This window comes from Weissella koreensis KCTC 3621 (assembly GCF_000277645.1).
Genome location: NZ_AKGG01000016.1, coordinates 229,417 through 287,087 on the forward strand (window position 1 = coordinate 229,417; position 57,671 = coordinate 287,087).

Here is a 57,671-nt window from a genome sequence, read left to right on the forward strand (position 1 = left end):
GAATCGGATTTAATTTAGCAGTGGTCCATTTACTATTTAATAAATTTTCCAATATTTGAAGATACTGTTCCCGACCTAATGGTAAAATTTCCTCAACTGTTTGATTTTCTAACTGAACGATAATAGTGTTTTGATTTTGAGCCTTCGTCTTCAAACGGTAAATACGACGCCAACATGCCGTTTGAAAATACTTTGTAAACGCTCGATAATCTCCTGGCGCTAAAGCTCGAGCTGTTTTTATCAACAAAATACTAACTTCCTGACGCCAATCAGCTTCCGTTAATTCAGCTGGTCGTTGCCGAAATTGTTTCCAAATTAAGGGTCGATATAGCTGATACAATTCTAAAAAGACCGTACCATCATTAGCTTTCAATCGGTTATATTGTTCAAAAGTTATCCCTAGTTGATTCATTTAATACACCTCCACCCTCAGTATGCCAAAAACTTTGTCAGATGGGGAATAAATGTTGCCCTGCTTCACTTCTTAATCGTAAATGTTGTTACCTAAAATTTATTATATGTAAAATCAGCAAATATAATATTAGTTTTAACCATCAAATTGACCTATTAAACCCATAATAATCTCTCATAAAATCCTAAATAATCTAAATAATTTAAAATAACCCAATACGTGTCATAAAACTTTTTTAGCCATTAAAAAAATCGTCACCTCATTGATGACGATTTACATAATTCAATATTTTTACAATGGATGACGTGAATTGAAGCCACCATATATTAACAAACTAGCAGCAACTGAAGCATTCAATGATTGCACATGTCCAACCATTGGAATGGTCAACATTTCGTCAACAGACTTCTTCAAAAGTTGGGCAATACCCTTACCTTCATTCCCAATAATCAAAGCAACCGCTCCTCGGGCATCCCATTGCCGATAATCAGTACCATTCATATCAGTTCCAAAAATCCACAAGCCACGTTCCTTCAATTGTTCCACTGTTTGAACCAAATTAGTTACTCTGGCCACGGGGACATGTTCAATTGCTCCGGTTGAAGTTTTAGCCACCGTAGCCGTTAATTGAACTGCACGGCGCTTCGGAATAATTACTCCATGAACCCCAGCTGCATCAGCTGTTCGCAAGATCGATCCTAAATTATGTGGATCTTCAATTGAATCTAAGATTAAGAAGAAAGGTTGTTCCCCTGCTTCTTCCGCTTTTTTAAACAAGTCATCAATCGTTGCATAGGTGTATGCTGCAATCGATAACACAATCCCTTGGTGATTTTGTCCGTCTACTAATTCATCTAATTTTGATTTAGGGGCATCTTGAATAACTAAGCCTCGTTTTTTGGCTAAGGCAATAATTTCTTGATGTAAAGTATCAGCCAATCCAGTTTGTAACCATACTTTGTTGATCTCAGTCGTTCCCTTTAGCGCTTCAACTGATGCATGATGGCCATATACAAATTCTATCGTGTCATCAATCGGCACACTCATATTTTCTTGATTTTGCCTAGACTTATTTTTAAAATTACGGTCTTTATTATCTGACGCTTTAAAATTATTTTTACGTGGCTTTGCTTGTTTATTTCTTGCTTCCATAATATCTGGTCCGTCCGCTTTCTACTTGATTAATGACCCATGTAACTACTTCATCGAGCCGTTCAAATTGTTGACTTGCATGTAAATAACCGATCAAAGCCTCAAACCCAGTTGAAATACGATATGTAACTACATCGGTATTCTTAGCTTTTGTGTGGGAATTAGCATTTCGACCACGTTTAAAAAACGTTAATTCAGTTTCTGTCAAATATTCATCAGCCTCCATTAATTCAAATAAAGCTGCATGCGCTTTGGCGGAAACGAAAGCTTTTGCTTGCCTTTGCAAGCGTCCAGGTTTAGTAATACCTTGCGCCAACAAATGTTGCCGGATGTAAGTCTCATAAACGGCATCACCCAAATATGCTAAATCGAGACCATTTAATTGTTGATAATTAATTTTTTCATTCATATTGATATCTTGTCGCCCATTTCTAAATTAAAGCATCATATAATTTCGTCTTTTTAATGTTTCACATGAAACATTTGCGCTTATTCTACTGTTTTTACTTACTCTACATTAAACAGCCTTGAACAGCAACTACTTCCTAGTCCAGCGAACGCCTTGGGGTGTATCTTCTAAGATAATACCTTGCTGCGTTAATTCATCACGAATTTGATCTGCTCGAGCATAGTCCCGATTTTGTCGAGCAATTTCACGATCCTGAATTAAATCATCTATAACTTGATCTAATTCTTCCGTCTTAGCCAAACCATCAACCCCAAAAATCATCATCAATTCACTCATTGTCTTTAAAATAATTTCAATGGTTGACTCTTGTACTTCAGCTTGAGTTCCATAAATATTAGCTAACTCTGCCAAATCAAAAATGGCTGCTAATCCATTTTGAGCATTAAAGTCATCATCCATTGCTAATATAAAGCGGTCAACAATCACTTGGACTTGTTTTTCAATTTCATGATCATTCCCTGCCTGGCTTGTTTCTAAACGAAAAGCCAAATTTTGGTAGGCCGTTTTAATCCGTTGTAAATTACGAGTAGCAAGTTCAATGTTCTTTTGTGAATAGGCAATTGGTCGTCGATATTGAGTAGTTGACATCATAAAACGAAGTACCATCGGATCATCTAGTTCTTCTAATAAATCGTGTACTGTTGTGAAATTACCCATTGACTTAGACATCTTTTCTTCGTCATCCCCAACCGTTACAAATCCGTTATGCAGCCATTGGTTCACAAATTTTTCGCCAGTTTTTGCTTCAGATTGCGCAATTTCATTTGAATGATGCGGAAATGCTAAATCAATTCCCCCACCATGTAAATCAAAATGGTTTCCCAAATATTTAGTCGACATCACTGAGCATTCAATGTGCCATCCAGGTCGACCCATTCCCCAAGGAGACTTCCATGCAATTGACCCATCATCTTCAGCACCCTTCCAAACGGCGAAGTCCATTGGATCTTCTTTACGTTTCATTTCTTCCTCATCTAAACGTCCCGCCGAATTATGTTCCATTTCATTTAAATCTTGATGAGCCAAAATACCATAATCTTTATATTTTTTAGCTCGGAAATAAACATCGCCTTCTGAAACATAGGCATATCCTTTATTAATCAATTCTTGTACGAATTCAATAATTTCGGGAATATTTTCCGTCGCTCTTGGTCGAACCGTAGCAGGCAGAATATTCAAGGCTTTCGTATCAGCTTCATATGCTTCTATGTAGCGATCAGCTAATTCTGGTACTGAAATTCCCTGTTCCTTTGCTGCCTTAATCATCTTATCATCCACATCAGTGAAATTAGAAACATATCTGACTTCATATCCTCGATAAATAAAATAGCGCCGAATTGTATCAAAAGCAATTGCTGAACGCGCATTCCCAATATGAATATAGTTATAAACGGTTGGTCCACAAACATACATACTGACCTTCATTGGTTCAATTGGGGTAAAGGGTTCCTTTTGTAAGGTCATGGTATTAAAAACATTAATCATAACTAATCCACCTCCGCGATGCTAATTTTGTAACTGATTATTCTATTGCCACCATTGTGAGAATACTGTAACAGCGCCTTGTCGCTTATGTTCTGTCCGTGCATACCAGCGTTCAATTGTTTGAGCATCTGATTCGTCAACCATTTGACCTTCCAAATAGTTATCTAAAACTTCATACGTTACTCCAAGTGCTGTTTCATCAGGTAAAGCTGGATGATCTTCTTCCAAATCAGCTGTCGGAACTTTTTCATAAAGCTGTTTAGGCGCCTGTAACCAGGCTAAAATAGCACGTCCTTGACGTTTATTCAAACGATACAAGGGCATGATATCAGCGGCCCCATCGCCAAATTTTGTATAAAAACCAGTAACTGCTTCAGCAGCATGATCTGTTCCAATCACCGCTCCTTGCGTTGCCCCAGCTACTCCATATTGCGCAATCATCCGTTGACGGGCCTTGATGTTACCTTTATTAAAATCAGTGACTGGTAATCCAGCCATAGTTAAGCTTTGAACCGTTGCTTCTGTAGCTTCTTTAATATTACTAATGATTACTTGATCTGCCCCCTGCCACTCAATAGCAACTAAAGCATCATCCTCATCATTTTGAGTCCCATAGGGTAAACGCATAGCGATAAATTGATAATCTGACCGACCCGTTTCAGCTCGTAATTCAGTTACAGCTGTTTCTGCCATATGACCAGCTAAAGTCGAATCTTGACCGCCAGAAATTCCAAGAACATAGCTTTTCAACCCTGTTTTAATTAAATATTTCTTTAATAAATCAACCGAACGGCGATATTCTTCCGCTGGATCAATTTCCGATTGTACACCTAATACTTTAATAATTTCTGCTTGTTGTGCTCGCATTTGATGCCCCCCCATTTTCAACGACTTGATCTTAATCATCTATATTAAAATTGACCATGCTTTTGATCATCATCTTTTTTCAAATTGCTCACATAATCTCGTACATCATTAATCAATTTCATCTTATTATCCCAAGCCTCTTTTGACAAATCAACGGGATATTCTTGTGGATTTAATCCTCGACGATACTCTGACCATAAATGTTCTAAGCGTTGTGCTGAATAAGCTTGAACTGCTTGAACATCAGGTAAATCATATACAACTTTACCATCAACGACCATTGTTTCTAATATCGGACGCGCCGTAAAATCAGTGATCGTTTTATTCAAATAAGTGTATTGAGGGTGGAACATGTATAATTGCTCTTCTTTTTGTGGATTTTCATCCCAAAGGGCGACATAATCACCTTGTGACTTACTATCAGTATTGCGTGTAATTCGCCAAACCTGTTTTTTGCCTGGCGTCGAAATTTTCACGGCACTACCTGAAATTTTAATTGTATCAACCATCTGGCCATTTTCATCTTCAACTGAAACAACTTTATAAACTGCTCCTAAAGCCGGTTGATCAAAGGCTGTAATCAGCTTAGTTCCAACACCCCAAACATCTATTTTAGCTCCTTGTAGCTTAAGTGATGTGATCGTTTCTTCATCTAGATCATTTGAGGCATAAATTTTAGCATCTTCAAATCCAGCTTCATCCAAAAGTTTTCGTACACCCTTTGAAAGATAAGCCATATCTCCAGAATCAATTCGCACACCTAAAAAATTAATCTTATCACCCATTTCTTTAGCCACTCGAATCGCACTTGGTACCCCTGATGCCAATGTGTCATAAGTATCAACTAAGAAGACACAATCACGATGCGTCTCTGCGTAAGCTTTAAAAGCTTCATAGTCATTGCGATAAATTTGAACTAGTGAATGAGCATGTGTTCCGCTGATCGGAATACCAAATAATTTTCCAGCCCGTACATTGGATGTTGCATCAAAGCCACCAATAAAGGCTGCTCGGGTCCCCCACAAAGCAGCATCCATTTCTTGAGCACGTCGGGTTCCGAATTCCAACAAAGGTTGATTGCCAACTACCGAACGAATTCGCGAAGCTTTGGTAGCAATCAAAGTTTGATAATTAATAATATTCAAAAGTGGTGTTTCAATAATTTGCGCGTCAAAAATTGACCCTTCAACTTGTAAAATCGGTTCATTATTAAAAACAACTTCCCCCTCATGTGGAGCGCGAATTGTTGCTTTAAAATGCCATTGCTCTAAATAATCTACAAAATCGTCAGCAAACATTGGCTCTGAACGCATATATTCAATATCACTTTTTGAGAAATGTAAATCTTCAACGAATTCTAAGACATGTTCAAGACCAGCAAAAATAGCATAACCATTTTTAAAAGGTAGGTCCCGAAAATATAATTCAAAAACGGCTTGGCGTTCGTGAATCCCTTCTTGGAAATAGGTTTGCATCATTGTTAGTTGGTAAGCATCTGTGTGAAGCACTAATCCGTCATCGGGAAATTGGGTTTTCATGGTTTTTTCTCCATATTTTTCACAATTCATTTAATTCAATCTTCTAAATTTTATCATATTTTAAAAGAAATCGTTTACTTTGTCCATGTTTTACTAATTCAAAAGCGCAAGGTGTATAATATTAAGAATTGTTTCCATTAATAAGTATAAATCCGAACTTCTATCATTAGTTCTCGTTTTATGCTTCACAAAATCATTTTTAGTAATCGAGGTTATAAAATAAAATGGTAAATAATATTTTCAAAATGAAAGAATCTGTCCGAGTTGGAGCCTTATTAGCAGCGACAACTGGTTTCATTGATTCTTATACCTTCGCCTTTCATGATGGCCGTTTCGCTTCATTCCAAAGTGGAAACATGCTCCAATTTGCGGTTAATATAGCTCACGGAAATTTTAAACATTCCTTGATTTTTATATGGCCTGCCCTAGCCTTCGTCTTCGGTGTAATGCTAAATCAGGTTGTTAAACGCATTCGTTATGTCAATAAAGCTCAATGGGAAGAATTTTCAATCCTCTTCGAAATGCTTGGCATCACTATCGCAGCAATTTTAGAAATTTTACATGCTCCAAGTGTCTTGAATATTTCTATTTTAGCCCTCAGCATGGCCTTCCAGAGCGATACCTTCACTAAACTGCATGGGGATGCCTACGCAACTACCATGTTCACTGGAAATCTAAAACGTTTCGGAGCAACACTTGCAAGCTATGGCTTAAATCATCAAAAATCTGAACTGATGAAAGCTCGTAATATCGGTGTAGTCATTCTTAGTTTTATCATCGGAGTCGTTTTAGCTACTTTTATTGGGATTAAATTAAACGGATGGTCATTATTTATTCCAGTCTTATCACTTGGGTTAACTTGGTTTATCATTACTGCTGATCGTCAAAATTAAAATTAAGTTTGACAAATTTTATAAAGCAATTTATGATTGTGCATATAGAAATGAAACAAGTTGAGCAGAAAAGTAACTACCAGGCAATCGCTCAGAGAGACAACGTTGGTGAGAGTTGTTCGAAAGGCCAGTAGTGAAAATGATCTGTGATTGGCAATGGTGAGTAGCAAGTCTATCAGCCGTTGACGGATTGGTCTACGTTACAAGACACGCGAATCGGTAGCGCATCATATCGCATACTACCCGCTCGTTGTTAAGGCTTTAAAGTGCACACGTTTCTTTAAGGTGAAGTAGAATGGTACCACGGACACCCGTTTCTATTTGATATTTATTTATCAAATAGAAACGGGTGTTTTTTGTTACTTCACTGCCCTAGTTATAACCATACAAACGGAGGATTATCATGAAAAACATATTCAAATTGAGCATCACACTCTTAGCTCTTCCCCTCGCTCTAAGTATTTTAACACCTATAGAATCAGTTTCCGCCGCACAAAAAACGGTAACAGTTGGAATTGTCGGAACATCTGAACAAGAATTATGGAAATCCGTCGCAAAGACTGCAAAGAAAGATTCAGGCATTACGGTTAAAACCAAAATTTTTACTGATTACAACACTCCTAACAAAGCTTTAGTAGATGGATCATTAGATCTGAACGCTTTCCAACACACTAATTTCTTAGACAATTGGAATAAGTCCAATGGTAATCAATTGGCATCAATTGGAAAAACCTATTTAACTCCTATGAGAATTTATTCTAATCATGCTCATGATGTCAAAAACATTAAAGACAATACTACTATTGCGATTCCAAATGATCCAACCAATGAGGGTCGTGCTCTGACCCTTCTTCAAACAGCTGGTTTGATTAAACTCAAGAAAACTGATCTACCAACCATCAAGGACATAAAAGAAAATAAACTAAACATCAAATTCAAAGAAATTGCTGCCGATCAAACCCCCAGCGCTCTTAAATCCGTTGATGCAGCTGTCATCAATGCAAACTACGCTCAAGAAGCACATTTAGCTGTTAAAAAATCAATCTATGTCGAGCCCATTAATAAAGCATCAAAACAATGGATCAATGTTATTGTTGCTAATAAAAAACAAGCAAAAAATAAAACTTACCAAGCCGTTGTAAAAGCCTACCAAACTAAAAAAACAGAACAATATTTCGATCAGACTTGGGGTGATACTCAATTACCTGCTTGGAATATCAAGTTAAAATAAAAGGGAGGAACCGTCGAATGTCCCTAATTGAATTATCCAATATCAAAGTTGATTTTAAACAATCCAATCAAGTCATTACTGCAGTGCAGAATGTTAACTTAAAAGTTGAACGAGGCCAAATTTTTGGAATTGTAGGTTATTCGGGCGCTGGTAAATCAACATTAGTACGGACAATCAACCTATTACAACGGCCAACCCATGGTTCAGTAAAGATCAACGATATCGAAATGACTAGCTTATCGCCAGTTGAGCTTCGTTTAAAACGTCAAAAAATCGGTATGATTTTCCAACACTTTAACCTTTTAGAAGAGATGACCGTTAAACAAAATATTTTACATCCACTTAAACGTTCAAAACAAACTACCAATCAAAAAGAAAGCAAAGCCAAGCAACTCTTAGAATTAGTAGGATTAACTGATCAAGCAAACGCCTATCCGTACCAACTTTCAGGTGGTCAAAAACAACGAGTCGCGATCGCTCGGGCTTTAGTAAATGATCCTGATATTTTAATTTCTGATGAATCAACTTCAGCCCTAGACCCTAAAACTACTCAACAGATTTTAGAACTCCTGAATCATTTAAATTTGACTTTACATCTAACTATTTTAGTAATCACTCATGAAATGCAAGTAATTGAAGCCTTAGCTGACCAAGTCGCTATCATGGAACACGGTCAAATAATTGAACAAGGATCAGTCCAAAATGTTTTTAATCAACCTAAACAAGCTTTGACTCAAGAATTTATTACCTTGTCACAAGGTTTTTCAATTCAAAAACCGCAATACAACTAGAAAGGTGACTTTTGTATGCAAAATTGGTTTAATCTTCATGTTCAAAACATTACAGTGCTCGGTTGGGGTGGTGATACTGGTTTTGGCACTGCTTTATGGGAAACTTTATACATGACTTTAGGATCTGCACTGATTGGTGGCATTTTAGGTCTTGCCTTCGGTTTAAGTTTAGTTTTAACAGCACCAAAGGGTTTAAATCCCCATCCCCGTTTGTTTAAGTTACTGGATTTATTAGTTTCCATAGGCCGAGCAATTCCTTTCATCATCATGGTCGTCGTAATTTCACCCCTGACCCAATTAATAACCCATACCACAATTGGGCCAACCGCAGCCCTCATTCCTTTAGCATTTGGAATTTTTCCATTTTTTGCCCGTCAAGTTCAAGTTGTGTTATTAAGTATTGATTCCGGTAAAATCGAAGCGGCTAATTCCTATGGTGCAACCCATTTTGATATAATTTGGGATGTCTATCTGCGAGAAGGACGAGCAGAACTAATTCGAATTAGTACCGTTTCTTTAATTTCACTTGTTGGTCTAACCGCAATGGCCGGAGTAATTGGTGCTGGAGGCTTAGGAACCACTGCAATCGTAACTGGCTATCAACGTTTCCAGACCGACGTGATGTGGTTAGCTACTTTAATGTTATTAACGTTAATTTTAATCATTCAGTTTATTGGTGATTGGTTGGCTAAACATTTACAACACTAGTTTAATAAGTCATCGTATTATTTAAATATGATGACTTTTTCTTTTTAAAAATAGGCATTAAAAAAGAGATTAGGATTGAAACGTCCTAATCTCTATCTCAAATTTTTTAATCAGTCTTAAATTATTCTATTAATCAAAAACTAATGATTAGTCATATAATCAACAAACCGATTCAAATATTGCGGATCATTAATCCGTGCATTACACTCCGCACCATTACGGCAAATTAAATTTCCCCGCTTAGTGTAATTACCGGAAGCTCCGCGTGCTTTAAGTTTTACTGAAAACATTGAAACAGTACTCAACTCATGGCAGATTGCGCACAAACCATTCAACGGTTTAGGATCCATATCGCCATACAGACCAATATAACGTTGATTTTGCGGCATAATTAAATATTTCTTTTGATTCCCATAGTCATCCCAACCCCAATAAGTTTGTTGGTATCGGTCTGTTTCCCAATTACTAGGATATTGAACTTTTTTTTGCTTTTTAAAGAGTTTATCTATTTGTTTTTCATCCATCTCTGGGAAAGGTTGAACTAAACTTTTCAACCCTTGCAAAGCCTTATCTGCACGTTCATGTGTACAGTCTTTCGCCAAGATAATTTCTAATAACTTTTCTACAACTGCTTCAGTTTTGATTTCCATTTCATCTAACAACTTAATCAAATCTAGTTGTAAGACACCTATAACTTTACTATCATTAACTGACTTATAAGCGCTAATGACATGGTGAACTTCTTGACTAATTTGCACAAATTGAAATGGTTGTAATTGTTTTTCTTTTTCCATAATTCCTCACGTGATTAACGTGATTTAGGGCCTGGCGTAGACATAATTAATGTCATTTTACCCTTCAGAGTCCATTCCGCTACCGTAGCTGGCATCACAAAACTAGTTGCTAACTCCAACGGATAACTTTGACCATCAACAATGACTGTTCCTGAACCCGCGATCACTGTATATTGTGCATAAGGAGCCTGTTTAACGATATATGCTTCACCATCTAACTCATCCTTATACACATTAAAGTACGGTGCTTCCACCATAGTAGTTTCTTGTAACGCCCCCATTTGGAGCGTTCTTTGCGCGGGGCTTTCCGCCTTAAATGGAACAGTCGTGACATTTTTAGCATCTTCCAGATGCAAATCTCGTAATTCGCCAGTCTTCTTATCAGGACGATCAAAATCATACACTCGATAAGTTACGTCCGAACTCTGTTGCGTTTCAAGTGCCAAGACACCAGTTCCTAAGGCATGCAAAGTTCCAGATGGAACATAGAAAAAGTCACCCGCATGAACTGGAACTTTTTGCAAAAGATGTTCCCAATCAGCTTGATCAATCATTTGATTAAATTCAGCTTGTGTTTGAGCCTTATGACCATAATAAATCTCAGCGCCCGGTTTAGCTGCCAAAATATACCACGATTCAGTCTTACCCAATTCACCATTATTATGTTCAGCAGCATAATCATCACCAGGATGAACTTGAACTGACAAATCTTGATGAGCATCTAAAAACTTCACTAAGAGGGGGTAAGGACGATTAACATCATTATTTTCGAATAATTCAGGATGAGTTTGCCAAACTTCAGCTAATGTTTTACCAGCTAAAGGGCCACGGGAAATCGGTGAAACACCATTTTGATGGCCTGAAATAATCCAAGCCTCTCCCGTTGTATCACTTGGGATAGGTAAATCGAAAACATCTTTTAATGCCGTTCCGCCCCATATTTTTTCATGTAAAACTGGTGTTAAAAATAATGGCTCTGTCATATCAATTTCCCCTTCCTCGTTTTCCAATAAAACAACATTATCCCCCTCAATCCAACCTTGACTTCCTATTTCATACCAGTCATTTTTAGAAGGATCATGGACAATCTGAGTTAATAAAACGTCCAACCCAGCCATTAAAACATTCTTATGACTTCCATACGGTTTTGAGTAAACTGGAACTTGTTTCGTTTGATTACTAGCAAACAATCGGCCTCTTTTTTGAAGCGGTTGAGGATCCCAATCATAATGTTCAAATTTATTGCTAGTAGTGGCTTTAAAAGGGACTTGATTTGTTAAAATTTGATCATTAGCTTGTGCACCTTTTTTGATCGTCATTAACTTACGATCATAAAGAATCCACCTGGAATCACCCAATTGATGCCAAAAAAGTCCTTTTGTAGTTGACAGACGTTTAATCACCGGCCAAGTCCCTATAGTTAACGACTCTGATAGCATACTGTTTAAGTCAGGATTTGCATAAGTTGGTGTAGGAGACTGGATTTCTACTTGATAATTAGTCAAGGCTTCAATTTGCGCAACATTCCCTTGGCGGTAATAGATCGTAACCCTTTGTAATTGATCCGTAAAAAAACCTTCCAAGCTTCCATCGATATGATCAATAACATAATCATTAATGGTTTGTGGCTGCAATCGAAATGGCTTACCTAAATCACCCTCGATAATTTGTGCAGGTGCTAAATTTTTATTAGTACCTTGTTCTTTGGTATAAACCCAAATCGGCACTCCTTTTAACGCTAATCCCATGAATCAAACCTCCCCTACTAAATATGACTAATTATCCTCAACGGCAATATCAACAAATTCACTATGGACAAATTTGGCTATATCCTCAGCTTTCACCCGGATGGAACGACCAACTTCACCCGCAGATAAAATTATTTCTCCAGCCTGTTGTGCTCGAATGTCAAAGTAGATTGGGAATTTCTTAGTTTGCCATATACCAACTGGATTATTAGCTCCGTGTACATACCCAGTAGTCTTTTGTAAGTCTTTGGTTGGAATCATATATGTTCGTTTATTACCAGAAATGGCGGCTAATTTTTTCTCACTTAAATGCATATCAATTGGCACAATCCCAATCAAAGGACCTGTTACATTTCCTTGTAATGCGAGCGTTTTATAGATATCATGTTCATTAATTTGATACTTTTCCAGTTCATCAGTCGATCGATCCATGCCATGACTAAAAATAATTGACTCATATGGTATATCTGCTTTATCCAATATTTGTTCTACTAAAATTTTTTTAATTCTATCCTTTTTAGCCATAAAACACATCGGCCCCCTATTCGTATTATTCCTTATTACTATTATACCTGATCATTGATAATTAGAAGATTTTTTATAAAAACTTATAGATTTATATTAAATTTGATAATTATGACTCACTAGCTACATCACCATCAATTTCTATTAGCTGCATGCAAATAATCTTATAAATTACAGCTTGTATAGCCATTTGTTGAAAATCTGGAACTCCAAACGCTGCTTGCTGAAACTGTACAACGGGATTTTTAATATCTAATCCCGCCAAAGCATGATTGAAACGTTCCACAAAATTGTCATAAGCCACCTGGGTATTTTCTTTATTTGAGCCAAGTTGCTTAGCGACTCCCTTTTTGACCGTATCTAAAGGAAAAACCACCTTCATAATACTGATCAAAATAATTTCGACCAATTGTTGCCTTTGATATTTTTTCTTAATAGGACGTTGAACCATATCATTTTTAACATAACTATTAATCATCGCTTTTGTGATTGTGGTCTGTAAAATTGGCGTAAAAATTTTATTCACCTCAGTCACTACTTGATCCATATATAAGTCCAAATCGGGTAAAGAATCCCAAGTTGGAATTTGTTGGCGCTGTAAATTTTCTAACCATCGTTTATATTCGATTGATTCCATCTTGCATTTACCTCATCGCTCATCTTTTGTAAGTGTAATTATGGCACAAAAAACATATTTTGTCATCTTACGTAATATTCAATTCTACATAACCTTGACTTTGGTTCTATCAAACTTTTATAATAGCAATATCTTAACAGAGAGGAACTTTACTATGAAATTAGATATTACAAACCATAAAACCGTTATTTATGAAATATGGAACGCGATCACTCACGGTATCGCTTTAATTATTAGTTTAATATTAATAGTATCTCTAATTCAACGTGGAAACCTACACCATTTACCATTCTATCAAATGACCAGTTTATGGGTATACAGCGGAACTTTACTACTTTTATATTTAGCTTCCACTTTATTTCACTGCTTAGCATTTACTTCAGCCTATCGCTTTTTTCAAATTTTTGATCACAGTAATATATTTTTATTAATTGCTGGAACCTATACTCCTTACTGCTTAATTACTCTAAATAATCAAAAAGGATTTATTTTATTAATTTTAATTTGGATTTTAGCTATCAGTGGAATTTTAAATCACGTATTAAGTCACGGTCGTCATCAAAAAATTGAAACCACCTTTTACATCATCATGGGTTGGCTATGCTTATTAACTGGAAAAGAATTATACCAAAATTTATCAACTACAGGATTTTGGTTATTAGTATCTGGCGGTCTTGTCTTTACTATAGGTGCATTTATTTATAGTTTTTCAAAAATACCCGGACTTCATTTAATTTGGCATTTCTTTGTCATGGCTGGAACCTGGTTAATGTTCTTCTCAATATATTTCAATATTTAATCAAAATAGCCAGCATAAAATAACATTATTTATCACACATATAATTAAACAACAAAAAAGCGCTTAAGATTTACATCCTAAACGCTTTTATTGTATAACCATAATTTAATTAATTAAAATTAAACCAATGGTGACCACTTCCAGTCAGTGAATTCTTCGATATCACGACCTTCGTTACGAGTAACTTCGAAGTGCTTTGCCAAAATAGCATCCATCTTCTCGAAGAAGACATCAGCCTTATCAGATGCAACAACTCCATTTTCAAGCAATGCTGAAACAGCATCCTTTGCTTGGTGGAATCGATCCAATTCTGAGTAGACACGCATATCGTAAGTAGTAGTGATGTCACCATCTTCACGGTATCCGTGAACATGAAGTCCAAGATGTCCGCGCTCGTAGAAGAATGATTGGATCAAATCTTCATAACCGTGGAATCCAAAGACAACAGGTGTTCCTGACTCACCGAAGAACTTAGTGAATTCTTCATCAGTCAATGAACGTTCTGAGTTCATGGCACCATTCTTGTTTTGCAAACGCATTAATTCAACAACGTTGACATAACGCATTGCAACTTCAGGGAATGCTTCGTTAACAAGGTGCAAAGCAGCCAAAGTTTCGATTGTTGGTTCAACACCAGCAGATGCGAAGACGATGTCAGCCTTACCTTGTGGAGCAGTAGAAGCCCAGTCAACAACCATCAAACCTTCGTTAGCAAGAGTTTCAGCTTCAGAAACTGAGAACCATTGTTGACGAGGTTGCTTTGATGCAACCACGTGGTTAACCTTGTGACGTTCAGTGAAGGCACGGTCAAAGACGGCCAACAATGAGTTACCATCAGCTGGCAAGTATTGACGGATAAAGTCTGCTTTCTTTTCTGCCAAGTGAGTCAACATACCAGGATCTTGGTGTGTGTAACCGTTGTGGTCTTGTTGGAAAACAGTTGAAGTTGAAATCAAGTTCAATGATGGGTAATCATTACGCCATGATTGTTCTGAAGCATGACGCAACCACTTGAAGTGTTGAGTAATCATTGAGTCCACGACACGCAAGAATGATTCGTATGATGCGAATACTCCAACACGTCCAGTCAATGTGTAAGCTTCAAGCCAACCTTCAGCTTGGTGCTCTGAAAGTTGTGAATCAAGAATACGTCCTTCAGGAGCTTGATGTTGGTCATAAGGTTCGTTGATTGGTTCCATCCATTGACGGTTCGTCATCTTGAACATATCCCATAGACGATTTGACATCGTCTCATCAGGTCCGAAGATACGGAATGAAGTAGGGTTCATCTTAGCAACTTCAGCGAAGAAGCCTGACAAAACGTTCATATCCATATTACGGTTTCCATCAGCTAATTCAGTTCCGCGGTTGTCCGCATTAACATCGTTAGCAAACTTCTTCCAGTCTGGCAATTCCAAGTTCTTTGCAGCTTCACCACGGTGACGTCCACCGTTAGTGATAGGGTTAGCAGCCATACGCTTGTCACCCTTAGGTGCCATTGCAGCTACTTCATCCTTCAAAGTTCCATCAGCATTGAACAATTCGGCTGGCTTGTATGAATTCAACCATTCTTCGAATTGTGGCAATGTTGCCATCTTCTTTTGTGAAAGGTTCAATGGAACTTGGTGCGCACGGAATGAACCTTCGATTGGTTCTCCAGCTTCATTGTGCGTAGGTCCACCCCAACCCTTTGGCAAGCGAGCGATGATTACTGGCCATGCGGCAACAGTTCCATCTTCATACTTTCCGTTTTCACGGGCATCCTTTTGAATTGCTTGGATATCTTCGATAGCTTGGTCAAGAACCTTAGCAGCCATCTTGTGATATGCAGCATAGTCACGGATATCATCGTTTTCAATGAAACGAGGTGAGTATCCAAGACCTTCAAAGAACTTAGTGATTTCTTCGTCTGACATACGTGAGAACAAAGTTGGGTTTGAAATCTTGAATCCGTTCAAATCCAAGATAGGCAAAACAGCACCATCGTTCTTTGGGTTGATAAACTTAATTGAGTGCCATGCAGTCATTGCAGGACCAGTTTCAGCTTCACCATCACCAACAACAGCAAATGCGATTTGGTCAGGATTGTCCAAAATTGCACCAGTTGCGTGTGACAATGAGTATCCAAGTTCTCCACCTTCGTGAAGAGATCCTGGAGTTTGAGCGGTCATGTGTGATCCAATTCCACCAGGGAATGAGAACTTCTTGAACAACTTTGCCATACCATCAATATCTTGAGTGATCTCAGGATAATTGTCAGTGTAAGTTCCATCCAAGTATGAGTTCGTAACCATAACTTGTCCACCGTGACCAGGTCCACCAACGTAGAACATGTTCAAGTTGTACTTGTTAATCAAACGATTTGCATGTGCATACAAGAAAGTTTGACCTGAGATAGTTCCCCAGTGTCCGATAGGCTTAACCTTAACGTCATCAGCAACGATTTGTGTACCAGTCACTGAGAACAATGGGTTGCTCTTCAAAAAGATCATACCGGCTGAAAGATAGTTGGTAGCGCGCCACCAAGCATCAACTTTAGCAAGGTATTCTTGTGAATCAAAATCTACTGCCATTTTGATTAAATCTCCTTTATAGGTTTGAGAATTGTAATTCCAACTTAGGACCATCCCTAAGAATATGTTCATAATAACATCAATTTAATAGTTTTTCAATCATTATTCTCAAATTGGACCGCTCCAATTCAGTTAAATTTTAAATTGTTTTTATGTTTTTAACCTGCTATGATACATAAAACCACTTTAAATTGATCCCGTGAGATCAATAAGGATATAAATTAAAGCAATCGGTGGTCCCATAGTATCCTGTACTGCGGGGCCTTTATTTTGCTCAATTTACTCAACTAAGAGGTGTCTGATTTTGAAGGAGGAAATTATGCAAAAGTCATTTGGAACAGTTCACCCAATTCCCCAAGTTGCTCGCTATTCGAATAAATGGGATATGTTTGCCACATGGGTCGGTGCTAATGCTAATAATGGAACTTGGTATATTGGGGGGGTGATCGCTGCTGCCGGAATGTATACCGCATCTACTGCCTTGATTGTAGCTGGAATATTATCGTATACTCTACTAGCCTTTTCTAGTTTAATGGGATATCACACCGGCTTATCCGCGATGACATTAACCCGAGCTTCCTTTGGGATTCGTGGTTCATTTCTACCGTCTATAATTAATATTGTCCAATTCATTGGCTGGGCTGCTGCAAATACTTTCATTGCGGCAATCTCTGTCTCAACTATCTTTCATACTATTCTAGGCTGGCCCAGCTATGGTCAACCTGGTGGTCAATGGGGCTTAGTTATTGGAATTATAATTATGTCTATTTTGCATTTAATATCCATTTCACTGGGCGAAAAATCAGTTCGCTTAATTGAAAGAATTGGAATTATTTTGGTCATCATATTCGTAGTCTGGGAATCAATTGTCGTCTTTAAAACCGTTTCTCTACATGCCATTTTTGCTTGGCAACCACCCAAGCATATGCAAATTAGTTCGGGAGCTGCGATTGACATCTTAGCAGCTTTCAACTTAGCTTGGGTTACCGCTGGTTCTGATTTTTCTAGATTCAGTAAATCTAAACAGGGAGCGACTTCAATGGCCTTCTTGGGCGCCAATATTGGATTATTCTGGTTTGCTTTTATTGGTTTAACTGCCACAATTGCTACAGCTATCGCGCTCAATAACTACGATCCCAATTATTCTGACCCTTCTACGATTGCCATGCGACTGGGGCTTGGAACCTTGGCTTTGATTGTTATTATGATCACTTCAACTACTGCCAATGCAGTTAATTTAATGGCGGCTGGGTCTGCGCTTACTAATATTTGGCATAAATTAAGTTTGAAAGCATCTCTTTTAATTGTCACCCTCACAGCGACTTTGGTTTCATTTATTCCCCTCTTTGTCGCTAGTTTCTTGACCGACTTTATTGCCTTTTTGGACTTAATTGGAATGGTATTGGGCCCTGAAATTGCCATTTTCCTAGTTGATTACTTCCTAATTAGAAAAGGAAATTACCAAATTTCTGAATTTACGAAGATTAATGGTCAGTATTGGTACAATGGCGGCATTAATTGGCGCGCCATTGGTTCTTGGATATTTGGCCTTCTAGCTTATTGGGGGCTTGGTTACATTGCTTTAATTAAAGAAACAATTGGTGCTACTTTTGTCGCCATGCTACTAACAGCAATTGTATATTTAATACTCGCCTGGCCTAATAGAAATAAGTATAACAATCATTAATATTAATTAAATTCAAAAAATTAAAAGGCGTCTTCAACAGCTGTAATGCTGCTGGAGACGCCTTTTGCTTACGTATAATTACTCACCGTCCATTGAGATAAACGAATTGTAATGCATATATTTATAATGTACTCGCATCGTACCATATTCAAATGGCGTACCATCATCAAGAAAATAAATTCCGGCCATAATTCCAACCGGCTCATTAACATTTAGGTCGAGCATTTGTTGGTCAAATTCATTTGAAGGCTCCACCGTAACTGTCACAAATGACTTGGAAACCGATTTTTTAGTCGCCTTTTCTGCATAGTGAAACATGGAATATTTAAAATCCTCTTTGCTAGCTAGCGGAATTAATTTCACTGGAATTAAAGCATTCTCAATCATGAAATAGGTATTCCCTAACGTTCTTAATCGTTGAACTTCCCAGACTTCTTCACCAGGTTCTAAGAATAAAGCCATTCTGGTTTCTTCGTCAGCTTCATGAACTTGAGCCGATAACAAATGGATAGCTGGCGTTTCACCATGATGACGGAACGAATCTGAAACTCCCAGATTAGAACCAACTGATCGAAACATCGATTTATTTTTTAAATATAACGGATTAACAAAAGTTCCTGAACCACGTTTCTTAAAAATAATTCCTTGCCCTACTAAACCACTAACAGCACGTTTGATTGAACTACGGGATACGCCATACTCTAACGCCAAAGAACGCTCATCGGGCAATTTTAATGCCGAAAATTGTTCCGCATCGATTCTCTTTTGTAAATCTGCCATGATGCGAACATAGATTGCTTCTTGCGTCATTTTTTGCCTCTCCTCATTGTTTTTAATAATTAATTTTAACATAAAAAGTGGTTGGACCAAATAATTTTGGCCCAACCACTTATTAATAATTTTATCGTTTGCGTAATAAGCGCGTAAGTACGGCAGAAATAAATACTATGAAAGCCGCAACATAAAATGCAGTCTTAATCCCACTTAATTCAGCTAATTTGTAACTAACGCCTTGATGTCTTTGACTAAGGCTAACCAAGCTATACAAAGTAATCAATGCTGCTGTTCCAAATGAAGCAGATACTTGACGAACAGTTGTAAAGGCGGCCGAAGCATCAGGCATTAATTCAAGTGGTACAGCATTAAATGCTTCAGTTTGAATTGGCATTGTAACTAAGACCAAACCAACCTGACGAATTAGTTGACCTAATACTGGTACCCAAAGTGGTGTGTGCATCCCCAAATTGGCCAATAATAATGTTCCAATTAACGTAATCGTCAATCCAATTGGCGCCAACATTCTAGCACCATAACGGTCATATAATTTTCCAGATGTTGGTGACAAAAGGGCTGTCACAATCGCTCCCGGCATCAAAACCATCCCTGAAACCATCGCTGATTGTCCACGAACTGATTGCAAGTAAAGTGGCAACATTAATGCTCCACCATATAACGCTGTCATCAAAACAACGTTAATAATCACTGCCACCCAAAAATTATGGTATGAAAATACTCGTAAGTTTAAAAGCGGAACCTTCGTATGCGTTTGTTGATAAACAAAGGCAAACGTAGTCACAATACCAACTAATCCATACGCCCAAACATTAGGACTCGTCCAATTTCCAGTCCCCGCATTAGAAAATCCATACAATAGCGTTCCTAATCCAATAGATGACAAAACTACTCCAGTAAAGTCAAATTTCAAAAACTTTTGTTCTCCAACGTTTTTCAAGCGTACCATGGCAAAGATCAAATCAATGATCATTAATGGTGCTAATCCCAAGAACAACCATCGCCAAGAAACAAATGACACAATTGCTCCAGATAGCGTTGGTCCAATCGTAGGAGCAAAATTCAAGGCCAGTCCGATCATCCCCATCGCTGCTCCTCGACGGTCGCTAGAGAATAAATTCATTACTACTACGTTCATCAAAGGTCCAAAGACCCCTCCACCCATGGCTTGAACCATTCGGCCAAGAATCAAAACTCCGTAATTGGGTGCAAAACCTGCAATAATCGTTCCGACCGTAAACATGGCCATGGCCGTCAAATAAAGTTGGCGTGTTTTAAAACGTTGAATCAAGAAGGCCGTCAATGGAACCATCACACCATTAACCAACATATATCCGTTGGTCATCCATTGTCCTAGCGAAGTATCAATGTTGAATTCTCGCATAATACTAGGCAAAGCCGTATTCATTAAGGTTTGGTTCAAAAAACTCAAGAATACCCCGGCCATTAAAATATATAACGCTCCTCGTTGGCGTGTTGTTAAATCTTGCATAATCATCCTTCCCTAAAAGTACACTAAACTCGTAAACGAGCTAACACTGTTACTACAATTCTAATTAAAAAGCTCAAAATCGTTAGTGCAAAAAAATAATAAACAACTTGTTTGGCTGCAAATTGCCAATATTGAAATCCTGTGGTTTTAAAAAGCCAACTACAAATTAAACTAACAATAGTCAGTAACCCTAAATATAATAGCATTCCTGTTTGAGCACCAGCCCAATCGGCTTTACTCAAATCAATTCCAAAAAATAAAGTTAAACATAAATATCCCCAGATAATTCCTTGCAAAAAAGAAGGTGATCCCGTTGGTGATCCTGTCAACAAGCTGGGCCATAACCAACGAGTAACAAAATACATACTCAAACTGATCCCAAAGATTGGGGCAATTCCGATAAAAAAGTTTCCTAATGTTTGATACCAATTATGTGGATCATATGTATGCTCTACATAACCTAAAGTTCCCTGGGCATCAGCTGGCTGCAAAAATGATATCGATTTAATTTTATGACCAAATATAATTGCTACCACAGCATGTGATAATTCATGAACAATAATACCTAGCCAAGCCCACCAAATTTTATGACCAAAAAGATTGCTACTAATAGCCATATTCTTTGATATCAGCCAGCTTGCACAAACTGGAACTAAGAAATTTACACCTAAAACTAAAACCCACAAGCCTAACACTGGGTGTGCCAACATCATTTCTTGCCAAATCATGTTTAATTCCTCCCTTATTTTTAATGATCGGAAGGACCGGATTCATTTTTAGCAAATGTTATTTGCCCACTAACACTATCTAGGACCCCTTGAAACAATTCTTTCACCATATAATCATTAGAATTAAATCCAGCTGGTAGTTTAATATCTGAAAATTTAACCATCTCATAGCCATATGCTTCTAATTTTTTAAACTTATTTTCAGCAGTCAAAAGGACGGCCGGCGTTGATGTTATTAGCGTATCTTCCAATATAATTAAAAATTGTTCAATTGCACCCGCTAGTTTTAAATCACCATTAAAAGTTAGATCTAAAACATTTCCTACAATCCAACCATCTGATTCATCATCTGACATTAAAACGCCTAATTCCACCATAGCATGACCCTGAACGTTTCCATTCATTGTCATCACTATTTCAATATTACTATACTTTCGTACACGTTTTTTTCGTGCATTTTTGATACGTTTTAATAATATTGGCCAATCTAAGGGCCGATTAACACGCAATATTTCCTCAATCTGCTCGTTATCATTTGGCTGAGCAAATCTATATTCCAAAGTATTGTTAATCTCAGCTGATTCAACCACATTAAGATTTAAGCGATCTAATATGTAACCATGCGCTTCTAGATATTTCATCATTGCTATATCTTGTTTTTTTAACTCATCCGAACGATTTGGTAAGCGTAATAATGCATCTAAAACCTCAATTGTATAAGTAGCTGGCATTATTTTATAATTTGGTTTTTGATTTTTATGAAGATCTTCCATCACAGCTAGTTGAAATCCAGTGTAAGCCTCATATTCCTCATAACTTAATAAATCTAAGGTAATAATTCCATCAGAAAAGAGCATTACATCATCCCCAACACCGGGTTTGAAATTTAAATTCCCCATAATTTCAATGATTTTATGAGTATCATACATCCATTTTACATCAATCACCAATGGGATCATCACTGCATCAAAATCCAGATGTGACAGCAATTCAACTGAAGCAGTTCCAACAACTATAGGTTCTATTTCATATTGATTTAATACCGTCACGATCTTTCTAAAGTGATTATATTTATATTGATCCATTGCAAGACCTCCATTCTTTTACATTTAACTTGGCACACAGCATTTTTTACAATTCCATTGTTTGACGTTCAGATTAATAAAGTCTATTAAATAAAACTTTTATAGTATGCTGATTTTTTATCTCAGACCAAAAACAAAAGGCCGGGACAAAATGTTCCAGACCTCTTTAATAACAATGCATTGCATTTTTCTGATTAATACCAAGGCGCTTTATTAATTATTAATATTAATAATTAAACTTTCACTCCATTCTACACCTTTTAATTTAAAAATCTATTCTTCTAACAAAAGTCAATTTATTCTACAAATGAACTCCTCGTTGATGATCGTAAAAGGTATAAATAAATGAGCTCCCCGCCGGTAGCTTTTGTGTACTCCTGACATTATAAGGTGCAAGTCGATAATCTAAAAGCGCCACACTCCAAACTCGTTGTACTTGATTAGTTTTATTACGCAGTTCCATTTCATAATATCCTGCAGCCAACGGGTGTTGATTAGTCATAAACGTTCCCTTTGATGTTGACACAAGTTTAAGTTTATAACTTTTTTGCTCATCTAAATTAATTAAATGTCCTGTAACTTGTGATCCCCGTGGAACTTGTAAGGTAAATTGGTTGATTTTAGTTCCTACTCTCACTTTTTGCGACAGAATTTGATTCGGTAATAATTTCGTTGGCTTTGCATGATATTGCTGAGATAATTGGCTTCGTTGTGCAATCGTAATAATCTTTTCATTCTTACGTGGCGCAAACATTATCGTAACCCCTAACACTACAATAAACATGGACAAGCCCCACCAGAATATCTTCCGTAAGCGTGGTTTTCGAAGGCTTATACTACTATTCAAATATTCATAATTGTGCCAAACAATATAAAACAACATTGGTATCAATACTAACCCATAACGAGCCTCTGTTTCCCAAATCAAAGTATGCAAGGCAACATATCCTAGCAAAATCAAGTTAACAAACCCCAACTGGTCACCATGGCGTTCAAATTTTATATTTTTAAATGATTGAATAGTTGAAAGCAAGGCTAAACCATACAGGCTTCCCCATAGCATTCGTTGCACTAAGACAATGAACTGAGACAAATTTGCTTGATGTTTCTGATACCAATTTGGTGCTTCAACATGGCCACCAGTGTAAGCCATCGGTAGCGGTTGACTAGATAATAAAATTCCCATTTTAGTAAATGAATGTTCAATCCAACCAATAAATGTATATGTTTGCAAACGCTCTGGAATTTTATGATTCAACGCTTGCTGACGCTCTTCTTTATCCTTGAGTTTCAAGAGGCCATGAACATCATCACCCGCATAAATCCCATGTTTATGCTGATTTAACCCCATATAAATCCATGAAGTAGTTGGAAGCTCATACTTAGCATTTTGATGATAATTAGCTGAATTTAAAATCACTTGCTTTGCCGGTACAGAAACCCCAAATCCAACAATAAGTAACATAATCGGTATCATAATTTCTTTTTTAAAGATTTCTCGATAATAAATTAAATTCCATAGCGCCCATAATAGACCAGCAATTAATACAATAATCAAATTTGGCTTAACCAATTGACCTAAAATAGTTAAGCAAACTAACCACACTCCATTAAAATAACGTCTTTTTTTATTATGCTTACCCCAATCTAAGACAATATAAACGATCCAAGTCAGGCACAACAAAACAATTGAATCAGTATAAAATACTTTAATCATATAAGTATATGATAAAGGTAACACAGCGAAGAAAGTGATAATTCCAACTTGAATCGCTGGAGAATTATTAACTTTTTTACGCGCAATATACAACATTGATGCAATAAAACCATCAAAACAGATTAGCGATAACCCATACATCGTTAATTGCGTTGAAATCCCCAATAAATGTGTAATTTTCAAGACCCATGAAAGCAAAACTGCAATCACTGCATTATTAGGATAACGCCAGAAATACGATGTCCCCGCCCAACTTTGATGATTTAAAGCTAGCTGTTCGGCCTGATAATAAACTCGAAATGGATCATGATAAACCGAACTTGGTAAATATTTCAAGACCATAATCTGCCCTAATATCATTAGAATAAAAATAACGAAAACTATCAATTTCGTTTTATGAGGTTCTAAATGATTAAGCTTTGGCGAAAAATACAACCAGCCGATAACAACTAATATTATGCCTATCAATGTTAATAATGAGAAAGGCGCAACGATACTAGTAATAAGCCCTACGCTCAAAACTAAAACCGTAATTCCTAAAATTATTTTTTGTAAAAATTTAGCCATTATTCTTCTCAACTTATCTTTTTCTATTAATTAAGTATCTTTAAATATCCTATATTAAAACTATATAACAATTAGCATATCATACAACATTGCTAATAGGCATTACGACCTATTTATATCTTAATTAGAATAAATTTTACTAAATTTCAAGAAATACATAAGTAGAGCTTTATTTTCCAAAATACAAAATTAAATTATCGCTTCCGAAAATACCAACAGAAAGTTACTATGCTCATTATAATCAAGCTGATTATCCCCCTAATAAAAGAGCATGATTGAATGTCACTATGTGTGGTCGGTAATTTTGGATAATTTAACTTTTTGGATTTAACAACATCAACTGTCGCCATTTCTTTTGGCTGATTTTTAACTACTTTCAAATACGTTATTGGAATAACATTTTTTATACACATTTTATTTATATTTCGTTGATCTATTTTCTGAATAACCGTTTGCTTATTTTCTACTAACGTCTTTAATCCGACGATATTTAATATTCCAATCTGTTTTTCCATAGTACTAGATACTTTTTTAACCACAACTATGTCAGAACTTTTCACTTTTTCTACTTTAGTTGAATCAGGCTTAATTACTAAATCAATTATTTGTTTATTTTCAACCGTCTTAGATAATTCATTTGATTTCATTAATAATTCTACATTTTTAACATCATCAATTTTTTCTTTAACTACCGGTATTTCAGCCTTTTCTTCCACTTTGGCTGAATTAGGCTTATTTTCTGATTCAACTGGTTGTTTAAGTTCAACTGGCTTAGTCAATTCAATAATATTAGATAGTTCATTTGCCTTCGTTAACAACTTTAAATCTTTACCATTGTCATTATTTTCTTCTTTGACTACCGGTATTTCAGTTTTTCCTTCTTCCTTGGTTGAATTAGGATTATTTTCTGATTCAACTGGTTGTTTAAGTTCAACTGGCTTAGTCAATTCAATAATATTAGGTAGTTTATTTGCCTTCGTTAACAATTCTAAATCTTTACCATTGTCATTRTTTTCTTCTTTAACTACSGGTATTTCAGTTTTTYCTTCCACYTTRGTTRAATCAGRMWTATCTTTTGATTCAGCTGGTTGTTTAAGTTCAACTGSCTTAKTMACTTCAWTGATATTAGGTARTTCATTTAMCTTCRTTAAMAATTCTAWATCTTTACCATTGTCATTATTTTCTTCTTTRACTACCGATATTTCAGYYTTTTCTTCYWCYTTGGYTGAATYAGGAWTATYTTYTGKTTCAACTGKTTGTTTAAGTTCAACTGGCTTAGTCAMTTCAATGATATTAGGTAGTTYATTTRCCTTCGTCAACAATTCTAWATCTTTACCATTGTCATTATTTTCTTCTTTGACTACCGGTATTTCACTTTTTTCTTCTTTCTTGGTTGAATCAGAAATATCTTTTGATTCAGCTGGTTGTTTAAGTTCAACTGGCTTAGTCAATTCAATGATATTKGGTAGTTYATTTGCCTTCGTTAACAAYTYTAWATCTTTACCATTGTCATTATTTTCTTCTTTRACTACCGGTATTTCAGTTTTTTCTTCYWCYTTRGTTGAATCAGGAWTATYTTYTGKTTCAACTRKTTKTTYMAGTTCAACTGSCTTAGTMAMTTCAATRATATTWGGTAGTTCATTTKCCTTMGTYAACAAYTYTAWATCTTTACCATTGTCATYAWTTWCTTCTTTAACTACCGGTATTTCAGYYTTTTCTTCCACYTTRGYTRAATYAGGATTATTTTCTGATTCAACTGGTTGTTTAAGTTCAACTGGYTTAGTCAATTCAATGATATTAGGTAGTTCATTTRCCTTCGTYAACAATTCTATATCTTTACCATTGTCATTATTTTCTTCTTTGACTACCGGTATTTCASTTTTTTCTTCYWYYTTGGTTGAATCAGRAATATCTTTTGWTTCARCTGKTTKTTTAAGTTCAACTGGCTTAGTCAMTTCAATGATATTRGGTAGTTCATTTKCCYTCGTTAACAACTTTAARTCTTTACCATTGTCATTATTTTCTTCTTTGACTACCGGTATTTCAGTTTTTCCTTCTTCCTTGGTTGAATYAGRATTATTTTCTGGTTCAAYTAGTTTTTTCAGTTCAACTGCCTTAGTMACTTCAATRATATTAGGTAGTTYATTTRCCTTMGTCARCAATTCTAAATCTTTACCATTGTCATTATTTTCTTCTTTRACTACCGGTATTTCAGTTYTTYCTTCYWCCTTRGTTRAATCAGRAWTATCTTTTGATTCAACTGGTTTTTAAAGCTCAGATGACTTATTCACTTCAATGATATTAGGTAGTTCATTTGCCTTCGTTAACAACTTTAAATCTTTACCATTGTCATTATTTTCTTCTTTGACTACCGGTATTTCAGCCTTTTCTTCCACCTTAGTTGAATCAGGATTATTTTCTGGTTCAATTAGTTTTTYCAGTTCAACTGCCTTAGTAACTTCAATRATATTAGGTAGTTCATTTRCCTTCGTTAACAAYTYTAAATCTTTACCATTGTCATTATTTTCTTCTTTRACTACCGRTATTTCAGTTYTTTCTTCYWCCTTRGTTRAATCAGGAATATCTTTTGWTTCAACTGKTTKTTWAAGYTCARMTGRCTTAKTCACTTCAWTGATATTWGGTAGTTCATTTWMCTTMGTYAAMAATTCTAWATCTTTACCATTGTCATTATTTTCTTCTTTRACTACCGRTATTTCAGYYTTTTCTTCCACYTTRGYTRAATYAGGATTATTTTCTGRTTCAACTGGTTGTTTAAGTTCAACTGGCTTAGTCAMTTCAATGATATTAGGTAGTTCATTTTCCTTAGTCAACAATTCTAAATMTTTACYATTRTCATCAATTTCTTCTTTAAMTACCGGTATTTCAGTTTTTTCTTCCACCTTAGTTAAATCAGGCTTATTTTCTGGTTCAACTAGTTTTTCCAGTTCAACTGGTTTAGTCAATTCAATGATATTTGGTACTTCACTTATTCTCGTCGAAAAATCTATCTGTTTCCCACTAGCATCAATATGTTCCTCTATAACTGACAGATCTATTTTCTTCTCATTTTCCAACTTAGTTGAATTAAGATTAATTTCCGTTTCAACCAATATTTGCGGCATCCGTAATATTTCCGGTTGGACCACCGATTTCAGTGGCTTATTTAATTCCTCAATTATCGTCGTAGAAAACATTTTATAGTCCATCAAAAACGGAATCATTTCTTCCACTGATTCCCATTGCTGTTTTGGCAAAACATTGATATTTGCTTGATGCAACATTGGATGTATAGTTTTTATTTTTAACGGACTTGTTTTTTTAGTCAGTTCATTTTTTTGTTGCTCTAATGTCTCATTATTTATTAGTAACGATATTTGCTTTGATTTTTCTCCATCGACTGATTTAATGATTGGCACTACCAGATTATTTTCAACCTTTTCATTATAAATCACTGGATTTAATGTTGTAGTATTATGCTTCAAATTTTCGTCTGGTGCGGCTACCACAATTAATGGTTTAATTTGATTGATAAAATCATTTCCCTGTTGTCTACTATCGTAACCAGGAACTTTATTCTCAGAAACTGTATATTGATATGCTTTACCTAATTGATCATACTTGGGCAACGCCTTAAAAGTATAATGCCAACCATCTTTAGCTCCAATTTTAGCCGTTCGATAAATTGCTCCATTTTGTAATAATTTGATCGTAATTTTTTTAGGACGTAACCCAGCTTTATTATCTTGGTCTTTCCAATACTTTTGACCCGTTACTTGGGTTGTTCCCACTAACGTATTGTAAATATCATTATTTTTATATTTAATCTGATAATATTCAACTGGTTTTTCACGAACCTGATAATTCAATTTCACACCATTTTGATATTTAGGTAGTTTTTTAAATACATACTGCCACTGAGTTTGTTTAGTTACAATTTGGGTTGCTACCACATTGTTTGCTTGCATCAATTCTAAAATAATTTCTTTGGGACGGAATTTATCATGATCATTATCGTCCTGCCAAATTTTCTTTCCTTGTATTTTGCTTTGACCATCTTTCAAAGTATTCTTCAAATTAAAACCATCAATATGAGTTTTATAACCTTTCACTGGGTCTTCCTCAATTTGATACCGATTCAAATCACCTTTTTCATCATACTTTTCCAATTGATTAAATTCATAATTCCATTTTTGATGAGCTGTGATCACCTTCTTATGAATCATTTTCCCATTCTTTATCAATTTAACTGTAATTTGTTTTGGTCGTGTTTTTTCTGCATTATCATTATCAATCCATGTTTTATGACCATGGATTTTGATATAAATTGGTTTAAAAACATTTATAAAATCATAACCATACTTTTGAGTAACATAATTTTTATTCACTACTTCCGCTACATCATATTTATATTCACGTCCTCGATTATCATATTGTGCTAAATTATCAAATTGGTACTGCCATTGATTTTTTGCCCCAATTTGAATCTTTTGAACCACTTTTTTATTTCTAATTAATTCAATTTCAACCTTTCGTGGACGTAATCCTGCTTCATTATTTTGATCCTGCCAGATCTTCTGTCCTTGAATACTAGTCGTTCCATTTAGAACATGAATAAAATCAAATCCATCTTGTTTAGTCTTATATTTAAATATCTCTGATTCATTTACTGTATATTGATAGCGTTGTCCATTCTCGTCAAATTCAGGTAATTTTTCAAAATGATAATTCCATCTATCTTTAGCGCTGACAATTGTAGTCTTTAATAATTGTCCATTTTGCATTAAATTTACTCCAACTTGCTGAGGCCGGTAATTTTTAAGATTATGTTTGTCGAACCATTTTAAATTTCCATTTACCTCTGTTAACGTTGGCTGTAATTTATTTTTAACTGTGACAGTTTTTAATTGTCCTTCGTCAATTTGCACAGTTAAATCTTTATTATCTATTTGGTACCCCACTGGCGCTTTCATCTCTTTTAAAAGATATTGACCTGGTTTCAAATTATCTACCAAAGCATATCCATTTTGGTCCGTTTTTAAATTAGATTTAACTAAATTATTGTTTTGATCATATAAACTGAATTTAGCTCCTGCTAATAATTTTTGATCATTTTCGTCTTGCTTAATAATCGCCAATTTGCCAGGCTCAATGTAATTACTAACTCCTTGACCAGTTGCCACAAACGATAGATTTGTAACATCACCACCCAAAACATTCCCATAATTATCTTCAAGTTGCACCACATTTTTAACCTTTATGTCATTTCCCTCACGCAAATATTTAAAATTAGCATCGTCAGTTCCAATTGATGTAGTGTAACTAATTTCATAATCATATTGATAACCTGGCACAACCTTTCCTTGAATCACTAATTCTCGGTCATGAACTAACTTAACCGATATATCTTCTCCTGAGACCTCTCCCTGTCGATTAAAATTATTTACATAGATTCTATTATCAGCATCCTTTTTCAAAATTAAATGTCCATAATGCACACTTAAATTTTCCGCATCAAACTTTAAATATTCGGGAAGGGTATCTCGAATAACGAATTCATCGTTATTTAATTTGGCATGATTTAAAAATATACGCCATGTATAAGTTAATTGTTTAGTCTTTGGATCATAATCATAACGTCCACTTTTTTTAATTGGTAAATACTGATCATTTAAATCATTTGTGGTCACGGGCGTATCACGTTGTTGATATCGATCGTCAAAAAGTCGATAATTTTGTTGATTAATTTTGAAATTAGCCCAACCTTTTTCATTATAGGTCGCTTTAAAATTAATCTTTAAATGCCCTTTTAGATCATTGGCTGGTAAATCATTTTTGAAAATAAATTTAATTTTATTGGCATGTCCATTATATTGTCCATTAGCAATCACTTGTCCTCTGGCATCTACAACATCAATATTCAATCCCAAAGCACTCGCCGCTTGAAAGGACTTAGGAATATCATTAACCATAAAATAATCATTTGCTTTAATTTGCTGTCCATCAGGTATTTGCCAGTCATATAAAACTTCAATTTCCTGATTTTGACTTTCAACCACCGTATTAGCTGGAATTTCCTGACCATTTTGTTGGACTCTGATTTGTGTATATTGGATCTTAATTTTTTTCGGTAGAGAAGACCCCTGCTGCAAACTACTCGCTAAAACATCAATTGGGCTTACTAAGCTACTTAGACTCACTATGAATATTTGAAGACAACAAAAAAGTTTTTTCAACATACTCCCACCTTTTCCTTAAAGTTCATACTTAATTTCTAAAAACGCATCTACCATTCTTGATTAAGTCAAACATCTTTAATAATGTTAGTTGTATGGAATATAATTAATTTTAATAAAATCAATGTTTCTTTCCGCCCCTAACGGTCTTCACATAGTAATATACAAAACAGTCCTTGGCAACATTGACCTTCTATTCACAATCGAATTTTAATTTAATACCTACGAAAGTGCCAAAGACACCAGCTATAAGCCATCTTTAATGTTTAATACAGAAATTACAAAATCTTTTTTTCTCATAATTTATGTCTAAAAAAACATCACAAGCCTAAATTTGTTCACAAAAATTTCACAAAATATCCTATAATTTTTCATGAATTTATTCATAATATCTACCTACATTCAATATTATTTATCTATTTATTTGAATTTTTTAAACAAAAAAGCCGGAACAAAAAGTCCCGACTAATTTATAACTTTATTTTAAATATTCTAAATTAAACACAATTTCTAACTACAAGAATAGTTAAAAATCGATCAATCTAGTTTTATAAGATAATTTGTTTCTCTTCTAATTGTTTTTGCACTTCAGGATGTTCGATAAATTCATCGTAGCTCATCTCAGCACGATCAATTGAACCTTGATCTGATACAACCACAACATGATCAGCAATAGTTTGAGCAAATGTTCGGTCATGCGAAGTAAATACTAATGATCCTTCGTATTCAACTAAACCATCATTCAATGAGGTAATTGATTCCAAATCCAAGTGGTTAGTAGGATCATCTAGCAACAAAACATTAGTCTTAGTTAACATCAGCTTTGATAACATCACCCGTACTTTTTCTCCCCCAGATAAAACATCCAAAGTCTTTTCAGCATCTTCACCACGGAACAACATCCGGCCAAGCAAACCACGCAAGAATGTATTGTCATTTTCTTCCTTTGAAGCATAATCGCGTAAGAAGTCTAGAATTGGCATCTCAGGCTTTTCAAAATTGGCTGCCATATCTTTAGCTAGATAATCACGAGTAGTCGTTACACCCCAAGTGACTGAACCTGTATCAGGTTCCATACGACCAGCCATGATATCCAATATTGCTGTAGCAGCAATATCGTTTTCAGCCATGATCAAAGTCTTTTCCTTTGGAGACAAAGTGAATGAAATATCATCCAAAATTTTAACCCCATCAACAGTCTTTGAAACATTTTCGACCCGAACTAAGTCATTTCCAATTTCACGAGTTGTTTCAAAATGAATATATGGGTACTTACGAGATGATGGTTGAATGTCATCTAGTGTAATTTTATCTAATTGCTTTTTACGTGAAGTAGCTTGCTTTGACTTTGAAGCATTGGCTGAGAAACGTGCAATGAAATCTTGCAATTCCTTAATTTGTTCTTCCTTCTTTGAATTAGCATTAGATTGCAAACGAGCTGCTAATTCTGATGATTCTTTCCAGAAGTCATAGTTACCAACAAACAACTTAATCTTACCAAAATCAACATCCAAAATCATTGTTGAAACGGCATTCAAGAAGTGTCGATCGTGGGAAACCACAAGGACGATATTTTCATAATCTGCCAAAAAATCTTCCAACCATGAAATTGTCTTAGTATCTAGTCCGTTGGTAGGCTCGTCTAAGACCAAAATATCTGGGTTTCCAAATAATGTTTGTGCTAACAAAACCTTAACTTTAGTAGTTTCAGGTAAGTCAGCCATCAAAGTGTAATGAAGTTCTGAAGGAATCCCCATATTTTGAAGAAGTTGAAGTGCATCAGTTTCAGCGTTCCATCCATTCATTTCTTCAAAACGAGCTGATAATTCTCCAACTTGGATTCCATCTTCATCTGTAAATGGATCATGAAGATACAATTCATCCATAGCTTGCTTCACATCGTATAACTCTTTATAACCGCGCATCACGGTTTCTAAAACTGTATATTCATCAAAAGCAAAGTGATCCTGAACCAATGATGACATTCGTTCATTAGCACCCATTGAGACATTTCCCGTTGTAGGAGCTAATTTACCTTCTAAGACTTTTAGAAAAGTTGACTTACCTGCACCGTTAGCTCCAATAATTCCATAGGTGTTCCCTGGTGTGAATTTTAAATTTACATCGTCATAAAGTTTTTTTCCGTTAAATGCGACGGAAATATTTGATACTGTTAGCATTAATGATTCTCCTTTTACCTGTTTCATAAAGCAGTTACCACTAAAAATGGTACCTCTGCTATAATTTCAAATTAATTCAAATTGATTTTTATCAATTTCAGCTTTAAATCATTTCTGTTATCAAAATGACAAGACTTAACCATTCTAACAGAAACAAAGCAACCGCGCTGACTTTTTATAAAATTAATGAGCCCGAGCCAAGCTTATAAAATAAATTCCCGCTTCAATCAGAGCAATATAGAAACTCACAGGAAGATTCGTCCAATACGCTAAAGCTAAGCCACCCCAAACCCCAATTAAGGCAAATATAATTGCTAATCCAATCATTTGCCAGACTGTTCTTCCCCAGCGCATTGCTGAAGAAGATGGTAACACTAATAAAATAAAAATTAGTAATGATCCGACCACCTGAGCTGAAATAGCCACCGTTACAGCAATCATCAATAAGAAGATGATCTCTAATCCCGTTTCATGATGAAGGCTATATTTTGCAGTTTCATAGTCGAAAGCAAAATGACGAAAAGGTCGATATAGCACCAACATCAGTACTAAAATAATCAAAGCTAATACAATGACTTGCCAGACATTTTCATCACTAATACTAAAAATGGATCCAAATAAAATTCCCGTTGCTGAACTAGCACTTTTTTCTGATAACGAAAGAAAAGCTACTCCTAATCCAATTGCCACTGCACTAACTGCTGAAATGATCGATTCAGATCGATGTTCGCTCAAACCTAACTGACCAATACTAATCGCCGAAACCGCCGTAAATAAAAGCATCCCCCACAATGGAGACCAACTCATAAAAATTCCAAATGAAGCTCCTGCAAAACCAATTTCACTCAAAACGTGACCAAAAAAAGACATTCGCTTGGCCACCACAAAGACCCCCATCATCGCTGAAATAATTGCAATGAGCGTCCCCACAATCCATGCATTTTGCATAAACGTATAACTAAACATTTTGCTCCCCTTCACGCATTTTTAAACTTTGGCAAGGCCCAAACTCACTTCCATCAGGTCCCAACCTTAAATAGTCATCTGCATAGCCCTGAATAATTTCTAGATCATGACTTACCATAATCACACTTAAATTATGATGATCACGATAATGTTTAACCACATCCATTAATTCAAATTTAGCGGATTGATCCAAATTAGCAGTGGCCTCATCTAAAATTAAAACATCGGGATTTTTCAAAAGTGCCTGAGCTAAAAAAGCTCGTTGCCGTTCGCCGCCCGAAGCTTGATCAATACGTCGTTTAGCAATTTGATCTAATTTCGTATCTTTAATGATGTGTTGCAGCCAATCCTTTTCAGTGCGTGACAACCAAGGGCGCCAACCACGATCAAAGCTTAGCCCGATATATTCTTTAATATTCAAAGGAAAAGCCTGCATATCTGAACGATATTGTGGAACATAAGCAATTTCAACGTCTTTTTTTGCCCATTCAAAGTTTCCTTCCGTCAAGTTTATTTCCTGCATTAATGCTTTTAATAACGTTGTTTTCCCAACTCCATTTTCCCCTAATAAAGCTAAAACTTGATGTTCTTGGACTTCAAAGTTAACATCTCGATATAACCAGCGACCATCTAGATTGATTCCAATTTGATTTCCCGTTAAAATTTTCATGATTTTAATGCCTCTTCAATTTGATCTAATATTTCTAATTGCCACTGTAAATAATTTTTATCATCCGGCTTGGTTTCCGTCACTTCAACTACTGGAACCTTGTCTTGACGTGCCATGCTCACAGCCCGTTTTGTCACAGTATTTTCAGCTTGCGGATTATTTACAACAAAAGCCACCTCACCTTGCTTTAAAGTATCATTCCAGGCTAAAACATCAGTGGGGATTGGATCATTCCCAGCTTCAATTGCACGCGAAAAATTCTGATTAATATTTTTTACCCCTAAACCGGTCAAGGCATTATCATAAACCGGTTCAGTCACCATAATTTTTTTACCTTTAAGTTGTACTGATAATTTATTCCGTTTATTTTCCAAGGGACGTAAAGTTGCCATGTACTTTTTTGCATTGGCTTCAAAATATGACTTCGATGCGGGATCAATAGAACTTAATTTATCCACTAATGGTTGCATCATTTGCTTAGCGATCATCGGTTGATACCAAAAATGTTCATTATCCCCAGCTTGATATCCAACAACTTGATTCACATTAATCTTTTGGGCTTTTTGATTAGCCTTAGCAAATTTTGTTGACCAAGCATCATATCCTGCTCCATTGGAAATAATCAATTGCGCCTTAGCGTACTGTTTAGCAGTTTCTACACTGGGCTCATATTCATGCGGATCAATGGAAGCTTTAGTAAGAATGCTATCTACTTGCCCCCGATTACCCACTACAGCTTTCGCCATTTCACCATAAACAGCAAGACTCGTCACGATGTTTATTTTTTTTGTCGCTTCTAATCCCTGATTCGCCTTTTCATTTTGCCAAGCTCGTTGAAAAATTAATCCCAATAAAATAATAACCGCTATGACCGGAATCAGCACCCAGCGCAAACGACGATTCTTTTTTTGCATAATCCTACTCCTCTTTTAGACAATGCCCCAATTCAGTGATAAAACGGCTAATCACCTGTTGTTCGCTTGCTGAAAATTGTTGAATAATTGCATCATAAACTGCTAACGTTTCTGCGTGCTGCTCCGCATGTATTTCTGCCAATGCTGCTCCTTGTTGATTAACGGTAAATCTTACTAACCGTGCATCTTTTTGATCAATCACTGGTACCACACAATTACAATCATCTTTCTGCAGCCCCTTCATGGCCTTGGTAATAGCTGCCGGACTAATCTGCAAAGCTTCTGCTAATTCCTTATTAGTTTGTAGGCCTTTTTGATTTAACAACATTAAGATATGTCCCTGGGTATTAGTAATCGTACTCTGAGTCTTACTAAAAAGAATTTCACGTTGTTGTTCAGCAACTGTATGTAATTGGTTTAATAAAGCATCAATTTGGATCGCTTTTATTTCAATTTGTTGGTCCATTTCACAAACTCCTTAACTGGTTAATAAACTGGTTAATAATATACCGTAAGTTTTATGAAACTGTCAACTTATAAAATAATACAATATAAAAAAAGATCAGGACTTCCCAGTCCCAATCTCAATTTAATTATAATTTAAGATCAAATGTTATTTTTGATCTCTGTATTTTCCAAACAATACATTTTTTGTGCTTGATTATGATTAATATACCTACTGATCTTTTCCAGTATTTAAAATAATTCTAAGAATACTCTTCGTGTATTCAATCGATCCAGTCGGCGTTGGATGAACCCGATCATTTCCCAACCATTCTGAATGTTGAGATGCCAAAATGTTCCAATTTACAATTTTTAAATTTTGATATTTTTTGGCTTGTTGCTGGAGATTTTGATTGTTCAATCCAACCCAATTACGATCTGCAAAGTCATTCACCCAATAAACTTGACGTTTATCCCCAGCAATCTTCATAACTTGACTAATTTGTTCCTTTGAGATCGTCCCATTGGTTCCACTCGTAATCAAAATACGATCTGCTAGATTATGTTGATCTTTTAAAGTTTTCAAAATGTTAATCACATCTGTCATCTGACGCCCGATTTTAGCATCAACCGTCATTTGCGGTATAACTTTTTGTAAATTAGGCGCTGCATTCAACAATAATGAATCGCCTACAGCTGAAACTGGAATTTTCTGCATTTTTTCGAATTGTTGCTCATTAATCGCATATTGATCCAATAACGTTTGATCAGCTGGTTTCACGCTAGAGGCTGCCTTTTTATTCTGCTTAGCAATTATTTTAGCCTTTTTATTTGCTTGAGCCAATTGTTGTTTATTCTTAGTTAATCGATTCTCCAAACTGGTTTTAGGCGGATCTTGTCCAGCTTGTGGCGTCAATATCGCCTGAGTCCCACTTACCAATAAAAACAAAGCGCTCGCCGCATAGATTTGAATACCACCATTTCTTGGAATTTTAGACCAAATCGGCGTACCTTTAAATATTTTTTCAATATAACGATAACTAATTTCAGCTAATACTAATACCCATATAATCTCAATTATATTATCTAGTAGTTTAGCTGGATGCCCGGTAAAACGGCTATAGATCACAAAGACCGGTAATTGATACAAGTATATACTATATGATCGAGTCCCTAAATATCGCAAAATACGATGATGTAATAATTTACTGAAGGTCGAAGCCGGATGTGCAGTAACGGCCACTAGTACCATCATCACGATAGTAATCAAAAACATGCCACCATAATACGTGAAAGCCCATTGTCCATTCAATGTGAATAAAGCAAACAGGAGAATAGCTAATGCAAGCCAACCGATTAAATCTAGACTCCTTTTAACAGCTGGTTTAACCACCAATTTAAATTTGTTTGATGGCCAAATAAATGCTAAAGATGCTCCTAGCAAAATCGCAAATAGCCTCGTATCGGTCCCATAATAAACTCGATTTAAATTGGTTGAACTATAAAATACTGCCATTAAAATAGCTGATAACAGAGCACCAATCATTAATCCACTACTAATCTTACGCCTTGATACTTTTAAACGTACCAATATCAAAACAATGATGGGCCAAAATAAATAAAATTGACCTTCAATTGATAATGACCAAAGATGCGTGAATGGAGATGGATTATGCCATTGATCAAAATATGATCCGCCGTGCTTTATAGCCCAAAAATTATAAACATAAACCAAATTAGTCAATACAATTGAGCGCAAATTATAAAGCAACGGTTTAAAATACCAAAAAATAATAACTGAAGTTGCCAGTAGCATTACTAGTAATGCTGGGATCAAACGTTTCAAACGTCGAATCCAAAACGACCAAATCTTAATTCGACCCGTCCGACCATATTCTTGGAGTAATAAATCCGTAATTAAATAACCCGATAAAATAAAGAAGAGAGGCACACCAAGCCACCCTCCCACAATGCGATCTGGCCACAAATGATAACCAATCACGCCTAGGACCGCTATTGCTCTTAAACCGTCAAATCCAGTTATATATCGTCGCTTTGACGCTATCTGTTGTTCCATCTAAATTACCCCTAAACTAGATCTAACATTCTTTCTTATAAAATAAAACCGGAACAAAGCGGTTCCAGTTTCAGTGTTAATCGTTTATTTTTCATCAGCAGTTTAAGAAACTTGCTTTAATTTACACCTAAATCATCGGCTTGTGCTTTTTTTAAAGCTAGATAAAAATTAGTCGTTGCTAATTCATAATATGGAACTACCCAGATAGTCGCCAATCCACTAGTCAAAGCAACCAAAATCCACCAAGGAATAAATGAAATTTGCAAAACAAAATATTCCCACTTATGTCCATCCATCATCACACGTGAGCGTGAAATGTATTCATTAATTGACTCAATAGCAACTCCACGCTTTACATCTTCAGCATAAATAAATTCTGCTTGCGAATATGCGAAGTTTTTAATAATTCCTGGAATCACGAATAAACATGACCACAACAATGTATATAAAGATCGAATAGCCATCAAAACAACCGTATCAACGACAGTTTCCCGATTAAAGAAGCGAAAACTTACTAAACCAACTTGCTTTAGCTCCATTTTACCATTATTACGACTCCATTCGACCATGGTCCACATCACACCTAGTGAAACAGCCCCAATCACGATTGCTTCAATTAAACCAGCCCATAACGTCCGACTTAACGCAAATAGAATGGACGAGGGTTTAACTAATGTCACGCCTTCTTGAAAGCCATCACCATATGATAATAACAATGTAAAGATCTGCCAGGCAATTAATGGCCAAGCTAAGACCACGAAAAATCGCCAATTATTTTTTAATTTTTGCCACGCATCTTTTTTTAATGTGGTAATTCCCATTATTTATTTTTCTCCTCAAAATATCAATTAAAATACTACCCTTATTTATATAGTTAATTGTATCATAATCAGAATTTGATTAATTGTCTGAAACTCTTTAAATTTGATTTGATAAATAATTTTTATTATCTAATTCACCATTCTAAAATAAAAAAGGAGGTCGAAACAAATCGTCTCAATCCCCTTTTAATTCAGTTAACTATTTAACTCCATCCATCAATCGAACGATCATTCGAACCAAGAAAATCATAACAATTCCCAAGATAACGGCGATCAATCCAAAGATGAAGAAGTATCGAACTTCTGTCTGAGGTGAATATAATCCAACAAATTGGGCATTCAAAGCTGATCCAACAGCTGATGACAAGAACCAAAGCGACATCATTTGTACTGTATATGCACGTGGTGCCAATTTAGTTGTGACTGAAAGTCCAACTGGTGAAATTAACATTTCTCCAATAATAATCAGTGCCCATGATCCAAGCAACCATAATGGTGATACTCGACCACTTGTTCCCCAAAGTGCACCAGGGATTGATAGAAGCAAGAATGATGCTCCAGCAAAGATTAACCCAATTGCAAACTTCAATGGTGCTGAAGGTGCATTCTTTTTCCAACGGCTCCATAATGTTGCAAAGAATGGTGTGTACAACATAATGAAGAATGGATTAAGAGACTGGAACCATGCCGCCGGGATCCATGAATGGATCACACGGGTTTGCGCAAAAGTTGCCAAGACAACGGATCCTTGTTCTTCTAAGGCCCAGAATAGGACAGCTCCAAAGAATAATGGAAGGTATGCTAAGACACGTGAACGTTCCTGCTTAGAAACTTTACGTGACGTTAACATTTGCACGAAATACATTACCGGAATGGCAACAGCAACAATAGTTAGCAAATTAATGAAATCTGCAATATCGTTCCAGCCCATCAAAACCATCAAGGTAACTACCAATCCCAAAGCAACAAGCGCTAAAACAACTTTGACAATTAGTGGCCTAATTTCTTCTGGTTGTAGTGGATCAGTTGGATACAAACCATCTGTTGGCAAATTTTTCTTACCACCAATGTAGTATTGTATTAATCCAAAGAACATTCCAATGGCAGCTAACCCGAAGGCTAAATGGAACCCAAAGTTTTCTTGAGTCCATCCCACTAAGAGGGGCGAAATGAACGATCCAAGGTTAATCCCAAATACAAAGATTGAGAACCCAGCATCACGTCTCCGGTCTTGCGGGGTATAAAGCGAACCAACTAATGAAGATACATTAGGTTTCAGAAGTCCGGTTCCAATTATAATTAATATAATCGAACCAAACAATGCCGAAGAGCCCAAAGGTAATGCTAGCACGATATGCCCTAACATTATGAATACCCCACCGATGAAGACCGCTTTACGCGACCCAATCATCCGGTCTGCAACGTATCCTCCTAATGAACCTGATAGATACACCATCGACGCATAAATTGCCATGACAGATGCTGCAACTGATCTCGTAATGTTCAAGTCACCAACAGCAATTAAATGCCACATATAATACAACAGGATGGCCCGCATTCCATAATATGAAAAGCGTTCCCACATCTCAGTCATAAATAAAGTTGAGAGTCCAATTGGTTGACCGAAAAATTTCTTTTCTTTTGTTTCTTCTGTACTCATACACGCCCAATCTTTCCTTTTACACTATAATATGCAAAATCTAATAATGTTTTAATTTTAACAAAACAGTATCTTAGATACAAGGAATAATTAAGGCCGTTGTTAGATAACCGGACACACTTTCTCATTTTTATCCCATAAGTCCAGATTTTTAGCCAATACCAATTTTCGATTATTTTTCAAAAAACATCCGTGTTTATACCATTTAAATTTATTTAAATTAATTTATAGCTTAATCATCAAAGGGAGAGGGTAAATCTCTAACGACATCTTCAGTTCCAGCTTGCACTGCTTTTTGATAATAATCTTCTTTCCAGTTGATAAAATTCATTTGTTGCTCTAGATTTTCAATCTGAATTTGTAGTTGTACCTTTTGATTTTGAATATAATTCAAGCGTTCGCTCAACGTTTCATCACCCTCCATGCACAAATCGATAAATAATTTAATCTTACTTATCGGTAATCCAATTTCTTTTAAGCAATGAATCACATGTAAATATTTGATACTTGCTTCTGAAAAAATTCGTTCATTTTGAGTATTACGCTCTGCAAATGGTAATAATCCTTTTTTGTCATAATATCTAATCGTAGAAATCGGAATCTTAAAGCGTTTTGAAATTTCACCAATATTATAATTCATTTTTTCTCCCTTTTTTATTTGACCTAAACCATAGTTTAGCATGTATGCTAGTTTATATTGATAAATAAAATAAACAGGAGCAATCAAATGACCAATAAAAAATTAATCGTAATCACTGGTGCCAGTTCCGGCTTCGGAGCTGAAATCGCCAAAATTTTCAATCAGGCTGGTAATCCCCTACTCTTAATTGGCCGTAATATTGCCAAAATGGAGGCTTTACCACTTGATTTTACTAATATTATGTTAGCTCAAGCCGACGTTACCAATTTAACTGATTTCACTGCCAGCATTCGAAGGGCTGAAGCTAAATTTGGTCCTACTGATTTATTAGTTAACAATGCTGGCATCATGTTACTTGGTAATGTTGAAAACCAATCTTCACAAGAATGGCAAACTATGCTGGATACAAACGTAATGGGAGTTTTAAACGGAACCCAAATAGTGCTTCAAAATATGATCGATCGTCAAGGCGGAACTATCATTAATATGTCTTCAATCGCTGGTTTTAAGGCCTTCACCAATCATGCCGCCTACGTTGCTTCTAAATTTGGGGTACATGGCGCAACAGAAACAATTCGCCAAGAAGTTGCAAGTAAAAACGTTCGCATTTCCTTAGTCGCCCCTGGTGCAGCTGAGACTAATCTATTAACTCATGTCACCAGCAAATCTGCGTTAAACGACTATCAATCCTGGAAAGAATCAATGGGTGGTATTACGCTAGATCCTAAATATGTAGCTCAAACAGTGAAATTTATTTATGATCTTCCTCAAGCTGTTGAGATTCGCGAAGTAGATATTGCTGCTACTCGTCAAGATGCATAATTTCGTTTAAAACCATTTAAAAACAGTAATTCATCTGACAATATAACTGTTTACAATCCTAAAATATTTTTAGTCACCCACTTGTATTTTGTATTTAGGCAAGTATGTGGCTTTTTATTTATAATTAAATGAATAATCATTTAGTATGATGGTTACAATTCATTATTTTAATTTATCTTTGTCCCATAAATAAATTTAAGATCAAAGACACAAAAAAACGTCTTAACAATTAAGTTAAGACGCACATGCCCCAGCGGGATGAAACTCGATTATTGGGGTAGTAGGAATCGAACCTACGCTGCATGGTACCAAAAACCACTGCCTTACCGCTTGGCTATACCCCAAATACTGGTGGGGGGTAGAGGATTCGAACCTCTGAACCCGAAGGAATGGATTTACAGTCCACCGCGTTTAACCAGACTTCGCTAACCCCCCAGTATTATGTGACTTGTTTTTAACAACTCATCAACGTATATATATATTACACGGTGTTAATATATATGTCAACAGTTTTGGAAAAGTTTTTTTGACCAATTTTCAAAAAATGTTTTTTCAGTCCATTCATTGGCTTTAGAACGGCGATATCCGACACTAACATTATAATATTTAGTCGTTTTAATTTCCCGTGTAGGCACATTTAAATGAGCATGACCATAAACTACTTGCTTTATTCGAGAATCATTTTGATATAAATTCATGTAACGTTTGGATCCCATTACCCCATTAATCATTTGCCATTTCGGAAAATCTGCTGGATAAATTAAATCAAGGTTATGCGGAGCAAAATGTTGCACCATTAATACCTTTTCTTCATCCTCAATTGATTTTAACTGACTTTTTATTTGATTAATACTAAAAGTTGTCCGCTCAAAATCACTCATGGACTGCTTAATTAAACCATCATAATAAAAGCCATTTTTAAATTGCTCAGCTTGTTCTTTTTGTGGCCCCTGAGCAAAAGAATAATCATACCAACCATTATTACCAATTAATGTTAAATCGTCTAATTTCAAGCTTTTATTATGAAAATACAAGGGGCTCAAATCCTGTTCTAATTCATCAAATGATACTCCATGTCCCATCTCGTGGTTTCCTGCTAAAAATCTAATTAAAATTGATGGTCCCACAATATTTTGCAAATCCTCTGCAAAACGCAACGTTTTTTCAAAATAATTATACCAATCACCAGCCATAATATAGACATCTATTTTATGGTTAATTAAATACTCAGCTTGTTGATTTAAAACCATTTGACGTTCCAATCGATTAACATCTAAGTGATTGTCGCTGCTAATAGCAATTCTTGACATATAAGCCTCCTAAAAACTTTCACCGCATAACAGACATCTTTATACATATAATAAAAATGAATACTTTTGATTTGACATAAATATAGCCCAAATATAGTAAAAAGCCAAAATTAATTTCTAGGTTAATCCCACAAAATAATTTTGGCTTAATTGGTTTTTTAAACTTCTAACTGTAACGGCAAAGTTAAAATAAAGGATGTTGCCTCATCATTTGATTCAACTCGGACCGTTCCATTATGAGCTTCAATAATTCCGCCGACAATTGCTAAACCTAATCCTGAACCACCGGTATTCAAATTACGTGAACTTTCCACTCGATAGAATCGATCAAATACATGACCAAGGGCCTCTTCTGGAATCCTTTGGCCATCATTTGTCACCCGAACTTCAACAGTATTATCTGAAATCAAAGAAGCTGACAACTCAATATAAGTTGCACCTTCTCCGTACTTAAAAGCATTTGAGATTAAATTCATAAAGACTCGTGCTAAACGATCTTGATCTCCAGCCATTTTAATAACTTCTGGAGCTGTTTGAGCGCGAACTTCCATATGGTGTTGCTTAGATTCAAGTTCATAATTAGCAACCAATTGACTTAACATTGCTGATAAATTCAAAGGCACCATATGCAATTGCATTTTAAAATTATGATCATTAACTTGAACATATTCATACAAATCTTCAACCAACGTCTTCATATGTTCAGCTTTATCATACGCAATATTGACATACTTTTCTGTTTGTTCCCCCTCGGGATCCAATTTGACTAATCCTAAATAACCGATCAAAGCCGTTAAAGGGGTTCTTAAATCATGTGAAACATTGCCAATCATTTCATCTTTGGAATTCTCTATATTTTTAACTTTTAATTCGGCCATTTGTGCCGCTATAAAATTATTATTCATACTTTGAATTAAAGGCCTCAAATGAACAAAGAACATTTTATGTAGCAATGAAAACTCTCGGTCGTTAAATAAATTTTCATTTCGCTGATCTATTTGAATCGCTAACAATTCCATTGCCACATGTTCAAGCAAAGTATGCATCAACCACAACCACAAAACAAACGCACCTAAAGTAACAATTACAAATATTCCTAGATGGTGCTGCTGTATTAATTGAAGTTCTTTCAACCAATCTTGGGTTTCAAAATGACTTTGTGTCATTAATAGTGCCCCAATTTCTAAGAAAGCAATCGCTAATGTACCCGCCAACATTTTCAGCACCAATTTAATCCAACCTTGGACTGATAAATTCATAAGATCTATAATACCTCAATCTTGTAACCAACACCCCAAACTGTTTGCACAACTTGATTACCATCGGTCGCTTCTTCTAATTTATCTCGCAAATGTGAAACATGAACCATCACTGTTTTAGCACTGACCACGGACTCTTGTTGCCAAACTCGTTCGAAAATATCATCCGCACTAAATACTCGATTTGGATGTGAGGCAAGCAAATATAAGATTCCAAACTCCAACGCCGTCAAATTCACTGTTTCTCCATCAGCAGTTTTCACCTCATGGCTATCTTTATTAATCGTCAATGGTCCAATATCTAAAATTTCTTGAATTGGTTGTTGTACTCCATTTTGCGAACGGCGTAACAATGCTTTAATTCGCGCCATCACTTCTAATGGATTGAACGGCTTAGTAACATAATCATCAGCCCCAGTAATTAAGCCCTGAATCTTATCCATCGCACCAGATTTAGCTGATAAAATCAAAATTGGGACTGGATTATCCTTTCGAACTTCCTTCACGACTTCTGTTCCATTCATTTCTGGCATCATCACATCTAATACCACCAGCCCAATATCAGGATTAGTTCGTAATTTTTTCAATGCTTCTTTTCCATCAAAGGCCAACACTGGTTCATGGCCTTCATTTTTGACATAAATTTCTAGTAACTCAGCAATTTCATGATCATCATCAACAATTAAAATCTTCATTGCTCATTCTCCTAAAATTCTTTATTTTTTGTTACTTACTTGAGATCCACCCATGAATCCACCAACAATTCCTGTCCGCTTACGCAAGTAGCGGAATCCAGCAAATGCTGCTACAGCAACAATCAGATAAATCCAACCTGGCAAAACAGGATTGATCACCTTTGGAAGTACTGAAGCAAGCATGTAGATTAAGAACCACAAAGCAAAGGCTAGGATGGCTGAAATAACACGCAAAATTCTTCCTAGATCACTACGCGCCATAATCTTAGTAATCAAGGCAAAGAGTAATCCTCCGCAAATTGAAGTTAACGCCAAAGCCAAAATTCCAGCAGCGCCAGCATTTACGGAAGCATCTTTTTGGAATAATAGTGTAATTCCAAACATCGCTGAGAATAACATTAAGAATGTTAGCATATTATCAAAAGCTAAGTCCCAATACCCAAAATCACTATAAACGGTTCCTTGATTTTGTTGATTGTGGGCTTCAACTTCCATTCCTAAAGCGGCAGCAGGTGTACCATAAATTTGTTTCGCCGTCTTTCCTACTTTTTGGCCTTCTAACAAATCACTTTGCATTTTTTGGATCAATGGTAAATATTGTTTATCATTTTCAACTAACTCAATAGCTTGATATACGAATTTTTGATTTCTATTACTCAAACCAGATTCTGCTAAATCAGCATGCGTTGGCATTTCAGTTACTTCCGTTTCAGTCGCTTCCATTCCGGTTGCTTCCATTTCGGTTATCTCCGTTTCGCTAACTTCACTTACTGGCTCTTGTGCCTTCATTTCTTCCGTCATTAAACCATCTCCTCCGTAAATTCATTTTAAACGTTAAACAAGAACTCCATAATGTCACCATCGGAAACCACATACTCTTTTCCTTCAGATCGTAACCGGCCGGCCTCTTTAACTGCCTTTTCATTACCATATTGATCCAAATCTTCATAGCTCATTGTCTCAGCACGAATGAATCCACGTTGGAAGTCAGAGTGAATCACTCCGGCCGTTTCTGGCGCTTTAGCTCCAGATTTGAAAGTCCAAGCACGTACTTCTTTTACTCCGGCCGTAAAGAATGTGCGCAAATTCAACAAGTCATATGCTGCCCGAATCAACACATTCAGGCCAGGTTCTTCGACCCCTGACATTTCCAAAAATTCAGCTTGATCTTCTTTTGGCATCTCTGCAATTTCTTCTTCAGCCCGCGCTGATAAACCAACAACCTGTGCTCCTTCTTGAGCAGCGTATTCTTGGATCATTTGGAAATACTTTGAAGCCTCAGGATCACTCATATCATCTTCACTAACATTTGCTACATATAATGTTGGCTTTGTTGTTAGTAAGAATAAGTTTCGTACAATTTTTTCTTGTTCTTCCGTAAATTCTGCTAATCGTGCTGGCTTTCCAGCATCTAATAAAGGCTTAATCTTATCTAACACTTCAAATTCAGCCTTAGCTTCCTTGTCTCCACCTTTAGCTGCTCTAGAAACTCGATCATAACGTTTTTCAATTGATTCTAAATCAGATAAAACTAATTCAGTATTAATAGTTTCAATATCATCAATCGGATCAACCGTTCCATTGACATGCACAATATTATCATCATCAAAAGCGCGAACAACGTGCACAATCGCATTTACTTGACGAATATTTTCCAAAAATTTATTTCCTAATCCCTCACCTTGTGAAGCACCTTTAACAATTCCCGCAATATCCGTGAATTCAAAGGTAGTTGGAATAATTTTATTACTTTTCACAATTTCAGCAATTCTAGCTAAACGAGCATCAGGAACTTCAACCATCCCCACATTTGGCTCAATCGTAGCAAAAGGATAGTTCGCCATTTCAGCTCCAGCCTTTGTGATTGCATTAAATAAAGTTGATTTCCCAACGTTTGGAAGTCCAACAATTCCAGCTGTTAATGCCATATTTAATTTCCTTCTTTTCTATTAATTTTATTAGTTAGCTTTTTCCAAAACCTTTTTAAAGCGACGATCAAAATCATGTCGTGATAACATTACCACTCGTTCACATCCTTGACACTTAATTTTCATATCTGCACCAATGCGAATAATCGCCCAGCGATTAGTTCCGCAAGCATGTGGTTTTTTCATTTCAATAATATCCGAAAGTTCATACATATGTATCACCTCGTTTTTTAATCGTTGAGATCTAGTCCTAATGCGTTAATAATACGATTCAAATCTTGATCTGATCCATAATTAATTTCAATTTTACCAGCACCACGTTGATTATGCTTGATCGCAATTTTGGTAGCTAATTTATCCGACAAAGCTTTTTCCGTTTCCTTCAATTCTGCTGAAATTTGTGGTGTAGCTTTTGAAACAACTTTATTTTCATTCATTTCATTAACTAAACGTTCTACTTGCCGAACCGTCAAACGCTCTTGCATTACTCGTTTAGCTAAATTCAAAATTTGGCGCTTATTATGCAACCCCAATAAAGTTCTTCCTTGCCCCATTGATAATTCACCTGTTTGGATCCAATCTTGAACCTCTTGCGGTAAAGTCAATAAACGAACGGTATTTGCGACAACGGAACGTGCCTTTCCCAAGCGTTTAGCAACTTGGACTTGCGTAAGATGCAAAACATCCATCATCTGCTTATAAGCCAAAGCTTCTTCAATTGGTGACAAGTTTTCTCGCTGTAAATTCTCCAAAACAGCCGCCTGCATCATCGTTGCATCATCATATGCACGAACGACTGCTGGAATCGTTTCATTCCCAGCTAGTTGAGTTGCACGCCAACGTCGTTCACCAGCTAAAATTTCATATTTATCTTTAGATTCTTTAGCCACGCGAACAATAATTGGTTGTAAAATACCATTTTCTTTAATTGAGTTAGCTAACTCACGTAAAGCGTTTTCATCAAAGCTATGGCGTGGTTGAAAAGGATTAGCAATAATAAAATTTACATTTAAATTTTCTATAGCATCCCCTTTGTTTTCATCAACATCTACATCAATTCCTTGTTGCCCAAAGAGTGCATTTAATCCACCACTGACAATGTTATCGCCTAGAACGCTTTTCTTCTTAGATGTTGTCATGAGCTGCTAAAACCTCCTCTGCCAACTTACCATATACTTCTGCTCCCCGTGACTTAGGATCATAATCAATGATCGCTAATCCATGACTAGGAGCTTCTGATAGACGGACATTCCGAGGGATTACCGTTTTATATACTTGATCTGTAGTGAAATAGTTACGGACGGCATTTTCAACTTCATTTGAAAGATTAGTCCGGGCATCCACCATCGTTAACAAAACACCTTCAATATCTAAATTAGGGTTTAACAAACTCTTAATTTGCGTAATTGAATTTAATAGTTGACCCAACCCTTCCAAGGCATAATATTCAGCCTGTACTGGAATTAAGATGGAATCAGCTGCGGTAAAGGTATTAATGGTAATTAATCCTAATGAGGGTGGATTGTCGACCAAAATATAGTCGTATTCGTCAGAAATTAGATTCAAAGCTTCTTTCAAACGTGTTTCTCGAGCCATCACTGGAGCTAATTCTAGTTCTGCTCCGGCCAAACGAATTGTAGCAGGAACAATTTCTAAATTATCATGACTAGTTGGAATAATCACATCCGCAAGAGAAACTCCATGCACCAAAACGTCATAAATTTCATGTTCTGGTTCGATCGTTGATTTTTTAATTCCTAATCCTGAAGTAGCATTTCCTTGTGGATCGGCATCAATTATTAATACCCGATGTCCTAAACTAGCAATCGCGGCTCCTAGATTAACCGTAGTAGTGGTTTTACCAACCCCACCTTTTTGATTGGCTAATGCAATAATATGTGCCATGAACTTACCTTTCTCTTCTTACATACTTAGTCAACATTTAGGTTAACTTTTATAACGTTTTATTCTTAATATCACTAAATTTTCTTGGATATTTGGCTGGTGTTTTTTTGACTTTTTTAATAACCACAATTTCTCGAGCATCACCATTAGGTAAATCAACTTTAATTTGATCTTCAACAGCCCCTCCAACGGTCGGAATAGCAACTTTGGCATCCTGAATTTCTTCAGCGGCTCGACTACCTTTCATCGCTAATAAGACTCCCCCTCGCTTGACCAATGGTAGTGTCATTTCAACTAACATCGGCATAGCTTTTAATGCACGGGCAGTTGCAACATCAAAAGTTTCACGAGTTGGTGCATTTTTATCTCCAAAAACTTCAGCTCGTTCATGAATAGGCTGAACGCCTGTCAGATCTAACTTTTCAATTAATTGGTTCAAAAAATTAATTCTTTTTTGTAGCGAATCTACAATTACTATTTCTAATTGTGGGAAGGCAATCTTAAGTGGCAATGATGGAAACCCTGCTCCAGCACCAACATCGACTAGTTTTAATGGCTCAGTTTGTAAGGCTGGGTAAGCCCAAGCTAACGTTAATGAATCAAAAAAATGTTTTAAATATACTTCGTTTTTTTCAACAATATTGGTTAAATCCATTACCTGATTTACTTCGATTAAGTAATCATAATAAATCTGATACTGCTCTAATTGGCGCTCATCTAATTTAATACCTTTTTTCTCTAAGGCAGTCTCAAATTCTTCGGGATTCATCTATTTTCCTCCATGTAAACAATTACATTAAGAATAACCCAAAAAACAAGGTGTTTCAATACTTTTCATTGCGTTTCACGTGAAACATATACTTAAACCTAATTTTAATATCAAACTTTCTGGTTAAAGCTTATTAATATGTTCCACTTTATCCATTTAAAATCAAATCTAGTTGGTATTTTCCTATCATACCTATAAAATTTATTAGTCATTTTTAAGCTTGTCAAAATCACCAAATATATTTATAGTAGTAAAGATTATAATAATTAGATAATAATTATTAAATTCGAATTTTAAATAATATAAGAACTAATTTGAAAGGACATGTTAATTATGATTAAAGCTAAATCTCAATACTGGCAAAATATTATTGATCAAGCTCAAATTCCGGGACAAGATAAAGTCCCATTTTTCACTCTCGCTCCGATGGAAGCAGTGACTGATACTGTCTTCCGACGAGTTGTCGAACAAGCAGCCGGACCAGATGCCTATTATACCGAGTTCACTAATGCTCGCAGTGTCGCCCATCCTAAAGCTAAATTTTCAGTTCAAGGCCGTTTAGCAGTCGCTGAAAACGAACGAATGCCAATTGCTCAAATTTGGGGTGATCGGCCTCAGGATTTCGTTTCATCGATCAATGACTTAAAAAAGCGCGGTTATCAAGCTGTCGATCTAAACATGGGTTGTCCCGATGGTACAGTCATTAAAAATGGCGGTGGTTCTGATTTAATTCGTAATCCCGAAACTGCCGCAGCGGTGATTGCAGCAGCCAAAGAACCTGGACTGCCTATCTCTGTTAAAACACGCCTTGGTTTCAACCATCTTGATACCTATAAAACTTGGCTGCCGTTTTTGCTAGAACAAGACATTCAAGTTCTAACTGTTCATTTACGAACACGTAAAGAAATGTCAAAAGTCCCTGCTCATTTTGAATTAATTGACGAAATTTTAGCTATGCGTGATGAAATTTCTCCTAATACTTTAATTCAATTTAATGGTGATATTAAAAATCGAGCAGAAGGATTAGCATTGGCTCAAGCTCATCCTGGTATTGATGGTTTAATGATTGGCCGTGGTATTTTTGAAAGTCCTTGGGCTTTTGAAAAAGAACCGGTTGACCATACCTTAGAAGATTCTTTGGTTCTCTTAAACCTACAATTAGATTTACATGATGAAGTCACTAAATTATATGGTCCACGCCATTTCCAAAAATTGAAGCGCTTCTTCAAAATATATGTCCGTTCTTTCTCATATGCTTCCGATCTTCGAATGGCATTAATGGAAACAAATACTACTGATGAAGTTCGCCAAGTTTTAGCTGAATTTGATCAACAATATAAAGAACACATTGAGTAAGATTAAGTTTTTTCAAAAATTCATTTTTATCCCGCAGTGATGACGATCAGTCTAATCTGGGGGTTTTATTTTATAATAAAAGAGGCTGGATAAAATTTTTATCCAACCTCTTTATAATTTAAATATCTTTCAAGTCTCTAATCTTTATTACGATGACGCCATTCATCCTGATTATCTAATAAAAAGTTTTTAAAACTTAAAACTGTTGATATCAAATCTGGTAAAACAAAGAGGATAAATGCCAAAGTTCGCATTATAAATCCAGTTGGCTGCAATAACCAAATAAATAAATAATCCATTGCGATGGTTAATATTAACGTTGACGGCGTAGCATGAACATACCCATCCATAAATCGTTTCTGCATTTTAACCCCTTTTTATTCCTAATATTTTTTGAATAAATTGTAATTTCAATTGATAATTGGTAGTATCCATAAAATCATCGATTCCATGGTGAGCTCCCTCAACTAGATGTAATTGTGCCATTTCTGGACCAATCATCTGTTGAGATGCTTCAATTAGACGAATTGTTTGTTGATAAGGGACTACTTGATCAGCCGTTCCTGCGAAACCTATAATGGGCGGCATTTGAGGAGTCAAATAATTAATCGGATCAATTTTATTCACCAAATCTGGTACATCTTGAGGAGCATTTTGTCCTAATAGCTGTCCTTCAAACGACTCATCTGTCCCAGTCTCAGCATACTTTGGTTTAGTTTTAGTAGCCGCAAACTGAGTCGGAAATTGGTCAACCTGATAAGGTCCATACATCGCAACAATTCCTTGTACTTCTTCACTAGCAGTTTGAAATTGCCCGAATGTAGAATTTTTAAATGCTGCTGTATTAGCTGTAATACCTGCCAAGACTGCCAATTGGGCACCTGATGATTCACCCATTAAAATGGTTTTATTCATATCTAAATTATATAATATGCCTTTGGATTTTAGCCAACGTATAGCTGCTTTAACTTCATAAACTTGAGTCGGAAAAGGTGCTTGCCATAACAATGAATAATCTAAACTCACTACTGCAAAACCAGCAGATAGAAATTGTAAAGCGGGCTCCAGCTTAAAAGAACTTTTATCTCCTCGCCATAATCCACCACCATAGATATCGATAATGACGGGAAAAGGCGCAGTTCCTTCATTTGGTAGGTAAATATCCAATTGATGCCTAGGACCTTCCATATAAGATAAGTCATGCCATTGATTGTTAATCATTTGGACATTAGCTGGTTTAAAAGTATACCCCTGTTCAATAAACTTATTTGTCATTATCTCCTCCTCAGTAATTTAAAAAACTTTCCCTCTCCATTCTAACAATTTTATGATTAAACTGTTAGCCATCGTTTTTTTAGATAAATTGTTATATAATTAGTACTTACTTTTTAATAGTTAATTGGAGGCTATTCATGGCACAACTACACGATTTTGATTTTGCAACTTGGGACCATTATTTACAACAACAAATTGGTAAAACCATTCCCTGGCATGCCGGAGCTGATCACTTGGACCATCCCCTCTATGACTCTGAATTATTCAAAATGCTACATGAGTTCAAAGGTTCTGACTTTTATGATGCAAAATTCCAACGGACCTTAATGCAAAAAGAATTAGCCACGCCTATCACTGAATCTGACATCATTGACATTGCTAATGATTCAAATGACTTCTTCAAACTACGGGCCATTATTTCAATGATCATTGAAAACGAAAAATTTTTCGAAGGAATGTGGGCTGCAATGTTAGAAAAAGGAATTTTAAAAAAATTACTACAACGTCTACACCAAACTACACCATCTGATTTTCCTATTTGGTAAATTCAATTCCTAATCCCGTTGATGCAAACAAGCACAAACGGGATTTTTTATTTATAAAGAAAAAGCCCCTACCAAATGGTCTGAGCCTTTCTTTAAATGATATTTTCAATTAGGATACTATGCCTGTTTTGGTTTTTCAGCGCTAGTTTGTTCATTGCGATTGACAAAGAACTCCCAAAGATAAACAAAGAGGGTTCGTAAAATGGCATAGGTTGGAATAGCTAAGATCATCCCCGCTATTCCAGCCACATTTCCTGCTGCCAATAATAAAATAATTATTGTCATCGGATGAATGTTCAAACGTGAACCAATAATCCGCGGATAAATAATATTTCCATCAATCAAATGCACAATTGCCACTACTAAGACTGTGAAAAAAATTTGCCAAACACCTTGTGTCGCTGAAACAAATAGTGCTGGTACAATTCCAATATATGGTCCCAAATATGGCACAATATTAGATAATCCAGCGATAATCGCTAAGACTAAAGCATATTTCTCACCAATTAAGAAGTATCCAATTCCTGTCGCAAATCCTACAAATAACATCTCCATAACTTGACCCATAATATAGTTTGAAAGTGTGTCATTTAGTAAACTAGCAACTTCCGCCATATCATCTTTTCGTTTTGGAAACCATTGTTGAACGAATGGTAATAACTTATGGCCATCGCTTAACATATAGAAAGTCATAACAGGTACCGTTAATGCATAAACCAAATATCCAATCAAAGAACTAGCAAATCCCCCAATGCCATTGGCCATTCCATTAGCAATTTGAGTCCCATATTTTTGAGCCCCATGTTGCAATGTATTTGCATCAAAAGTTACCCCCATCCGATTAATAATAGCTAGTCGATCTTCACCTTCCATCCAATTTCGCATCTGACGCAAATATGTCGGTGCTGATTGTACAAAATTAGTAATTTGATCAATTAAACGTGGTACAACAATTGCCATTGCTAATCCAATCAAAACCATCATTAACACCACTAAAAATAATGCAATGATACTACGCGGAATCGACTTATTCTTTTTTATTTTTATTTTTTCAATAATTTTTATGATTGGATTTAGAATATAATACAACAAACCTGAAATTAAAACGGGAATAAAAACCGCCCCAATAAATTTAAAAATCGGTTCTAAAATAAAATCCAGCTGTGAAACAACCATCAATAAAAGTGCAACAATTAATAATTCAAGTGACCAAAATAATATGGATTTTGATCGGATTTTTTCTAGCATACTTATCTCCCTTAATAAATTTTAAAAGTCGTATAATCTGGATTTACTCCGACACTTGCAATTTTAACATGGTGGACTTTAGTTCCGTTAGATGGGCCAATTTCAATCTGAGTTATAAATTTACGAATATTCATTTCCTCACCTTGAGCTTCAATTGATACTGATCCGTCAGTTTCATTGATGACAAATCCTACAATCACTAACTGCACAGCTAGACGACGAGTCGCCCAACGAAATCCAACACCTTGCACTAGACCATAAACTTTCAATCGAACTGCTTGTTCCATTTTATTTCCCCCTTCTCTATTACGATTCCAATTAATTTATAAAATTAAATTTATTTTTAGTGAAATTGCCGATATTTAGCCACTAATTTAGCTGTTGTAATAATATGGTTTTCCATTTGATCATGTAGTTGATTCAAATAAAACCCTGGCTCTAAATCTAAAATAGCATCTAATGCATAAACCTTTAAAATATAATTATGATCACGGCCACGAGGTCGCATCCCTCCATAGTAACTAGAGGTTTCTTTATCTTGATTATATCCCATAGGACTGTGTGAACTATTCACACCTTGAATAAATTCTGACGTTTCTTGACTTGCATTTGCCAAGACTTCAGTTGTTAATAAGTTGGCTAATGTCCAATGGATCCAAATAAACCCTTTCGTTACTTCATAGGCATCTAAATCATAGAGGACTGCTGCATAACTTTTAGCCATTTCAGGGGCTTCTTCAATTTTAAATGGTATCGAATAGGTAGGAATTTTATTTTCGTTCACATATTGACTGTAACCTCCAAAAATATCCTTAAAGTAACCATTTTCAATCCCCGTACTTGTTATTTTCATATCTTTTTACCTTCTAAATAATTAGTTACACCTTAATTGTATTTAATATCCTAATAAATGAAACAATAATCTGCAAGTCTCTAATCGATCATTTTACAATTCTAAAATTGGTGATAATTCAAGCCAAGTCGATTCGAATAAAGGGAAAATCAAATTATCATCCCATTTATTCATAAAATATGGATGATAAAAATATGTAAAAGCCATCATAATTGTGATACCTCGTTGTTGCCGAAAAGTATCCCAGCCCATGATATATTCAACTTTATTCGAAAAAGCCGTTAATTCATCATTCATAATTTCACTTTGTTGACTAATTTTTTTAACATAAAGTTGGGTTAGCGCTGGATCAGCTCTAAAAGCTGCTTGGCGCTGTTGTACCAAAGTTTGTAACCAATCATGAAGACTATCAATTCTTGCTTCTACAGGCATTCGGACAGCTTGATCTAAAATCGGCTGATCAATCTTCAATAACCAATCATTAATCAAAGCCTCAACTAGCGCCTCACGATTTTTAAAGTGTTTGTATAGAGCGGCATGCGATACATCCAAAATTTTAGCAATGGCTGTCATCCTTAATCCAGCATCCCCTTTCTCCATCAACACTGTTTGGGCTGCTTCAAAAATTTGTTCATCATTTATTTTACCCATTATCTTACCCACCTGTTCTTCCGGTTATGCTTCATTATAAAGCAGTCAACCATATCTGTCCTGTATCACCCTTAAATGATTAATTATGTAGAGATTTTTAATAAAAAAAGACTAGGATAAATATCCTAGTCTTTCTTACTCAGTAATTTTGAAAATCAATATCATTCATTTAAGATCATTTCTATTAATAAAGATTATAATCTGACACTACTATCAAATTTAATAATGTAAATTAGATTAAATTGATTGTTTTGCTGGTCGAATCAAGACTTCACTAATTGCTACGTGCTTTGGTTGTTGAATAGCATAAACTACGGCGTTAGCTACATCTTCAGGGTTTAAGCTAACTCCCTCCAACTTAGATTGACCTTCAAGATATGTTTCTATATCTTTATTTCCAACAGTTGTTAAGAGTTCAGTTGATACCATTCCAGGTGAAACAATTGTTGAGCGAATTCCTGTTTGATATTCTTCTTGGCGCAAGCCTTCCATAATTGCCCGTACAGCAAATTTAGTTCCATTATAAACTGCTGAACCAGGGTACATCACATGCCCTGCTACAGAATCAGTGGAAATAATTAATCCATCTTTTTGCTCACGCATAATCGGAAGAACGGCTCCAATTCCATTTAATACACCCATAACATTGGTATTCAACATCATCTCCCAACTATCATAATTGAGTTCAGATAAATTACCCTGTGGCATAATTCCTGCATTATTATAAAGAACATCAATATGTCCAAATTTGTTCATGGCTAAATCAACTACAGCCTTAACTTGATCACGTTTCGTTACATCAGCAGTTTGATAAAAAACATTTTCTCCCAATTGAGCTGCTAATTGACTAATTTTGTCCTCACGGCGAGCTGCAATAACTAATTTTGCTCCTTGTTCTGCCAATTTGATAGCTGTTGCTTCTCCAATTCCAGAAGACGCTCCCATAATAATAACTACTTTATTTTTAATTTCATTCATTATTTAATTCCCCTTTTCAATTTTAAATATTAATTTATGTTATATGTTTCTAGCTTGTTATTAAGCCCCAACAAAGTCATAATAACATTAAAGTTCACTTTAATGTCAACCATCTATCTAATTTATAAGGAGAAATAACAATGTCATATACCATCTCACAAGTCGCTAAGGCAATGCAAATTCCAGCATCAACCCTACGTTACTATGATAAAGAAGGCTTACTTCCAAATTTATCACGCCAAGCTTCTGGCTATCGCAGCTTTTCCGATGGCGATATTGAAATGATCGATGTCATTGAATGTCTAAAAGCCACTGGTATGTCAATTAATGACATTAAAAATTATGCCGATTTGACTAAATCTGGTGACAATTCATTAGAGGCCCGTCGAGATATGTTCATTCAACAAAAAGCCCTCGTTAAACGACAAATCGCAAGTCTCGAAAATTCAATGCAATTATTAGATAAGAAATACCAATATTATGAAAGCGCCATTGAGGCAGGTACCGAGACTATTCATTTCCCAATTCAAATGTCACTCCAAAATCGTCTGAAATTTCAAAAATAAAGTCGATGTTTTGATCTATTTATAGCCATTCAAATTAAGTATAAATGCTTTGAATTTAAATCTAAGATTACTTGATATACCTTGATATAAATCATCCCCACATTGCTTAGATCATGCTAAAATAAGATATTATTAGAAAAGGAGCTGGGGTTACCCCTTGTAGTACGAAATTATGGCATATAATCGCAACCCAAATCAGCATGATAAACCTTATCA

The 57,671-nt window shown here is 35.7% G+C and carries 54 protein-coding genes, 2 tRNA genes, 1 pseudogene and 1 other annotated feature (2 of these 58 only partly in view); of the genes and pseudogenes, 11 read left to right on the forward strand and 46 right to left on the reverse strand.

Annotated features, from left to right (window positions below; all coding sequences use genetic code 11):
- The 6 genes from JC2156_RS07690 to JC2156_RS07715 all read right to left on the reverse strand — a co-directional run.
- Positions 1-412, reverse strand: the 5' portion of a protein-coding gene (locus JC2156_RS07690) for an RNA polymerase sigma factor (protein ID WP_006846070.1). 131 nt of this gene lie to the left of the window's left edge; the window shows 412 of its 543 coding nt (coding positions 1-412); it begins with the start codon at positions 410-412; its stop codon lies off the left edge, out of view.
- Between the two features lie 291 nt (positions 413-703).
- On the reverse strand, positions 704-1,459 hold the full coding sequence (rlmB, locus tag JC2156_RS07695; RefSeq protein WP_169312238.1) for a 23S rRNA (guanosine(2251)-2'-O)-methyltransferase RlmB: 756 nt from the start codon (positions 1,457-1,459) through the stop codon (positions 704-706).
- 88 nt (positions 1,460-1,547) lie between these two features.
- Entirely contained in the window at positions 1,548-1,973 is a 426-nt protein-coding gene (locus tag JC2156_RS07700) for a Mini-ribonuclease 3 (RefSeq protein ID WP_006846072.1), read from the reverse strand.
- A 129-nt stretch (positions 1,974-2,102) separates the two neighbouring features.
- Positions 2,103-3,518 carry a cysteine--tRNA ligase gene (gene cysS, locus JC2156_RS07705; protein ID WP_006846073.1) on the reverse strand — a complete coding sequence of 472 codons (1,416 nt, stop codon included), beginning with the start codon at positions 3,516-3,518 and terminating at the stop codon, positions 2,103-2,105.
- A gap of 42 nt (positions 3,519-3,560) precedes the next feature.
- Positions 3,561-4,385 (reverse strand): ammonia-dependent NAD(+) synthetase, encoded by an 825-nt coding sequence (gene nadE / locus JC2156_RS07710; RefSeq protein WP_006846074.1) that lies wholly within the window; start codon positions 4,383-4,385, stop codon positions 3,561-3,563.
- 44 nt (positions 4,386-4,429) lie between these two features.
- Positions 4,430-5,923 carry a nicotinate phosphoribosyltransferase gene (locus JC2156_RS07715; protein ID WP_006846075.1) on the reverse strand — a complete coding sequence of 498 codons (1,494 nt, stop codon included), beginning with the start codon at positions 5,921-5,923 and terminating at the stop codon, positions 4,430-4,432.
- 224 nt (positions 5,924-6,147) lie between these two features.
- Here JC2156_RS07715 and JC2156_RS07720 point away from each other — a divergent pair, with 224 nt between their 5' ends.
- The 4 genes from JC2156_RS07720 (at position 6,148) to JC2156_RS07735 (ending at position 9,546) form a co-directional block, all read left to right on the forward strand.
- Entirely contained in the window at positions 6,148-6,816 is a 669-nt protein-coding gene (locus JC2156_RS07720) for a YoaK family protein (RefSeq protein WP_006846076.1), read from the forward strand.
- Between the two features lie 51 nt (positions 6,817-6,867).
- Positions 6,868-7,138, forward strand: a binding site (T-box leader).
- Between the two features lie 81 nt (positions 7,139-7,219).
- Positions 7,220-8,047, forward strand: coding sequence for a MetQ/NlpA family ABC transporter substrate-binding protein (locus JC2156_RS07725; RefSeq protein ID WP_006846077.1), 828 nt, complete (start codon positions 7,220-7,222; stop codon positions 8,045-8,047).
- 17 nt (positions 8,048-8,064) lie between these two features.
- Positions 8,065-8,838: a methionine ABC transporter ATP-binding protein gene (locus JC2156_RS07730; protein ID WP_006846078.1), complete on the forward strand. Its 774-nt coding sequence runs from the start codon at positions 8,065-8,067 to the stop codon at positions 8,836-8,838.
- Positions 8,839-8,853: 15 nt separating this feature from the next.
- Complete coding sequence (locus JC2156_RS07735) at positions 8,854-9,546, forward strand: methionine ABC transporter permease (RefSeq protein WP_006846079.1); 693 nt, start codon at positions 8,854-8,856, stop codon at positions 9,544-9,546.
- A gap of 140 nt (positions 9,547-9,686) precedes the next feature.
- On the opposite strand, the gene JC2156_RS07740 is transcribed toward JC2156_RS07735, so the two are convergent.
- From JC2156_RS07740 to JC2156_RS07755, 5 genes and pseudogenes are all read right to left on the reverse strand, one after another.
- Positions 9,687-10,340 (reverse strand): FusB/FusC family EF-G-binding protein, encoded by a 654-nt coding sequence (locus JC2156_RS07740; RefSeq protein WP_006846080.1) that lies wholly within the window; start codon positions 10,338-10,340, stop codon positions 9,687-9,689.
- A gap of 14 nt (positions 10,341-10,354) precedes the next feature.
- Positions 10,355-11,323, reverse strand: a complete 969-nt coding sequence (gene manA / locus JC2156_RS09105) for a mannose-6-phosphate isomerase, class I (RefSeq protein WP_038241330.1) — start codon at positions 11,321-11,323, stop codon at positions 10,355-10,357.
- 561 nt (positions 11,324-11,884) lie between these two features.
- Positions 11,885-12,088 (reverse strand): annotated as a pseudogene (locus JC2156_RS09110) (MucBP domain-containing protein); the annotation flags it as partial.
- Between the two features lie 27 nt (positions 12,089-12,115).
- Entirely contained in the window at positions 12,116-12,613 is a 498-nt protein-coding gene (locus tag JC2156_RS07750) for an aminoacyl-tRNA deacylase (RefSeq protein WP_006846082.1), read from the reverse strand.
- 109 nt (positions 12,614-12,722) lie between these two features.
- The gene (locus tag JC2156_RS07755) at positions 12,723-13,250 is read right to left on the reverse strand and encodes a DUF1836 domain-containing protein (protein ID WP_006846083.1); all 528 of its coding nucleotides are present in this window, start codon (positions 13,248-13,250) and stop codon (positions 12,723-12,725) included.
- 154 nt (positions 13,251-13,404) lie between these two features.
- On the opposite strand from JC2156_RS07755, the gene trhA reads away from it, so the two are divergent.
- Complete coding sequence (gene trhA / locus JC2156_RS07760; RefSeq protein ID WP_013989438.1) at positions 13,405-14,049, forward strand: PAQR family membrane homeostasis protein TrhA; 645 nt, start codon at positions 13,405-13,407, stop codon at positions 14,047-14,049.
- 119 nt (positions 14,050-14,168) lie between these two features.
- Here the strand turns inward: trhA and JC2156_RS07765 are convergent, their stop codons facing one another.
- Positions 14,169-16,622 carry a phosphoketolase family protein gene (locus JC2156_RS07765; protein WP_006846086.1) on the reverse strand — a complete coding sequence of 818 codons (2,454 nt, stop codon included), beginning with the start codon at positions 16,620-16,622 and terminating at the stop codon, positions 14,169-14,171.
- 319 nt (positions 16,623-16,941) lie between these two features.
- Here JC2156_RS07765 and JC2156_RS07770 point away from each other — a divergent pair, with 319 nt between their 5' ends.
- Positions 16,942-18,309: a cytosine permease gene (locus JC2156_RS07770; RefSeq protein WP_006846087.1), complete on the forward strand. Its 1,368-nt coding sequence runs from the start codon at positions 16,942-16,944 to the stop codon at positions 18,307-18,309.
- Between the two features lie 78 nt (positions 18,310-18,387).
- On the opposite strand, the gene JC2156_RS07775 is transcribed toward JC2156_RS07770, so the two are convergent.
- The 16 genes from JC2156_RS07775 to JC2156_RS07850 form a co-directional block, all read right to left on the reverse strand.
- On the reverse strand, positions 18,388-19,119 hold the full coding sequence (locus JC2156_RS07775; RefSeq protein WP_006846088.1) for a GntR family transcriptional regulator: 732 nt from the start codon (positions 19,117-19,119) through the stop codon (positions 18,388-18,390).
- A 91-nt stretch (positions 19,120-19,210) separates the two neighbouring features.
- Positions 19,211-20,593: an MDR family MFS transporter gene (locus tag JC2156_RS07780; RefSeq protein ID WP_006846089.1), complete on the reverse strand. Its 1,383-nt coding sequence runs from the start codon at positions 20,591-20,593 to the stop codon at positions 19,211-19,213.
- Positions 20,594-20,616: 23 nt separating this feature from the next.
- A complete protein-coding gene (locus tag JC2156_RS07785; protein WP_006846090.1) occupies positions 20,617-21,321 on the reverse strand; it encodes a hypothetical protein in 705 nt (234 codons plus the stop codon).
- Positions 21,322-21,341: 20 nt separating this feature from the next.
- Positions 21,342-22,406 (reverse strand): hypothetical protein, encoded by a 1,065-nt coding sequence (locus JC2156_RS07790; RefSeq protein ID WP_006846091.1) that lies wholly within the window; start codon positions 22,404-22,406, stop codon positions 21,342-21,344.
- A gap of 301 nt (positions 22,407-22,707) precedes the next feature.
- Positions 22,708-24,690, reverse strand: coding sequence for a hypothetical protein (locus tag JC2156_RS07795; RefSeq protein WP_006846092.1), 1,983 nt, complete (start codon positions 24,688-24,690; stop codon positions 22,708-22,710).
- Positions 24,691-24,884: 194 nt separating this feature from the next.
- Positions 24,885-25,742: a hypothetical protein gene (locus JC2156_RS08950; protein WP_155815934.1), complete on the reverse strand. Its 858-nt coding sequence runs from the start codon at positions 25,740-25,742 to the stop codon at positions 24,885-24,887.
- Between the two features lie 1,215 nt (positions 25,743-26,957).
- Positions 26,958-30,887 carry a Cna B-type domain-containing protein gene (locus JC2156_RS08635; RefSeq protein WP_162097975.1) on the reverse strand — a complete coding sequence of 1,310 codons (3,930 nt, stop codon included), beginning with the start codon at positions 30,885-30,887 and terminating at the stop codon, positions 26,958-26,960.
- Positions 30,888-31,471: 584 nt separating this feature from the next.
- A complete protein-coding gene (locus JC2156_RS07810) occupies positions 31,472-33,103 on the reverse strand; it encodes an ABC-F family ATP-binding cassette domain-containing protein (protein ID WP_006846096.1) in 1,632 nt (543 codons plus the stop codon).
- A 183-nt stretch (positions 33,104-33,286) separates the two neighbouring features.
- Positions 33,287-34,069, reverse strand: coding sequence for a metal ABC transporter permease (locus tag JC2156_RS07815; protein ID WP_006846097.1), 783 nt, complete (start codon positions 34,067-34,069; stop codon positions 33,287-33,289).
- The gene (locus JC2156_RS07820; RefSeq protein WP_006846098.1) at positions 34,062-34,739 is read right to left on the reverse strand and encodes a metal ABC transporter ATP-binding protein; all 678 of its coding nucleotides are present in this window, start codon (positions 34,737-34,739) and stop codon (positions 34,062-34,064) included. The genes JC2156_RS07815 and JC2156_RS07820 overlap by 8 nt, the downstream gene beginning before the upstream one ends.
- Positions 34,736-35,653 carry a metal ABC transporter solute-binding protein, Zn/Mn family gene (locus JC2156_RS07825; protein ID WP_006846099.1) on the reverse strand — a complete coding sequence of 306 codons (918 nt, stop codon included), beginning with the start codon at positions 35,651-35,653 and terminating at the stop codon, positions 34,736-34,738. The genes JC2156_RS07820 and JC2156_RS07825 overlap by 4 nt, the downstream gene beginning before the upstream one ends.
- A gap of 4 nt (positions 35,654-35,657) precedes the next feature.
- A complete protein-coding gene (locus JC2156_RS07830) occupies positions 35,658-36,119 on the reverse strand; it encodes a MarR family transcriptional regulator (RefSeq protein WP_006846100.1) in 462 nt (153 codons plus the stop codon).
- 210 nt (positions 36,120-36,329) lie between these two features.
- Positions 36,330-38,174, reverse strand: a complete 1,845-nt coding sequence (locus tag JC2156_RS07835) for an acyltransferase family protein (RefSeq protein ID WP_006846101.1) — start codon at positions 38,172-38,174, stop codon at positions 36,330-36,332.
- A gap of 116 nt (positions 38,175-38,290) precedes the next feature.
- Positions 38,291-38,995 carry a DUF975 family protein gene (locus JC2156_RS07840; protein ID WP_006846102.1) on the reverse strand — a complete coding sequence of 235 codons (705 nt, stop codon included), beginning with the start codon at positions 38,993-38,995 and terminating at the stop codon, positions 38,291-38,293.
- Between the two features lie 199 nt (positions 38,996-39,194).
- Entirely contained in the window at positions 39,195-40,655 is a 1,461-nt protein-coding gene (locus tag JC2156_RS07845) for a peptide MFS transporter (protein ID WP_006846103.1), read from the reverse strand.
- A 232-nt stretch (positions 40,656-40,887) separates the two neighbouring features.
- Positions 40,888-41,295 (reverse strand): MerR family transcriptional regulator, encoded by a 408-nt coding sequence (locus JC2156_RS07850; protein WP_006846104.1) that lies wholly within the window; start codon positions 41,293-41,295, stop codon positions 40,888-40,890.
- Positions 41,296-41,382: 87 nt separating this feature from the next.
- Between JC2156_RS07850 and JC2156_RS07855 the strand changes: the two genes are divergently transcribed.
- Positions 41,383-42,117, forward strand: a complete 735-nt coding sequence (locus JC2156_RS07855; protein ID WP_006846105.1) for an SDR family oxidoreductase — start codon at positions 41,383-41,385, stop codon at positions 42,115-42,117.
- Between the two features lie 272 nt (positions 42,118-42,389).
- On the opposite strand, the gene JC2156_RS07860 is transcribed toward JC2156_RS07855, so the two are convergent.
- From JC2156_RS07860 to rsmG, 11 genes are all read right to left on the reverse strand, one after another.
- Positions 42,390-42,461 (reverse strand) — tRNA-Gln (locus tag JC2156_RS07860).
- 5 nt (positions 42,462-42,466) lie between these two features.
- Positions 42,467-42,552: transfer RNA gene (locus JC2156_RS07865), tRNA-Tyr, on the reverse strand.
- A 68-nt stretch (positions 42,553-42,620) separates the two neighbouring features.
- Positions 42,621-43,427, reverse strand: coding sequence for a metallophosphoesterase (locus JC2156_RS07870; RefSeq protein WP_006846106.1), 807 nt, complete (start codon positions 43,425-43,427; stop codon positions 42,621-42,623).
- Between the two features lie 158 nt (positions 43,428-43,585).
- Complete coding sequence (locus JC2156_RS07875; protein WP_006846107.1) at positions 43,586-44,686, reverse strand: sensor histidine kinase; 1,101 nt, start codon at positions 44,684-44,686, stop codon at positions 43,586-43,588.
- 5 nt (positions 44,687-44,691) lie between these two features.
- Entirely contained in the window at positions 44,692-45,381 is a 690-nt protein-coding gene (locus tag JC2156_RS07880; RefSeq protein ID WP_006846108.1) for a response regulator transcription factor, read from the reverse strand.
- 21 nt (positions 45,382-45,402) lie between these two features.
- Positions 45,403-46,182: a DUF1129 family protein gene (locus tag JC2156_RS07885; protein WP_006846109.1), complete on the reverse strand. Its 780-nt coding sequence runs from the start codon at positions 46,180-46,182 to the stop codon at positions 45,403-45,405.
- 26 nt (positions 46,183-46,208) lie between these two features.
- Positions 46,209-47,309 carry a redox-regulated ATPase YchF gene (gene ychF, locus JC2156_RS07890; protein WP_006846110.1) on the reverse strand — a complete coding sequence of 367 codons (1,101 nt, stop codon included), beginning with the start codon at positions 47,307-47,309 and terminating at the stop codon, positions 46,209-46,211.
- Between the two features lie 30 nt (positions 47,310-47,339).
- Positions 47,340-47,522 (reverse strand): DUF951 domain-containing protein, encoded by a 183-nt coding sequence (locus JC2156_RS07895; protein WP_006846111.1) that lies wholly within the window; start codon positions 47,520-47,522, stop codon positions 47,340-47,342.
- Positions 47,523-47,539: 17 nt separating this feature from the next.
- Positions 47,540-48,448 (reverse strand): ParB/RepB/Spo0J family partition protein, encoded by a 909-nt coding sequence (locus JC2156_RS07900; RefSeq protein ID WP_006846112.1) that lies wholly within the window; start codon positions 48,446-48,448, stop codon positions 47,540-47,542.
- A complete protein-coding gene (locus JC2156_RS07905; protein WP_006846113.1) occupies positions 48,435-49,214 on the reverse strand; it encodes a ParA family protein in 780 nt (259 codons plus the stop codon). The genes JC2156_RS07900 and JC2156_RS07905 overlap by 14 nt, the downstream gene beginning before the upstream one ends.
- Positions 49,215-49,263: 49 nt before the next feature.
- Positions 49,264-49,983 (reverse strand): 16S rRNA (guanine(527)-N(7))-methyltransferase RsmG, encoded by a 720-nt coding sequence (gene rsmG / locus JC2156_RS07910; RefSeq protein ID WP_006846114.1) that lies wholly within the window; start codon positions 49,981-49,983, stop codon positions 49,264-49,266.
- A 333-nt stretch (positions 49,984-50,316) separates the two neighbouring features.
- Here rsmG and JC2156_RS07915 point away from each other — a divergent pair, with 333 nt between their 5' ends.
- Positions 50,317-51,339, forward strand: a complete 1,023-nt coding sequence (locus JC2156_RS07915) for a tRNA dihydrouridine synthase (RefSeq protein WP_006846115.1) — start codon at positions 50,317-50,319, stop codon at positions 51,337-51,339.
- A 137-nt stretch (positions 51,340-51,476) separates the two neighbouring features.
- Here JC2156_RS07915 and JC2156_RS07920 read toward each other — a convergent pair whose 3' ends face one another.
- Positions 51,477-51,704 carry a hypothetical protein gene (locus JC2156_RS07920; RefSeq protein ID WP_006846116.1) on the reverse strand — a complete coding sequence of 76 codons (228 nt, stop codon included), beginning with the start codon at positions 51,702-51,704 and terminating at the stop codon, positions 51,477-51,479.
- Between the two features lies 1 nt (position 51,705).
- Positions 51,706-52,614 carry an alpha/beta hydrolase gene (locus JC2156_RS07925; protein WP_006846117.1) on the reverse strand — a complete coding sequence of 303 codons (909 nt, stop codon included), beginning with the start codon at positions 52,612-52,614 and terminating at the stop codon, positions 51,706-51,708.
- Positions 52,615-52,751: 137 nt separating this feature from the next.
- On the opposite strand from JC2156_RS07925, the gene JC2156_RS07930 reads away from it, so the two are divergent.
- Positions 52,752-53,159, forward strand: a complete 408-nt coding sequence (locus JC2156_RS07930) for a DUF6508 domain-containing protein (protein WP_006846118.1) — start codon at positions 52,752-52,754, stop codon at positions 53,157-53,159.
- Between the two features lie 117 nt (positions 53,160-53,276).
- Here JC2156_RS07930 and JC2156_RS07935 read toward each other — a convergent pair whose 3' ends face one another.
- The 5 genes from JC2156_RS07935 to JC2156_RS07955 all read right to left on the reverse strand — a co-directional run bounded on the left by JC2156_RS07935 (position 53,277) and on the right by JC2156_RS07955 (position 56,889).
- Positions 53,277-54,407 (reverse strand): AI-2E family transporter, encoded by a 1,131-nt coding sequence (locus JC2156_RS07935; RefSeq protein WP_006846119.1) that lies wholly within the window; start codon positions 54,405-54,407, stop codon positions 53,277-53,279.
- Between the two features lie 11 nt (positions 54,408-54,418).
- Positions 54,419-54,694 (reverse strand): acylphosphatase, encoded by a 276-nt coding sequence (locus JC2156_RS07940; RefSeq protein ID WP_006846120.1) that lies wholly within the window; start codon positions 54,692-54,694, stop codon positions 54,419-54,421.
- A gap of 56 nt (positions 54,695-54,750) precedes the next feature.
- Positions 54,751-55,260 carry a YbhB/YbcL family Raf kinase inhibitor-like protein gene (locus JC2156_RS07945; protein ID WP_006846121.1) on the reverse strand — a complete coding sequence of 170 codons (510 nt, stop codon included), beginning with the start codon at positions 55,258-55,260 and terminating at the stop codon, positions 54,751-54,753.
- A gap of 93 nt (positions 55,261-55,353) precedes the next feature.
- Positions 55,354-55,911: a TetR/AcrR family transcriptional regulator gene (locus JC2156_RS07950; protein WP_006846122.1), complete on the reverse strand. Its 558-nt coding sequence runs from the start codon at positions 55,909-55,911 to the stop codon at positions 55,354-55,356.
- A 237-nt stretch (positions 55,912-56,148) separates the two neighbouring features.
- Positions 56,149-56,889 (reverse strand): SDR family oxidoreductase, encoded by a 741-nt coding sequence (locus tag JC2156_RS07955; protein ID WP_006846123.1) that lies wholly within the window; start codon positions 56,887-56,889, stop codon positions 56,149-56,151.
- A 140-nt stretch (positions 56,890-57,029) separates the two neighbouring features.
- On the opposite strand from JC2156_RS07955, the gene JC2156_RS07960 reads away from it, so the two are divergent.
- Entirely contained in the window at positions 57,030-57,455 is a 426-nt protein-coding gene (locus JC2156_RS07960; protein WP_006846124.1) for a MerR family transcriptional regulator, read from the forward strand.
- Positions 57,456-57,627: 172 nt separating this feature from the next.
- Positions 57,628-57,671 carry the start of a 23S rRNA (uracil(1939)-C(5))-methyltransferase RlmD gene (gene rlmD / locus JC2156_RS07965; protein WP_006846125.1) on the forward strand. The gene runs 1,393 nt beyond the window's last position, so 44 of the gene's 1,437 nt are visible here — the first part of the coding sequence; the start codon lies at positions 57,628-57,630; its stop codon lies off the right edge, out of view.

Bases quoted from the DNA above. Each gene is read 5' to 3' on its own strand.
- JC2156_RS07775 (WP_006846088.1), bottom strand. From the start codon at position 19,119: ATGACGCAAGAAGCAATCTATGTTCGCATCATGGCAGATTTACAAAAG.
- cysS (WP_006846073.1), bottom strand. From the start codon at position 3,518: ATGATTAATGTTTTTAATACCATGACCTTACAAAAGGAACCCTTTACC.
- JC2156_RS07935 (WP_006846119.1), bottom strand. From the start codon at position 54,407: ATGCTAGAAAAAATCCGATCAAAATCCATATTATTTTGGTCACTTGAA.
- JC2156_RS07770 (WP_006846087.1), top strand. From the start codon at position 16,942: ATGCAAAAGTCATTTGGAACAGTTCACCCAATTCCCCAAGTTGCTCGC.
- rsmG (WP_006846114.1), bottom strand. From the start codon at position 49,983: ATGAATCCCGAAGAATTTGAGACTGCCTTAGAGAAAAAAGGTATTAAA.
- JC2156_RS07815 (WP_006846097.1), bottom strand. From the start codon at position 34,069: ATGTTTAGTTATACGTTTATGCAAAATGCATGGATTGTGGGGACGCTC.
- JC2156_RS07735 (WP_006846079.1), top strand. From the start codon at position 8,854: ATGCAAAATTGGTTTAATCTTCATGTTCAAAACATTACAGTGCTCGGT.
- JC2156_RS07740 (WP_006846080.1), bottom strand. From the start codon at position 10,340: ATGGAAAAAGAAAAACAATTACAACCATTTCAATTTGTGCAAATTAGT.
- JC2156_RS07840 (WP_006846102.1), bottom strand. From the start codon at position 38,995: ATGGGAATTACCACATTAAAAAAAGATGCGTGGCAAAAATTAAAAAAT.
- JC2156_RS07730 (WP_006846078.1), top strand. From the start codon at position 8,065: ATGTCCCTAATTGAATTATCCAATATCAAAGTTGATTTTAAACAATCC.
- rlmB (WP_169312238.1), bottom strand. From the start codon at position 1,459: ATGAGTGTGCCGATTGATGACACGATAGAATTTGTATATGGCCATCAT.
- JC2156_RS07940 (WP_006846120.1), bottom strand. From the start codon at position 54,694: ATGGAACAAGCAGTTCGATTGAAAGTTTATGGTCTAGTGCAAGGTGTT.
- JC2156_RS07750 (WP_006846082.1), bottom strand. From the start codon at position 12,613: ATGGCTAAAAAGGATAGAATTAAAAAAATTTTAGTAGAACAAATATTG.
- JC2156_RS07725 (WP_006846077.1), top strand. From the start codon at position 7,220: ATGAAAAACATATTCAAATTGAGCATCACACTCTTAGCTCTTCCCCTC.
- JC2156_RS07950 (WP_006846122.1), bottom strand. From the start codon at position 55,911: ATGGGTAAAATAAATGATGAACAAATTTTTGAAGCAGCCCAAACAGTG.
- JC2156_RS07925 (WP_006846117.1), bottom strand. From the start codon at position 52,614: ATGACAAATAAGTTTATTGAACAGGGGTATACTTTTAAACCAGCTAAT.
- manA (WP_038241330.1), bottom strand. From the start codon at position 11,323: ATGACAGAGCCATTATTTTTAACACCAGTTTTACATGAAAAAATATGG.
- JC2156_RS07810 (WP_006846096.1), bottom strand. From the start codon at position 33,103: ATGCTAACAGTATCAAATATTTCCGTCGCATTTAACGGAAAAAAACTT.
- nadE (WP_006846074.1), bottom strand. From the start codon at position 4,385: ATGCGAGCACAACAAGCAGAAATTATTAAAGTATTAGGTGTACAATCG.
- JC2156_RS07960 (WP_006846124.1), top strand. From the start codon at position 57,030: ATGTCATATACCATCTCACAAGTCGCTAAGGCAATGCAAATTCCAGCA.
- JC2156_RS07820 (WP_006846098.1), bottom strand. From the start codon at position 34,739: ATGAAAATTTTAACGGGAAATCAAATTGGAATCAATCTAGATGGTCGC.
- JC2156_RS07875 (WP_006846107.1), bottom strand. From the start codon at position 44,686: ATGAATTTATCAGTCCAAGGTTGGATTAAATTGGTGCTGAAAATGTTG.
- JC2156_RS07795 (WP_006846092.1), bottom strand. From the start codon at position 24,690: ATGGCTAAATTTTTACAAAAAATAATTTTAGGAATTACGGTTTTAGTT.
- JC2156_RS07755 (WP_006846083.1), bottom strand. From the start codon at position 13,250: ATGGAATCAATCGAATATAAACGATGGTTAGAAAATTTACAGCGCCAA.
- JC2156_RS07780 (WP_006846089.1), bottom strand. From the start codon at position 20,593: ATGCAAGATTTAACAACACGCCAACGAGGAGCGTTATATATTTTAATG.
- ychF (WP_006846110.1), bottom strand. From the start codon at position 47,309: ATGGCATTAACAGCTGGAATTGTTGGACTTCCAAACGTTGGGAAATCA.
- JC2156_RS07880 (WP_006846108.1), bottom strand. From the start codon at position 45,381: ATGAAGATTTTAATTGTTGATGATGATCATGAAATTGCTGAGTTACTA.
- JC2156_RS07905 (WP_006846113.1), bottom strand. From the start codon at position 49,214: ATGGCACATATTATTGCATTAGCCAATCAAAAAGGTGGGGTTGGTAAA.
- JC2156_RS07920 (WP_006846116.1), bottom strand. From the start codon at position 51,704: ATGCAGAAACGATTTATGGATGGGTATGTTCATGCTACGCCGTCAACG.
- JC2156_RS07785 (WP_006846090.1), bottom strand. From the start codon at position 21,321: ATGATTTGGCAAGAAATGATGTTGGCACACCCAGTGTTAGGCTTGTGG.
- JC2156_RS07845 (WP_006846103.1), bottom strand. From the start codon at position 40,655: ATGAGTACAGAAGAAACAAAAGAAAAGAAATTTTTCGGTCAACCAATT.
- JC2156_RS07715 (WP_006846075.1), bottom strand. From the start codon at position 5,923: ATGAAAACCCAATTTCCCGATGACGGATTAGTGCTTCACACAGATGCT.
- JC2156_RS07765 (WP_006846086.1), bottom strand. From the start codon at position 16,622: ATGGCAGTAGATTTTGATTCACAAGAATACCTTGCTAAAGTTGATGCT.
- JC2156_RS07700 (WP_006846072.1), bottom strand. From the start codon at position 1,973: ATGAATGAAAAAATTAATTATCAACAATTAAATGGTCTCGATTTAGCA.
- trhA (WP_013989438.1), top strand. From the start codon at position 13,405: ATGAAATTAGATATTACAAACCATAAAACCGTTATTTATGAAATATGG.
- JC2156_RS07870 (WP_006846106.1), bottom strand. From the start codon at position 43,427: ATGTCAAGAATTGCTATTAGCAGCGACAATCACTTAGATGTTAATCGA.
- JC2156_RS07720 (WP_006846076.1), top strand. From the start codon at position 6,148: ATGGTAAATAATATTTTCAAAATGAAAGAATCTGTCCGAGTTGGAGCC.
- JC2156_RS07955 (WP_006846123.1), bottom strand. From the start codon at position 56,889: ATGAATGAAATTAAAAATAAAGTAGTTATTATTATGGGAGCGTCTTCT.
- JC2156_RS07825 (WP_006846099.1), bottom strand. From the start codon at position 35,653: ATGCAAAAAAAGAATCGTCGTTTGCGCTGGGTGCTGATTCCGGTCATA.
- JC2156_RS07930 (WP_006846118.1), top strand. From the start codon at position 52,752: ATGGCACAACTACACGATTTTGATTTTGCAACTTGGGACCATTATTTA.
- JC2156_RS07900 (WP_006846112.1), bottom strand. From the start codon at position 48,448: ATGACAACATCTAAGAAGAAAAGCGTTCTAGGCGATAACATTGTCAGT.
- JC2156_RS07850 (WP_006846104.1), bottom strand. From the start codon at position 41,295: ATGAATTATAATATTGGTGAAATTTCAAAACGCTTTAAGATTCCGATT.
- JC2156_RS07790 (WP_006846091.1), bottom strand. From the start codon at position 22,406: ATGGATCAATATAAATATAATCACTTTAGAAAGATCGTGACGGTATTA.
- JC2156_RS07835 (WP_006846101.1), bottom strand. From the start codon at position 38,174: ATGGAACAACAGATAGCGTCAAAGCGACGATATATAACTGGATTTGAC.
- JC2156_RS07945 (WP_006846121.1), bottom strand. From the start codon at position 55,260: ATGAAAATAACAAGTACGGGGATTGAAAATGGTTACTTTAAGGATATT.
- JC2156_RS07885 (WP_006846109.1), bottom strand. From the start codon at position 46,182: ATGACGGAAGAAATGAAGGCACAAGAGCCAGTAAGTGAAGTTAGCGAA.
- JC2156_RS07895 (WP_006846111.1), bottom strand. From the start codon at position 47,522: ATGTATGAACTTTCGGATATTATTGAAATGAAAAAACCACATGCTTGC.
- JC2156_RS07915 (WP_006846115.1), top strand. From the start codon at position 50,317: ATGATTAAAGCTAAATCTCAATACTGGCAAAATATTATTGATCAAGCT.
- JC2156_RS07830 (WP_006846100.1), bottom strand. From the start codon at position 36,119: ATGGACCAACAAATTGAAATAAAAGCGATCCAAATTGATGCTTTATTA.
- JC2156_RS07855 (WP_006846105.1), top strand. From the start codon at position 41,383: ATGACCAATAAAAAATTAATCGTAATCACTGGTGCCAGTTCCGGCTTC.